Here is a 57,389-nt window from a genome sequence, read left to right on the forward strand (position 1 = left end):
TGCAAGATTGTTGCCGCTTTGCGGATCGCTTCTTCAGGATCAACTGTACCGTTGGTCTCAAGATCAATGACCAATTTATCAAGGTCTGTACGTTGTTCTACACGAGCGTTTTCCACTGTGTAAGACACACGTTTGATTGGGCTATAAGAAGCATCTAACTGTAAGCGACCTACAGGGCGAGTTTCGCCTTCTGGGAAACGCGAGTCAGAAGTTTCATAACCACGACCTTGAGAAACTTTCAAGCGCATTTTTAATGAGCCTGAAGCACTTAAAGTACCGATCAAATGTTCAGGGTTAACCACTTCAACATTATGAGGTAAACGAAGGTCAGCGGCAGTTACGTCGCCAGGACCTTGTTTCTCTAATGTCAAATAAGCTTCATTTTGATCGAACAGCTTAATAGACAATCCTTTTAGGTTCAGCAAGAGCTCGACGATGTCCTGCTGCAAGCCTTCCAAAGTACTGTACTCGTGCTCGACACCTTCAATCTCAACTTCAACCACAGCAGCGCCAGGTAAAGAAGAAAGAAGGATGCGACGTAAAGCATTGCCCAGAGTATGACCAAAGCCACGCTCTAAGGGTTCTAGAATAACTTTTGCCGAGGTCCCGCTAACCGCTTCGACCTTGATCGCTTGCGGAGTTAGAAACTCATTTGCAGTACGCGTCATATTGCTACCTCAAGGATTATTTAGAATACAATTCTACAATCAAGCTTTCGTTGATTTCAGCAGGTAAATCTGAACGATCTGGTGCAGCTTTAAACGTACCTTCCAACTTAGAATGGTCAATTTCCATCCAAGAAGGAATACCACGTTGTGCAGCTAATTCAACTGCGTTTTTGATACGCAATTGTTGTTTAGCACCTTCATGCACAGCAATTACATCACCAGCTTTAACTTGGATAGACGCGATGTTAACACGACGGCCATTCAAAGTGATCGAGCGGTGAGATACAAGCTGACGAGCTTCTGCACGTGTAGAACCAAAACCCATGCGATAAACGACGTTATCAAGACGGCTTTCAAGCAGTTTCAACAAGTTTTCACCAGTTGCGCCTTTCACACGAGCAGCTTCTTTATAGTAATTACTAAATTGACGCTCTAAAACACCGTACATACGACGTACTTTTTGTTTTTCACGTAATTGTAGTGAGTACTCAGATTGTTTGCCACCACGCGCTCCGCCATGTTGGCCAGGAGCTTTAGCAGCTTTTTTAGTTTTGACGTCAAATGGTTTAACGCCAGATTTTAATTGCAGGTCTGTCCCTTCGCGGCGAGAGAGTTTGCATTTTGGACCAATATAACGAGCCATGAATGTTTCTCCTTACACGCGACGTTTTTTAGGTGGACGGCAACCGTTGTGCGGGATTGGCGTCACATCGGTAATGCTGTTAATTTTATAACCCACTGCACCTAAAGCACGAACCGCAGATTCACGACCAGGACCAGGACCTTTTACAAGGACGTCCAAGTTTTTCAAACCGTAGTCTAAAGCAGCTTTACCAGCAACTTCAGCAGCTACCTGAGCAGCAAACGGAGTTGATTTACGTGATCCACGGAAGCCTTGTCCACCAGAGGTAGCCCAAGCCAGTGCATTACCTTGACGATCGGTAATAGTCACAATGGTGTTATTAAAAGAAGCGTGAATGTGTGCAACACCTTCAGAGACGGTACGAGTGACCTTCTTGCGTGTGCGAGTATCTTTAGCCATCTTTTAGCTTCCAGAAATCTTATTTCTTAATAGGTTTGCGCGGACCTTTACGGGTACGTGCGTTAGTTTTGGTGCGTTGTCCACGGACAGGCAAGCTGCGACGATGACGAAGACCGCGGTAGCAGCCTAAATCCATTAAACGTTTAATGTTCATGGAAATTTCGCGACGTAAATCACCTTCGGTCGGAACCTTAGCAACTTCTGCACGAATCGCATCAAGCTGAGCGTCATCTAATTCACGGATCTTTGTAGTCGGCGCGATACCAACAGCAGCTAAAATATTTTTAGCAGTGTGGCGACCTACACCAAAGATGTACGTTAGAGAGATAACAGCATGCTTGTTATCCGGAATGTTTACACCGGCAATACGAGCCATTCAATTTTCTCCAAAAAGGCAGTTAAGACAATCAACCGCCCCACAAAAATCTTGAGGGGCGGATAATAACCTAATTAGCCTACTGAAATCAACAGGTCTTGATCAGATTAACCTTGACGCTGCTTATGACGAGGTTCTGCGCTACAAATTACGCGAATAACCCCATTACGACGGATAACTTTACAGCTACCACAAATTTTCTTTACAGAAGCTTGTACTTTCATGATGAAACCTCAAGTGCGCTTATCCCTTAGGATGAGCAGTCGTTTTTCTCATTAACGTTTGATTATCGTATTGATGCGAGGTGAGATGTGCTTGCAGCTGAGCCATAAAGTCCATCACTACCACCACAACAATAAGCAAAGAGGTACCACCTAAAGAGAATGGAATACCAAATGAGCTTTGTAAAATCATCGGCATTAAGCAAATGATGGTGATATAAATCGCGCCAATAAATGTCAAACGGTTAAGAATATGATCTAAGTAACGAGCAGTTTGCTCACCTGGACGAATACCAGGTACATAAGCCCCGCTGCGTTTCAAGTTTTCCGATACTTCTTTCGGGCTAAATACAAGCGCTGTATAAAAGTAACAGAAAAAGATAATTAACGCACCAAAGAGCACCAAATACAACGGCTGACCAGGCGAAAGCACCAATGCCAAATCTTGCAAACTACGTTTGATAATACCCGCATTCGGATCTGCACTACCCACCCATTGACCTAAGCTCGCAGGGAACAAAAGCAATGAACTTGCGAAAATCGCTGGGATCACACCCGCCATATTAATTTTTAATGGCAAATGCGACTGTTGTGCAGTAAATACACGACGTCCTTGTTGTTTTTGAGCATAGTTTACTGGAATACGACGTTGCGCTTTCTCAATAAACACAATTGCAGCTAATACAGCCAGCGACAACACGCCAAAAATTACCAAGCCGATTAGACTGGTTTGACCATTATCTACTGATGATATTGATTGCAGAATTAAATTCGGCAAACCTGCAACGATACCGGCGAAGATGATCATGGAAATACCATTACCCACCCCACGCTCGGTAATTTGCTCACCTAACCACATCAAGAACATTGTACCTGCAACCAAAGAGGTTACAGCTGGTACGTAGAAAGCCAGACCTGCAGTTAAGGTAATCCCTTGACTGATCAGACCAGCACACATCCCAATTGCCTGCACGAGTGCAAGGAACAATGTACCCTGTCGCGTATATTGATTAATCTTACGCTTGCCTTGTTCGCCTTCTTTCTTTAAAGCTTCCAGCGAAGGAATAACAGTAGACATTAACTGCACGATAATCGATGCAGAAATGTACGGCATAATCCCAAGAGCAAGAATGGACATACGCTCTAATGCACCACCTGAAAACATGTTAAACAAACCAAGGATCGTGCCTTGGTTTGCATTAAAAAGATTTTCAAGTGCGGCATTATTAATGCCTGGTACTGGAATATGTGCTCCTAGTCGAAAAACCAATAATGCACCGATGAGAAACATCATGCGGCGAATAATTTCACGGTATTTCACATGAAATGGCTGGCCTTTCATCATATTGACATGACCTGAAGAACTAGGAGACATAGACACTAGCGATTACTCCTCGACTTTACCGCCAGCAGCTTCAACAGCAGCTTTAGCGCCTTTAGTCACAGCAACACCTTGAACAGTGAATGCACGAGTAATTTCACCAGAAAGTACGATACGAGCACGTAACATATCTTTACGTACAACGTTTGCAGCTTTTAAAGTTTCTAGGCTAACGATGTCGCCTTCCACTTTAGTAAGCTCAGATAAACGTACTTCAGCAGTTTTCAAAGCGATTTGGCTAGTGAAACCGAATTTAGGTAAACGACGATATAACGCTGTTTGACCACCTTCAAAGCCTGGACGAGTACCACCGCTCTTACGTGAATTCTGACCTTTGACACCACGGCCACCAGTCTTACCAACGCCAGAACCGATACCACGGCCTAGACGACGATTTTCACGTTTTGCACCTTCAGCAGGTGCAAGCTCATTTAAACGCAGAGTCATGGCTTATTCCTCTACACTAACCATATAGTAGACTTGGTTGATCATACCACGGTTAGAAGGCGTATCTTGCACTTCTACAGTATGACCAATACGACGCAGACCTAAACCTTGTAGGCTAAGCTTGTGATTTTTCAAGCGATGCGCAGAAGATTTAGTCTGGGTAACTTTAATCGTTTTCATGATTGATTACCCTTGAATTTGTTCTACTGTAAGACCACGTTTCGCAGCAACCTTCTCAGGAGAAGTCATATCACGCAGACCGTTAAAAGTCGCGTTTACTACGTTTGCAGCGTTAGTAGAACCATAACATTTTGTTAATACGTTACGTACGCCTACAGCTTCTAGAACTGCACGCATAGCACCACCAGCGATTACACCAGTACCTTCAGAAGCAGGCTGCATGTAAACACGGCTTGCACCGTGACGCGCGTTAATAGGGTGCTGTACAGTACCGTTAACAAGGTCAACAGTAATCATGTTGCGACGAGCAGCTTCAAGTGCTTTAGAAATAGCAGCTGGAACTTCACGTGCTTTACCACGACCAAAACCTACACGACCATTACCATCACCAACCACAGTCAATGCTGTGAAAGAGAAGATACGACCACCCTTAACAACTTTGGCTACACGATCAACGGCAACCAGCTTTTCAACAAGACCTTCGTTTTGTTCAACTTTAGCCATGATTAGAACTCCAAGCCGTTTTCACGAGCAGCATCAGCCAAGGCTTTGATACGACCATGATATTTGAAACCAGAACGGTCAAATGCAACTTTAGTAATACCAGCTGCTTTAGCGCGTTCTGCGATTAAAGCACCTACTTTAGTAGCTGCTTCAACGTTACCAGTTGTGCCAGCACGTAAAGTAGCATCTAAAGTTGAAGCTTGCGCTAAAACTTTGCCACCATCTGCTGAAATAACTTGAGCGTAGATGTGACGCGGAGTGCGGTTTACACACAAACGAGTCGCACCCAACGCACGGATGTGCAAGCGTGTGCTTTTCGCACGACGCAAACGGGATTGTTTCTTTTCGTTCATAAGAACCTCGCGCCTTATTTCTTCTTAGCTTCTTTACGAAGTACAACTTCGTCAGAATAACGAACACCTTTACCTTTATAAGGCTCTGGTGGACGGTAACCACGGATATCTGCAGCAACCTGACCTAAACGTGCTTTATCAGCAGATTTAAGAACAATTTCAGTTGCTGTAGGAGTTTCAGCAGTTACACCTTCAGGAAGCGTATAGTCGATCGGGTGAGAGAAACCAAGGTTAAGGTTAACAATGTTACCTTTAACCGCAGCTTTATAACCAACACCGATAAGTTGTAACTTACGTTCGAAGCCTTCGCTCACACCTTTTACAAGGTTGTTAAGCACAGCGCGAGCAGTACCAGCTTGCATCCAAGCGTCTTTCGACTCAGCTTTTGGAGCAATCGCTAAAATACCGTCTTCCTGTTTAAGCTCGACCAGCGCATGCAGGGTGAAAGACAAAGTACCTTTGCTACCTTTCACTTCGACCTGCCGGCCGTTCTGAGTAACTGTTACACCGTTAGGTACAGTTACTGGGGCTTTAGCCACACGAGACATGAGGAATCACCTATTAAGAAACAAAAGCAATAACTTCACCACCGATACCTGCAGCACGTGCAGCGCGATCAGTCATGATGCCTTTGCTTGTAGAAACAATTGCAATACCTAAACCTTGCTTAACGCTCGGAAGTGCATCTTTACCGCGATACTGACGTAGACCTGGACGGCTTACGCGTTTCACAGTTTCGATAACTGGTTTGCCTTCGAAATACTTTAAAGTCAAAGTAAGAGTTGCTTTGCCTTCAGCATCCGCAACTTCTACGTTTGAAATGTAACCTTCTTGTTGAAGAACGTTTGCAATAGCAACCTTCAACTTAGAGTTAGGCATAGAAACTGTTTGTTTCTTTGCCATTTGCGCGTTACGAACACGAGTTAACATGTCGGCAACGGTATCTTGCATACTCATCTATAGCGCTCCTTACCAGCTTGCCTTAACAACGCCCGGTACATCACCTTGCATTACTGTATCGCGTAATTTGTTACGGCTTAAACCGAACTTACGGAAGTAACCATGAGGACGACCAGTTAAACCACAACGGTTACGTAAACGTACTGGAGACGCATTACGTGGTAATGCTTGGAATTTCATCATCGCTTCGAAACGCTCTTCGTCGCTAGCATTTACGTTTGCAATAACAGCTTTTAATTCAGCACGTTTTGCAGCGTATTTAGCAACAGTAGCTTCGCGTTTCAATTCGCGATTAATCATACTTTTCTTAGCCATATCGACCTCTTATTTGAACGGGAAGCCGAATGCACGCATAAGCGCACGGCCTTCGTCATCGGTGCGAGCAGTCGTAGTGATGGTAATATCCATACCACGAATACGATCAATCTTATCAAAATCGATTTCAGGGAACATGATTTGTTCCTTAAGACCCATTGAGTAGTTGCCGCGACCGTCAAATGATTTCGCAGAGAAACCACGGAAGTCACGGATACGAGGGATCGCAATCGAGATTAGACGGTCTAAGAATTCGTACATACGTTCGCCGCGTAAAGTAACTTTACAACCAATCGGCCAACCATCACGGATTTTGAAACCAGCGATTGATTTGCGAGCTAACGTAAGAACTGGTTTTTGACCAGCGATAGCTTGCATATCAGCAAGAGCACCATCAAGGAGTTTTTTGTCAGCAGCAGCTGCGCCAACACCCATGTTGATCGTGATTTTAGTAATGCGAGGAATATCCATCACATTTTTAACGGCTAAAGTCTCTTGTAATTGAGCCTTAAGTTCGTCGTTGTAACGCGTTTTAAGTCTGGCCATTGCCTTTTCAACCTATTACTTCGCTACCGCCACTGATTCACCATTTGACTTGTAAACGCGAGTTTTCACGCCTTCAGTCACTTGGTAACCAACACGGTCAGCCTTTTGGGTTGTAGCATTAAAAATTGCCACGTTAGAGATATGAAGCGAAGCTTCTTGTGTAACTACAGCGCCTTCAGCACCTGTTGCACGGTTCGGCTTTTGATGCTTCTTAACCAAGTTAAGGCCTTCAACCATAACACGGTCATTTGAAACAGACAGAACAGTACCCTGTTTGCCTTTTTCTTTACCTGCGATCACAATAACTTGATCGCCTTTTTTAATCTTAGCCATGATTGCCTCTTATAGAACTTCAGGAGCCAGTGAAATAATTTTCATGAACTGTTCAGTACGAAGTTCACGAGTCACTGGTCCGAAAATACGAGTTGCAATCGGCGCTTTGTTGTTGTTCAAAATAACAGCAGCGTTATCGTCGAAACGAATCACTGAACCGTCTGGACGACGGATACCGAATTTTGTACGAACTACAACAGCATTCATCACGTCACCTTTTTTAACACGTGCGCGTGGAATAGCTTCTTTTACAGTAACTTTAATAATGTCGCCAACAGAAGCATAACGACGGTGTGAACCACCAAGTACTTTAATACATTGTACGCGGCGAGCACCACTATTGTCTGCTACGTCTAGCATACTTTCGGTTTGAATCATTGCCCTACTCCAAAACCGAGCATCACCGGTCACAATTTCGAAAGGCTCAAAGAGTACTCGAAATTAACCGATGATGCAACAGATACGTCTAATTACTCAGCAGCAGCTTCAACAACTTCAACTAGAGTCCAAGACTTAGTTTTAGAAATTGGGCGGCTTTCTTTGATAGTCACAACGTCGCCAGTTTTAGCTGTGTTGTTCTCATCGTGAGCATGTAATTTAGTTGAACGGCGGATTGATTTGCCATACAACGGGTGTTGAACGCGGCGTTCGATAAGTACAACAATAGACTTGTCCATTTTGTCGCTTACTACTTTGCCGGTTAACGTGCGAACTGTTTGTTCACTCATTGTCCGTTCCCCTGTTTTTCGGTAAGGAGTGTCTTAATACGAGCAATTGTCTTACGAGTAAGTGCAACTTCGTGCGATTTACCCAATTGACCAGTTGCTTTTGCCATACGAAGACGGAATTGGTTAAGCTGTTGCTCATCAAGCAAAGCTGTCAACTCTTCTACCGACTTTTCACGTAGATCTTTAGTTTTCATTACATTACCGTCCGAGTCACGATAGTGGTTTTAAACGGAAGTTTAGCAGCTGCAAGCGTAAACGCTTCGCGAGCCAATTCTTCGTTAACACCATCAATTTCGTACAAGACTTTACCTGGTTTGATTTGACAAACCCAGTATTCCACAGAACCTTTACCTTTACCCATACGCACTTCAAGAGGCTTAGAAGTAATCGGCTTGTCTGGGAAAACACGGATAAAGATCTTACCACCACGTTTAATACGACGGCTGATTGTACGACGCGCTGCTTCAATTTGACGAGCAGTCATTTGACCACGCTCAACAGATTTAAGTGCGATTGTACCAAAAGATACCGAGCTACCGCGGTGAGCTAGACCAGTGTTACGGCCTTTCTGCACTTTACGGAATTTAGTACGTTTAGGTTGTAACATGGATTATTCTCCTTTTTCAGCAGAACGATCATTGCGACGACCACGACGCTCTTGACCTTCACCACGACCACGACCGCGTTTAGCTGGACGTTCTTCAGCTGGAGCTGGGTTCATGACTTGTTTCATGCCACCCAAGATCTCACCACGGAAGATCCAAACTTTAACACCAATCGTACCGTAAGTCGTTTCAGCACGCATAGTTGAATAATCGATGTCTGCACGAAGTGTATGCAAAGGTACGCGACCTTCACGATACCACTCAGTACGAGCAATCTCAGCACCACCTAAACGGCCTGATACTTCAACTTTGATACCTTTAGCACCAGCACGCATTGTGTTTTGAACCGCACGCTTCATAGCACGACGGAACATCACACGTTTTTCTAATTGAGAAGCGATAGCTTCAGCAACTAAACGAGCATCTAAGTCTGGGCGATCGATTTCATTGATACTTACTTGCGCTGGAATACCCATAATTTGAGTAAGTTCACGCTGTAGTTTCTCAATGTCTTCGCCTTTTTTACCGATAACGATACCAGGACGTGCAGTGCTAATAGTTACTTTAGCAGCGCCCGTAGGACGTTCGATAAGAATATTGCTGATCATTGCATTCTTAAGTTTTTTAGTTAAAAACTCACGAACTTGAAGATCTTTAAGCAAGTATTCAGCGTATTGTTTCGGACTCGCATACCAGTTGGCGTTATGACGTTTTACAACACCAAGGCGGATACCGATTGGATGAACCTTCTGACCCATATCAAACCCCTACCTTAACGGTAATGTGACAAGTACGCTTAGTAATACGATCTGCACGGCCTTTAGCACGTGGCATAATACGTTTAAGGCTAGTGCCTTCATCAACGTAAATCGTAGTAACCTTAAGGTCGTCTACATCTAAACTGTTATTGTGTTCAGCGTTTGCAATTGCAGATTCCAATGCTTTTTTAACCAAAACTGCAGCTTTTTTGTTGCTGAAGTTGAGAATATTAAGCGCGTGAGCAACAGATTTGCCACGGATTAGGTCTGCAACCAAACGAGTTTTTTGTGCCGAGATAGCGGCACCGCGTAATTTAGCAGTAACTTCCATCATAGCACCTTAACGTTTAGATTTCTTGTCAACACCGTGACCACGATAGGTACGAGTTGGCGCGAATTCACCAAGTTTGTGACCAACCATATGTTCAGATACGATCACTGGAACATGGTTACGGCCATTATGTACAGAAATTGTTAAACCAACAAAATCTGGGAGGATCATCGAACGACGCGACCAAGTTTTGATCGGCTTACGGTTATTAGCCGCGATAGCCGCTTCAACCTTAGCGAACAAGTGCGCATCGACGAATGGGCCTTTTTTCAGAGAACGAGGCATTGTCAGATTCCTTTACTTGTTACTTAACGCGACGGTCGCGAATAATCATCTTAGTCGTACGCTTATTGGTACGTGTCTTGTACCCTTTAGCTTTTTGACCCCATGGGCTTACAGGTTGAATACCTTTGCTACGACCTTCACCACCACCGTGCGGGTGATCTACTGGGTTCATCGCCATACCACGAACGGTAGGACGAACGCCACGCCAGCGTGCTGCACCTGCTTTACCAAGTGAACGAAGGTTGCTTTCTTGGTTAGAAACTTCACCAAGAACTGCACGGCACTCAACGTGAATTTTACGCATTTCACCAGAACGTAAACGAACGATAGCGTAAGAACCGTCACGACCCAACAACTGAACTGAAGTACCAGCAGAACGAGCTAATTGCGCGCCTTTACCGATTTTAAGTTCGATGTTGTGAAGAGTAGAACCGATAGGCATGTTGCGAAGCGGTAAACAGTTACCTGGACGAATTGGAGCATCGTTACCAGATTGAACTTTATCGCCAGCGCGAAGGCCTTTAGGCGCGATGATGTAGCGACGCTCACCATCAGCATACAATACTAGTGCAATGTGTGCTGTACGGTTAGGATCGTATTCAATACGCTCTACAGTTGCAGGAATACCATCTTTGTTACGTTTAAAGTCAACTAGACGGTAGTGCTGCTTGTGACCGCCACCAACGTGACGAGTCGTGATGTGACCGTTGTTATTACGACCACCAGTACGTTTTTTAGCTTCAACCAACGGAGCATAAGGCGCACCTTTGTGAAGATGGTCGTGAACGACTTTCTCTACAAAGCGACGTCCAGGAGACGTTGGCTTACATTTTTGAATTGGCATAATTCTCGTCCTTATTCCGCTGCGCTTTCAGCGGTATCGCCCAAGTCAGCCATCTCAACATCTTGGCCAGCTTTCAGGGTGACGTATGCTTTTTTAACATCAGAACGACGTCCTAATGTTTTACCAAAGCGTTTAGTCTTACCTTTAGTGATCGTTGTGTTAACTTTAACAACTTGAACACCAAACAATTGCTCAACAGCTTTCTTGATTTCAAGTTTGTTTGCATCAAGTGCAACTTTGAAAACTTGAACACCAGCAGTTTCGCCTAAAACTTGTGCTTTTTCTGAGAATACAGGTCCTTGTAGGACTTGATAGATACGTTCGTTGTTCATCCGAGTTCTACCTCAATTTTCTTAGCAGCAGCTACAGACATAACAACTTTATCGAACGCAATCAAGCTAACAGGATCGATAGCAGCAGCATCAACCACATCAACGTGTGGAATGTTGCGCGCTGCAAGGTATAGATTCTCATCTACAGATTCTGTAACGATCAATGCACGAGTAGCATTCAAGTCGTTAAGTTTTGCAAGCAACTCTTTAGTTTTTGGAGCAGCAACAGCAAACTCTTCAACCAATACAAGACGATCTTGGCGAACAAGTTCAGCTAAGATACATTGCATTGCACCGCGATACATTTTGCGGTTAACTTTTTGAGACCAATCTTGTGGGCGAGCAGCAAAAGTTTTACCACCACCTACCCAGATTGGGCTACGAATAGAACCAGCACGAGCGCGACCAGTACCTTTTTGACGGAATGGCTTTTTACCACCGCCAGAAACGTCTGCACGTGATTTCTGAGCTTTTGAACCTTGACGGCCACCAGCTAAATAAGCTGTAACAACCTGATGTACAAGAGCTTCATTGAATTCACGACCGAACGCAACTTCTGATAATTCAACAGCAGAGCCGGAAACAGTATTTAAATTCACGTTATTTCCCCTCAGGCCTTGATCGTAGGACGAACAGTTACGTCACCACCAGTAGCGCCAGGAATTGCACCCTTCACTACTAAAACTGAACGTTCTGCGTCGATAGATACAATTTCTAGACCCTGTACAGTTACGCGTTCAGCACCTAAATGGCCAGCCATTTTTTTGCCTTTGAACACGCGACCAGGAGTCTGGTTTTGACCTGTAGAACCTAGAACACGGTGAGAAACTGAGTTACCGTGAGTAGCATCTTGCGTACGGAAGTTCCAACGCTTAACACCACCTTGGAAACCTTTACCTTTCGACTGACCAGTTACGTCAACTACTTGACCAACTGTGAACATGTCTACACCGATAGTTCCACCAACTTCACGACCTTCAAGATCAGCTTCTGTTGCACGGAATTCTTGAACTAGACGACCAGCAGCAACACCCGCTTTTGCGAAGTGACCTTTCTGAGCGTTAGTTACGCGAGATTCGCGACGTTCACCAGTAGTGATTTGAATCGCTTGATAACCATCAGTTTCAAGCGTTTTGATTTGAGTGATGCGGTTAGGATCAACCTCAATCACTGTAACAGGCACAGAAACACCAGCATCTGTAAAGATACGTGTCATACCGCACTTGCGACCGACTAAACCAATAGCCATGTGCATAAACCTCTAAAAAAGCGGCCTAATTAACTTAGAGCGTTAATTAACCCGAAAGCCTTAACCCAATGCGATCTGAACATCAACACCAGCTGCAAGATCTAACTTCATCAATGCATCTACAGTTTTGTCTGTAGGTTGAACGATGTCGATCAAACGTTTATAAGTGCGGATCTCGTATTGGTCACGCGCATCTTTGTTAACGTGTGGTGATGTTAAAACGTTAAAACGTTCAATGCGTGTAGGCATTGGAATTGGACCACAAACTTGTGCGCCAGTACGTTTTGCTGTTTCTACGATTTCTTGAGCTGATTGATCAATTAAACGGTGATCAAAAGACTTCAAACGGATACGAATTCTCTGGTTAGACATACCAGTAAACTCCAAGCCAAATATATAAAGAATCACTCCTGACGCATCTCACCCCACTAAAAGGTAAGTGTCAAGAGCAGTGAAATATCACTAAGGTCATGATCGATGCCACGACTGTCACGATGTTAACTACTTTATTCGCAGTTAACCCCCTTTCATTAAAGGGTCGCTCATTATAGCTATTGTTTAATGCATAAGCAAATCCATTTTTGGTTTTTTACAATATATTAAATTTGTTTGAATTATCAGTAGCTTAAAAAATCATCAATAGACTGTTTGCCGCAACACATAATCAATTGCACTATTAAGAATTTGATTTCCCTCAATAAAATTTAATTTTGGCGATTTTTTCAATTCGGTTTCAGTTGCCACGTATTGCCCCGAAAACTTATTCAGCTCTTCATCATTTTCTAAAAAGAGTGCCAAGGTTTCTGGCACGATCTCTGGGTGAAATTGAAAACCCAATACATTCTTTCCAATTTGGTACATTTGATTGCGACACACGGTATTTTCAGCCAAATGTACAGCACCTTTTGGAATTTCAAAGGTCTCGCTATGCCATTGCATCACATTAAACTGTTCAGGCAACTCAAAGCATTCTGTTGGGACGTGCTGGATTTTACGTACTGTCGCCCAACCCAACTCCTGTTGTTCATTGCGACTGACCGCAGCACCGAGTGCATTGGCAATCAATTGCCCACCCAAGCATAAACCAATCGCAGGTTTTCCTGCGGCCAAGTAACGTCTTAACCAACGCTTCTCAATCTTTAACCATGGAAAATTCACTTCATCATTCACACTCATGGTGCCCCCCATAATGATGAGTAAGTCAACATCCTCAATACTCGGTAAGGCCTCTATCTCTAAGGCTTGATCTATAGGTAAAGCAAAAAACTCGGTTGCACTGATTACTGCACCTTGTTGTTTTAAATATGTATAGCAACTGCCGAACCCTTCACCAGCAATATGCTGAAAATAATGTACTTTTAAATGCGACGTCATGCGCTTATGCCTTCTTTTTACTATCCTTATCGATGATTTAGCAAAATTGAAGCCAACTTTTTATTTTGTTTACCTTTATTCACATTTGTTCAATTTTCTCGCCTATTTAGAAACTTTCTCTTAAGCTAAAAACAATTTATCGCTTTATGATGAGTCGATTCGTGAAAAAAAACCCGCAAACCGCATTGGTTCATGCACCAAGACAAGCGCCTCAGTACATCTCAACGGTCCAACCTCCCCTGTATCGTGCATCGACGATTATTTTTAAAGATACCGATGCACTGTTTAATCGCCATTGGACCGATGACTATGATTATAGTTATGGCACCCACGGCACCCCCAGCACATTTACATTGGGCGATAACATTGCACAAATTGAAGGTGGAAAGTACTGCCTACTCGCACCAAGTGGATTGTCTGCAATTAATTTGGTGAACTCATGTTTTTTAAGTCATGGTGATGAAGTTTGGGTGGCGGATAATATTTACGGGCCAAACATGGAGCATCTTCGTAATCTAGAAAAACGCTATGGTATTGGTGTTCGTATTTATAACCCTATTGATGTGTCCTCTTTCCAACCGACGGAAAAAGCAAAACTGATTTGGCTAGAAGCCGCAGGGTCGGTCACACTGGAGTTTCCAGATTTGGTCGGACTGGTGAAAAAGGCACAAACGCATCATGTGCGCACTGCTTTAGACAACACATGGGGCGCAGGTCTTGCCTTTAATGCTTTTGATTTTAGTGATGCGCACTTAAGTGTAGATGTGACGGTACATGCTTTGACCAAGTATCCAAGTGGTGGCGGAGATATTTTAATGGGCTCAGTCGTGACACGTGAGCGAGCTTTACATCATCAACTCTTTCGCACGCATGCCATTCAAGGCATTAGCGTCTCTGGGGATGATGTTGCTCAAGTCCAACGCAGTCTAGCATCAATGCGTGTTCGGTATGCCGCACAGTCTGAAAGTGCGCTACAGCTACTGGCATGGCTAAAGGAACAACCGGAATTTGTGCAGGTCTTACACCCTGCTGACTCGAGTGCTGCAGGTCATTCATATTGGAAAGACATTTGTGTCGATCAACACAGTGCAGGTTTGGTCAGTGTCATTTTCAAGCCCGAATTTGATCTACAGGATATTCGTCAGTTTTGTGATGCCCTGTCAGTCTTCAAACTCGGCTTTAGTTGGGGTGGTCCTGTAAGTTTGGTGATGCTGTATGACCTCAAAGACATGCGTGCACTTGAGCATACACATTTACAACAAGGTTTATTGGTTCGCTTTTGTATAGGACTAGAACATCCTGCCGATTTAATTCAAGATATAGAAAATGCACTAAAACAACTGAATAACCATCACAAAAAAATTGAATAGGAAGAAGTATGAGCACCCCGATCATCATTGCCAAGAAAACCACGAATACCCAACAAGATGTTGTTCTACACTCGAAGTTTGCCAACCGTCATGGCTTAATTGCAGGGGCAACAGGGACAGGTAAAACTGTAACCCTGAAGGTGTTGGCTGAAAGTTTTTCCAGACTCGGGGTGCCCGTATTTTTAGCCGATGCCAAAGGTGATGTTTCCAGCTTAGCGCAGGCAGGTGCATCCAATCCCAAATTTGATGAACGCATTAAAAGTTTAGGCATCAACAGCATTCCCTTTGCTGCATCCCCCGTGGTGTTTTGGGATTTATTTGCTGAACAAGGTCATCCTATTCGTACCACGATTACCGAAATTGGCCCGCTGTTGCTGGCACGTATGCTGAACTTGAATGACACCCAAGAAGGGGTGCTTTCTGCGGTATTTCGTATTGCAGATGATCAAGGAATGTTACTGATCGACTTTAAAGACTTAAAAGCCATGATTGGTTATGTCAGTGAACATGCCGCAGAGTTTAAAGCCGAATATGGCAACCTATCTCCTGCCAGCCTTGGCGCGATTCAACGGAATTTATTGGCACTGGCCGATCAAGGCGGTGATCAATTCTTCGGGGAGCCCAGTTTAAATATTCTCGACTTTATTCAGACCGACAGTAATGGTCGTGGCTATATCAATATCCTAGCCGCAGACAAACTCATGAACACCCCAAAGCTCTATGCCACTTTTCTGCTCTGGATGCTTTCAGAATTATTTGAACAGCTGCCTGAGGTTGGCGATATGGACAAACCTAAGCTGGTGTTCTTTTTTGATGAAGCGCATTTGCTATTTGATAATGCCAGTGCAGCGCTGCAAGAAAAAATTGAACAAGTGGTGCGTCTGATCCGCTCCAAGGGGGTGGGTATTTACTTTGTCACGCAAAACCCACTGGATTTGCCTGAAAGCGTGTTAGGGCAGCTCGGCAATCGCGTACAACATGCCTTACGTGCCTTTACCCCGAAAGATCAAAAAGCAGTAAAAACGGCTGCAGATACCTTCCGTGCCAACCCTGAATTTAAGGTTGAGCAAGCCATCACCGAGCTAGCGGTGGGTGAAGCTTTGATTAGTTGCCTAGATGAACAAGGCACGCCGCAAATTGTAGAGCGTGCATGGGTGATGCCACCCTACTCATCTTTCAGTCCTATTAGCCCAGAACAACGTCAAGCCTTAATTTCACAAAGTATCGTGGCAGGCATTTATGAAAAAAGCCTAGACCGTGAGAGTGCCTTTGAACTTCTACAAAATAAAGTGGTTGAACGTCAACAACAAGCCGTACAGATAGAGCAAGAGAAACAGCAAGCCAAAGAAGCTGAAACACTGGCTAAGCAACAAGCACGTGAGCAAGAGCGTATCGCAAAAGAACAGCAGAAAGAAGCTGAACGTGAAGCGAAACAGCGTGAGAAGCTAATTCAAGACACGGTCGGAACCTTTGCTAAAAGTGCCGCACGTAGCCTTGGGGGCAGTACAGGACAAAAAATCGTCCGTGGTTTACTCGGCTCTTTGTTTGGGCGTAAGTGATCTACTTTTTAAATCTAAAAATCAAAATTTATGGGATATTATTATATTCCATAAAAAAATTAAGCTTTTCTTTAAAAGATGTATTTACATTGCATCTTTAAAGGTATATTTTAAATACATCTTATAAATGATAGCCAAGAGAGATCAAACATGACTCCGCAGCAAATTGACCTTGTAAAAGCAACTGTTCCTGTCCTTCGTGAAAATGGTGTCGCACTCACAGGTTATTTTTATAACCGCATGTTAGGCAACAATCCTAATTTAAAAGAAACCTTTAATATGGGGCATCAACGCAGTGGTGCTCAAGCCCAAGCTTTGGCGGGTGCTGTGTTGGCCTATGCAGAAAACATTGAAGATCCTTCAGTATTACTCCCTGTGGTTGAGCTGATTGCCCACAAACATGTCAGCTTGAATATTCAAGCACCTGACTACAACATTGTTGGGGAAAACCTCCTCCATTCGATTAGTGAAGTTTTAAGTATTTCAATGGAAGATCCATTAATTGATGCTTGGGCTGCGGCATATGGTCAATTGGCTGATTTATTCATTAGCACTGAAAAAGCGATTTATGAGCAACATCAACAAACCAAAGGGAGCTGGTTAGGCTGGCGCAACTTTAAAATCGCGAAAAAAGTGGTTGAAAGCGATGAAATCACTTCTTTCTATCTTGCCCCTGTGGACGGTGGTGATTTACCAACATATGAAGCAGGTCAGTACATTTCAGTCCGTGTATTTGTTGAGGAACTTGGTCTAAAACAACCTCGCCAATACACCCTTTCATCCAGCCCTCAAGCTGACTATTTACGTATCTCGGTCAAACGGGAAGATGAAAAAGGTGATTTGGCAGGAGGCTGGGTGTCAAATACTCTGCATGGTTTAGCCGAAGGTGCTGAAATTGAAGTGTCTGCACCAACAGGTAACTTCTACCTGATTGACCCAAATAAACGCAATGTCTTTATTAGTGGTGGTGTCGGCCTCACGCCAATGGTGGCGATGCTGAATCAGTTGGTGACTTTAGATATGCCGGAACCTGTGACGTTTGTCCACGCCTGCCGCAGCAAACAAGTGCATGCCATGAAACAGCACATTCATGACTTAAAAGCGAAATACCCACGTTTAAGCACCTTTACTGCATACGAGTTCCCACATCAAAGCGATGTTTTGGGTCAAGATTATGATGCGAAGGGTCGCCTTGATTTGACTACCATTGATAGCGCGATTCTACCTGTTCAAGCAGACTACTACTTGTGCGGCCCAATGCCATTTATGGCAGAGCAACAAAAAGCCCTGATTGCCCGTGGTGTTCCTGCCGAAAATATTCACAGTGAAGCATTTGGTACAGGTGGTGTTCACCACTAACCCATGCCATCGGCATAAAATAGAGAGGGTTAGTCAGGTTATGCTAGACTAGCCCTTTGTTTTTTTGCTTATCAACGATCAGTACCCTCATGCAGCTCAATAAATTTACCGATTACGCTTTGCGAATTCTGATGTATGTTTCGCAGCCGAAAGCGCTGCCGCATACCATCGCAGAACTGGCGCAAGCACTACAAGTGTCTGAAAACCACTTGATGAAAATCGTACACTTTATGGCGAAACAGCAGTGGATTATTACTGCACGCGGTCGTGGCGGTGGGATTCGACTCAATCCAGAAACCCTCGATTTAAGACTGGGCGAGATTGTACGGGTCTTGCAAGCGGATCAGAACATTGTGGAATGCAACACCCCACCTTGCGTACTCCGTTCAAATTGCGGACTCAAAGGGATCTTAGATCAAGCGTTGGATCAGTTCTATCACAGCTTAGACCAATATACCTTAGCAGATGTACTGGGTACTGAGGCTCAGAATAAGTTCACGACCCACTCGCCGATTAATCTGATCAATCTTGCCGATTAAGGTCTTTTATAGACAAGATTACGGACTTTACGCTGCAAAGGTCGATTGCCTGCTCGACTTCCATTATAATGGCTGATTGTAGATCATAAATTGAAGTTGAGTTATGCACCACAGCCGAGGAAAATCCAAAAACAGTAAAATTGCTGCTGCCCCAAAGCAAAAAATTAGCTATGAAAAAAAGGTAGATTCTGCAGTTACTGAATATGCTGTGCGCGCTCTCAACTGGCTGCGTAAAGCCGAGTTTTTAATGAGTGCCCCGAAGCTCAACCTGTGTGTGGAAGATACAGGCTACGAAATTGCCTTTGCAGGTCGTTCAAATGCAGGTAAGTCTAGTGCTATCAATGCCTTAACCAACCAAAAGCAATTAGCTCGTGCCTCGAAAAGACCGGGTCGTACGCAGATGATTAACTTTTTCAGTCTGGGTAATCCTGATCAACGTCTCGTCGACTTACCCGGTTATGGTTATGCAGCCGTGCCTGAAGCGATGAAAATCGTGTGGCAAAAAGAGTTAGAAAACTATCTAATTCAACGTAAAAGCTTACAAGGCTTAGTGTTGTTGATGGATATTCGTCATCCGCTACAGCACTTTGACGTGATGATGTTGGAATGGGCTTATTCACGTAAATTGTTTGTGCATGTGCTACTGACCAAGTCCGATAAACTCAACCGTGGCCCTGCCTCTAAAGCATTACAAGAAGTGAAAGCCCAATTGAAAAAAATGAAACTTGATTTTTCAATTCAATTGTTCTCTTCTCTCAATAAACAAGGCCTAGAAGAACTGGCGAGTGTGATGGGTGGGCGCCTGAATTTTACTTTAGATCAAGCCCAACATTTTGACTTAAGCAGCATTCCAGATGCGACAGCCGATGAGCTGGATGCAGAAGAATTCGATGAAGATTCTGAAGACGTTATGGATATTGAAGCTGAAGACGATGTTGAGGCCAAACCACAGTCTGAGGCTTAAGTTTTAAACGCCAACCTATAAAAGCATCATCTATTGCTGTATCTGTGTCCCCTATTGCTAATCACAATCGGGGACTTTTTTTTATACTGAATTTATTCAGCTCGTGAAAAAGTTCAACACATATAAAAATGGGTCAGCATATGAAATTATGGTCTCGATTGAAAAAAAACAAAATTCGTTCCTCTATTGCCTACACAATTAAGCCCCGCAAAGTTAAATTTGAGTGGCAAGACAGTCCGATTGATTGGATTCCCAACCAACCTTTTGCCAGCTATTTCATCAATGAAATTAATATGATCCTGCCCGCAGGTGAGTTCTGGTTCTGCCGCCTCTACAACAAAGTCTTACCGCAAATTAGCGATGAAAAACTGAAGCAAGATGTACAAGCCTTTATTCGCCAAGAAGCCATGCATGCGCAGGCACACAACTCAGCCAATAAAGAGTATCTCAGCCAAAGAAATATTGATGTCTCCCGTAATCTAGAGTTGATGGATTTCTTATTTGGAAAATTACTGGCCGATAAGCCGCTTGATCTCACTGTACCCAAAGTACTGGAGCACCAGTGGGATCTATTTCGACTCGGTATTATTGCTACGGTGGAACACATGACCTGTGTCCTTGGAAAATATACACTGGACAACACCGAATGGGAGAAAATGGGCGCTGACCCTGCGATGTTAGACTTGATCAAATGGCACGGCGCAGAAGAAATTGAACACCGTACAGTCGCATTTGATTTGTACCGACATTTAGGCGGGGGTTATATTGCGCGTTATTATTTGAGTCTGGTGGTGATTGCTGCCGTGCTGGGTTTATGGGTTGATGGTGCAGCCCATATTATGAAACAAGATGACCGCTTTAAGTCGATTCAACCCAGTCTGTTTAAACCTTGGATTTGGCGTGAGTGGCTGTCTACTTCTAAACGGAATCATCAAGTGTTGCCAAGTCCACTCTGGCTCATCTCACAGCAATTTGGCTATTTAGTGCCGTGGTATGATCCTGTACACGAAGCCAAAACAGAAGATGCGATTGCCTACTTAGACCAATCCCCTGCAGCTAAACGTGCCATGCTCAAAATCGCTTAAATCCCAAAATAAAAAAAGCAGCTCAATCGGCTGCTTTTTTTATTTTAGAGCAAAACTTAAGACGGATTCGATAAATTGGGCAAAGGTGCATCCAGATCCTTGGTATGTCGATCCACCACCACACTAATCATCATGTCCCCTTGCACATTTACCACAGTTCGTACGGTATCCAGTAAGCGATCAATCGGTAATAAAATCGCAATTGCTTCAGCAGGAAGTCCAACCGACTGCAATACCATAATCATGGTGACCATACCTGCACTCGGAATCCCTGGAGCACCTAAAGAAGCAATCATCGCCGTCAGACACACCACCAACTGTTGACTTAAGGTCAAATCTAGTCCCATCAAGTTTGCAATAAACAAAGCCGCCGCTGCCTCATACAGCGCAGTACCATCCATATTGAGCTGCGTCCCCAACGGAATCACAAAGCCTGCCGTTTGCGGACGTACACCAAGATTTTCTTGCGCACACTTGAGGGATAAAGGCATAGTTGCCGAGCTTGAACTGGTGGCAAAAGCCGTAATTAACGCCACACGTGTACCTTTAAAAAAGGTCATCGGATTCATCTTGCCAAAAATCCACAGTAATAGCGGCAAGACCACCAGACCATGAAAAATGGTAGTGCCTGTTACCACAGCCGCAAACTCAGCCAAACGACTCAATACCGAAATGTCTTCAGTGGCAATCAACTTAGCAAGTAAGGCAAAAATTCCTAGCGGGGCTAGCTTCATCACCCAACCAATCATCAACATCATGATGTCAAAGAACTGTTGACTTAGCTTACGCACGGTACGGAATTTTTCGCCGCCTTTAACCAGTGCCACACCTATGAATAATGCAAAAACCACCACCGCTAAAACATTGCCTTCGGCAAAAGCTTTGAACGGGTTAATCAGCGTATTTTGAATAAAGTTGCTGAAGAACGAAGATGGCGTGAGCGTATCTGGAGTTTGATGAGAGGCCATGGCGTCTTGGAACATGGCGATATCGACACCTTTGCCAACTTCAAATAAATGCGCGCAGCTTAAACCCAATATCAAGGCCAAAGTCGTGGTGGTGACACAACATGCCAGCGTAATTTTCCAAACACGGGAGAGCTGTCCACCCGCTTGCAAGTTTGATACCCCCACCACAATTGAGCTAAAAATGAGGGGAATCAAGAGCATTTTTAACAGACCAATAAAAACACTGCTGACCACCCCGATTCCATACAAACTCATCTCTAAAAAAGCGGTACCCGGGAAAAGATTGAGAATAAATCCGAAGATGACCCCGAAGATCGCGGCAATTAGAATTTGCGTGTTTAAGCTCATAGCTTCATGCTTTTCAAAGATTTCTTTGGGAAACTATGCCATGTGAACAGGTGAGAATCGAGCATTTTTTTGTCACAAGTACTGCACATTTCCCCATATACCTTTCCCAAAAAGATGAGACCATTACAATTGAAGCTCAACGCCTAGCTCAGCTCTGACCACCTTTCAATCATAAAATCAGTCATAAAAAAAGCTGAGTGATATCACTCAGCTTTTTCTGTACTTAGGCTTTATTGGGCTTCGATTTCACGGAGCCGAATCAAACCTTCTTGCGTAGTACTACACACCAACTCACCGTTTTGCCACATTCGTCCAAAGTTTAAACCACGTGAACTGGCACTGACTGTAGCATCCATGTCATACAGCATCCAGTCATCCACGCGAAACGGCTTATGGAAATACATAGCATGGTCGATACTCGCACACTGCAAACTTGGCGAAAGATAACTTAAACCATGCGGGCGCAGTGCCGTGGTCATTAAAGTGAAATCTGAATAGAATGCCGCAATTGCTTGATGCAACGAAATATCATCCACCTCTGCTGCAATGCGGTCATGTGTGCGAATATAGTGCGCATACACAGGTGCTTCAGGCTGCGGTTGATACGGGTTCTGTGGATTGATGGGACGAATTTCCACATGACGATCCCGCATGAAACTTGCACGCACATTTTCAGGCACAAATTCCACCATCATTTTTTTCAGTTCAGCCTCAGACTTTAACGACTCGGGTGTTGGATACTCAGGCTCACCGATTTGATAATTCAGGCCTTCTTCATTGTCAGCAAATGACACCATGCACATAAAGATGGTTTTACCATGCTGAATAGCGCGCACTTGGCGACTGACAAAACTACGACCATCACGAATTCGATCAACTTCATAGATAATTGGTGCGTTCACATCGCCACCAAATAAAAAGTATGCATGTAAAGAATGAGCTGGACGATCCGTCGTATATGACGCCGCACGTAGGGCCTGACCTAAGACTTGTCCGCCAAAAACACGCTTCCCAACCAAATTACGGCTTTGTCCACGAAAGATATTTTCCTCAATTTTTTCGAGGCTCAGTAATTCAACCAACTCTTGGGTTAAGGCATTCATAAGCAACCTACTTAATGGTGAGAGACCAGATTTTTCTGTAAAGTGATGAGGTATGATATCGATATTAAAATCTATTTTGCCATAAATTCAGACTAAAACCCTATAGATTGCTTGACTGAGTTGTCATAAGTTTTTTTCGTTATTTCCGACTAAAAATACGATTTTTAACGATAAAATTCACCATATAAAACAAATTTGTCAGGAAATGACATACGGTTTATGTTTACAATTACGCAAAATAAATACCCCTTCAGACAAACTGCGGGATTGGTCATTTAAGCAGGAGTGTATATGTCCAAAAGTGGCTTTGGTCAAATGTATAGAAAGCTTTCAAGTAAGCTTCTTGACCTCATAGTAACCCCACATGTATTGGGTGAGGTTCCAACAGAACCGACAGCAACAGATGCTGACCCAGCAGCTTCAGGCCATCCCAAAAAAATTGTCTGTTATGTGCTTCAAAATCACTCACGCAGTAATGCGCTGTTGGTGGATGGCGAAACACGTCGTTTAAAGCTTGCTCCTGCACTAGATCCCTTGGTCGTGGGGACGCATCAAGAAAAAGCATCGATCGTGTTTTTACAGCATAACGATGAAAATAATTTACTTAACCCTTCACCACACACCTTTCCACCGCGCCTGTTACGCCTAGTTGAAGCTTTAGAACAACAACCCGATTTAGACGTAGAGCTGGTGCCTGTGACGGTACTATGGGGACGTTCACCAGACAAAGAAGACTCTTGGTTTAAATTGTTATTTACCGACACTTGGGCAACGCCAAGTACGGTGAAGCAGCTGATGAATATCGGTTTACATGGTCGTCAATCATTTTTAGAGTTTCATGAAAGTCAGTCTTTACGTGCTTTGGTTGACTTTGCAAAAACCACCTATCCGAATTTATCGCCTGCGACTTATATTCTAAACACTCTAAATAATCAGCTCGATGCACACCGTGAAGCGGTACTCGGTCCCGATCTTTCGGACCGTCGCAACGTGATGCACTCACTGATTAAATCGAATGACGTACAAGAAGCCATTCGCCGTGAAAGTATTCGCGGCAAAATTAGCATGTTGGACGCAGAACGTCGTGCCATTGGTTATGTCAATGAAATCGTATCGGACTACTCACATTCAACCATCCGTTTTGCGGAAATGGCGCTAGCACGTTTATGGACCCAGCTCTATGACGGGGTTGAAGTCCATAACTTCAATACAGTTCGTGAGTTGGCTAAAGACTACGAAATTGTGTATACCCCTTGTCACCGCAGCCATATCGACTATTTACTGCTGTCTTATGTGGTGTATAACCGTGGTTTGATGGTGCCTTATATTGCTGCGGGCGATAACCTAAATATGCCATTTGTTGGGCAAATTTTACGTGGTGGCGGTGCATTCTTTATTCGCCGTACTTTCCGCGGTAATGCGCTCTACACTTCGGTCTTTAAAGAATATCTATACAGCATTTTGTCGCGTAACACGCCTTTGGAATACTTCATCGAAGGTGGTCGTTCACGTACAGGTCGTCTGCTACCACCAAAGACAGGTATGTTAGCCATGACCGTGCACAGTCACTTGCGTGGTCGTGCCAAACCGATTGTCTTTGTTCCGACCTATATTGGCTATGAACGCTTAATGGAAGGCGCAACCTACGTCGGTGAGATGAACGGTAAACCCAAAGAAGCCGAATCTGTCTTTGGGATTCTGCAAACTTTACGCAAAATTGAACGTATTTTCGGAAAAGTCCATCTCAACTTTGGCGAGCCTGTTTTCCTCGATGACATGCTGAAAAAGCATGGCGCTGAGAATGTGCAAATTGCTAAAAATGATGATCCCATTCCGCAAGAAGTCTCTGATGCAGTCAACAGTTCAGCACATGCAATTTTAGAAAATATTAACCGTGCAGCTGTGGTGAATCCTGTTTCACTCTTGTCTTTGGTTCTGTTGGCCACTGAGAAGCATACGCTAGATGAAGAAATTTGTATCAAACAGCTCGATACCTATCGTAAGTTATTGACCACCCTTCCTTATGATGAGCGCCTCTTGGTCACGCCATTATCTGGTAAAGAAATCATTTCTTATGGTTTAAAGCTAAAACTGATCAAACGCGTCAATCACGTACTGGGTGACATTATTGCGATTGCGGACAATCAAGCGGTACTGCTGACCTACTTCCGTAATAACATTTTGCATGCCTTTGTCTTGCCATCACTGGTTGCCGCTTTGGTTGAACACAATGGAACCATTGGCCGCGGTGATTTAATCAATGTAATTCGCACGCTATATCCATTTTTAAAAGCTGAATTGTTCTTAAAATGGGAAGATGCTGAACTCAAAGATCAAATCTGTGCTTATGTAGATGGTTTAATTCAAGCCAAACTGATTTCTGAAGATGCCGAAGGTCACTTGATTTCTCCTGCTCCAAACAGCGAAAATCATAACCAGTTGGTGGTATTGGCAGCACCAGTCATGCAGAGTCTTGAGCGGTACTACATGACACTTGCGCTGATTACACAACGTGGTTCTGGGAACATTTCAGCGCGTCAGGTGGAAGAACTGAGTCATTTGGTCGGTCAGCGTCTTTCAGTACTGTATGAGTTCAATTCGCCTGAATTCTTTGATAAAGCCCTATTCCAAAGCTTTATTAAAGTGCTCACGCAACAGGGTTATATCAGCACCAACTCAGACAACGCGATTGTGTTTGATGAGAACTTCCAAAACGTTGCGCAATATGCCAACTTGGTACTAGATGATGTCACGCTACAAATGTTGCAACACATTACTACTTTCAGCGATGAAGAGCTGAAAGACACGCTAGACAAAGTGGCTGCTGAACAAGCGAAGAAGCGTTTGAAACGTAAGAAGAAGTAATTTCTTTTTTTAAAGCATAGGTATCTACAAAATGTAGGTGCCTATGCTGTAAATGAAAAAAATTAAAATCTATTTCGTATAAGCACCATTAGGTTAAATAGACTCAAAATTAGAAGAAATTTCTTTAAATTCTAGGGTTGAATTTTGAGTATTTGGTACATGACCAATAATGTATTCACTCTTCGCTTGAAAAAAGAAATCAAAGCTCTGACTCATCAGTAAATCTTGCTGGCTTTGCTTTTGGTATATCGGAGCTAGACGGTTGATATAGTAATTGATCCATTCTGTTTGATTAGAAAATGCTGCATAGTCCTTTAAATCAGTATAAAGATTCTGGAGATCTGTTGAAATCAATTCAATATTGGGGGGCTTTGTTGCATAAATATGTAAGCATCTGATTTAAATAAATTTAATTTTGGATCAAAAAATAATCAAAACTTTTAAAATCATATAGTTATGAAATCTTTGTGCAACAAAGCCATATTGGGGTCAAACATCCATACCGTGATATCCATCGGTTTAATAGCTGTGAATGTATAAGGTTGTGCGTTATCAAAACGCTCTATCTTATAAAGTTGGGCTCCATTTTCACTATAGCTACGGCTTTGTTGCACAAACCTATCTGTAAAGGGTTTTTCAGCGATATAATTTTCAAATGAAGAAGCCTACACACAAAATCTACCGCACAACCAATTGGCCCGCATATAACCGAGCACTCATGAGTCGCGGAAATATTGCCATTTGGTTTGATCCTGCTACGCAATGGTATGCGCCATCAAAAGGCAAACAAGGGCGAAATCAAACCTACTCCGACGCAGCCATCCAATGCTGCTTAATGATTAAATCCTTATTTCGTCTGTCTTTACGTATGGTCACTGGCTTTGTGCAAAGTCTGATTAAACTTTGCGGATTAAATTGGATAGCTCCAGATTACACCACGCTTTGTAGAAGACAAAAGCATATTGATATTGTAATCAGCTACCAAAAAAGTAGCGATGGGCTGCATCTACTCATGGACTCTACAGGCATGAAGTTTCTAGGTGAGGGCGAATGGAAACGCAAGAAACATGGACCTGAATATCGTCGCCAATGGCGTAAACTTCATATTGGTATAGATGCTAAAACCCTACAAATACGAGCAGTTCAGCTTACAACCAATAATGTCAGTGATTCACAGGTGCTTGGTGATTTACTTAATCAGATTCCACAAGATGAGCGGATTGACTCTGTTTATACCGATGGAGCTTATGACACCAAGCAATGCCGTCAGGTCATTGCAGATCGGCAAGGGCATGCGGTGATTCCACCTAGAAAAAATGCGAAACAATGGAAAGATACAAAGAGTAGCTCGCTAGAGCGAAATGAATTACTTAGAACAATTAAACGTTTAGGCAGGACACTATGGAAAAAATGGTCAGGCTATCATCGGCGAAGTTTGGTTGAAACTAAGATGCATTGCATCAAATTATTAGGAGATAAACTCAGTGCAAGGAGTTTTGATAGCCAAGTGAATGAGATCCATGCACGTGTAGCAGTCCTTAACAGATTTACGGAATTAGGTCGACCACTTACCCAAGTTACGCCTTAAATTTAGCTCAATTAGGGGCGCTTTGCATTTCAAATCTTTGTGCAACAAAGCCTAAATCATATGAAAATGGCAATGCGGCAGCAGGTGAAGCTTTAAAAGAGTTGAATGAACTATCTTCTAATTAAATCATAGAATAACGCACATGAAACAACTATAATTAGAGTAATAATTACTCCTTGTATTTCAAATAGTATAGATAAAAATGAAGATGTACCAATTTTAAATAAATCATTTGAAATTAGTATTTTACTATTACTTATATTTGCATATAATGGATAATTATTCTTATTGTATTCATTCCATAGCACTTCATTTTTTTCTTTAAGTTTTTCACAGTTGTCTAAAAGATTGATTCTATATACTCCAAAAAGTTTTTCGTTTTCTTCAATATATTTCCTTTTATCAAAAGAGTATTCATACTTGATGTATCGGTAAGCAGCTCTATCGATACCCCTCCTCCAAGGTTCACTTGAACAATAAGTATATGTTTCTATAATCTTAAAATTATTAACTTTAACCCAATTACTATGAGTCATTAAAAAAAATTTATTTTTTAATAGTGGCGATGATGTTATAAAAATAATAAGTATCAATGTCGATAAAATAAACATTAGATAAAATTTGTAATTTCTCATCTTTTTCCTATCATCAATTTTTTGAATTTTGAGTAGCACTTAATTTAGGGGTTTATCAATACTTTTAAAATCATAATAATACACCCCATACGAATTATTAAAATTTTCATATAAACATCAATATCTTATATGCAGTTCAGCTAACTAGAACGGATTTATTATGATTCTTCACGCTCCGTAGTCATTTTTCAGCTACGTTTCACATTTTTTATGAGTGAAAATAAAAAATTATTTTGACTCACGCTCTGCTAACAACGCCAAATAATCATCAAAGCAATGTGGATGCTGTAATTCAAAATTCATCTGTTGCATACGTGAAGCATAAATTTGCTTGCCTGATGTCATATTGCTTTCCAAAACCAAAGCTGGAAATCCTAACTGCTGTTGAAACCATTGCATGATTTCATGTAAAGGCAACGGTTGGCTATTGCTACAAATATAAGATTTTTCAGCATGTTCCACGTGAAGCAAGTGCACTAAAAAAGCCGCCAGATCCTCAACATGAATTCGGTTCGACCAATGCAGTCTTGGATAAGCTTTTGTAGTTCCCGCAAGTTTTATCATACGACTAACTGAGGTTCCATAAATTCCTGTTGGACGCACAATCACACATTCAGATGGATAAGCCTGTTGCCACAAAGTTTCCATGTTCAATAGCACTTGCCCTTGCGCATCGCTCGGTTGGGGACACGTGTCATCATCAACCCGCTCCCCTGCACTTTCACCATAGACACGTGTGGAAGAAACCACGATCACTTTTTTTAAAGGATGACTTTTTAAGGCATGCAGCATCGGTGCAATCGAGTCTACAAAAGTTCGCTGATACGCTTCTACCGTACTGCTCTCAGGCGAGAGTAAGACATACACAGCATCAATGGGCGCGACTTGAGACAAATCCAACTGATGAATATCTTGAGTCAAATGCTCAGCCCAATCATCTGATTTCGGACTTCGACTAATTGTGGTAATTTGGTGGCCTTGCTGAAATAACTGTTTAGCAACACGCTGAGATGTTTTACCATAACCTATAAATAAAATATGCATTTAGCACCAAATCACAGACAAAGTTGAGGGGACATGGCTGCAGTCCATCAGTTGCAGGGGGTCGGAGCTGCCTCTGCTGCACTACTTGAAAAGTTGAATCTCTTCACTACAGATGATCTGCTGTTTCATCTGCCACGAGACTATGAAGATCGTAGCACGATCATCCCCATGAACCAATTGACTGTGGGACGTAGCTACCTACTCGAAGGAACGATTCAAGGCGTAGACTTTCCGCCGGGTAAGCGTAAATCGATGGCGATTGGACTGCAAGACGACTTTGGCAAAGTGACTTTGCGCTTTTACCATATTTATAAAGGCTTAACGGACCGCGCAAAGATCGGTAATCGTCTACGTATTTTTGGTGAAGTCCGTGTGGGTGCGCGTGGCTTGGAAATGTATCATCCTGAAATTCAACTTATTACAGAACATACGCCACTACCACAAACCCAACTGACTGCGATTTACCCTAGCACAGAGGGTCTCACTCAACCTAAATTTCGTGAATACATCAAACAGGCTTTAGCCAAGCACAGTGATGATTTACCTGAACTGCTGCCCGCAAAATTTACCAATGGCTATGCACTTAAACAGGCATTGGACTACATCCATCATCCTCCTGTAGATGCCAATATGCTGCAACTGAGCCAAGGCTCACACCCTGCCCAGCAACGTTTGATTTTTGAAGAGTTGGTTGCGCATCAAGTCAGTCTATTAAGCCGTCGTGCCTATATCCAACAGATTGAAGCACCACGTATTTCTGCCAGTCGTCAGTTTGCCAAACAACTGCTCAGCAGTCTGTCTTTTGAAATGACCAATGCACAAAAGCGCGTCTCCAAAGAAATTGTACAAGACTTAAAACTCAATAAACCGATGTTACGTTTGGTTCAAGGCGATGTCGGTGCAGGCAAAACCTTGGTCGCAGGAGTCGCAGCCTGCCATGCCTTAGAAGAAGGTTGGCAAGTGGCGTTAATGGCACCGACTGAAATTTTGGCGGAACAACATTATCTCAATTTTAAAAAATGGTTTGAGCCTTTGGGACTCAGTGTATCTTGGCTTTCAGGTAAACAAAAAGGCAAAGCCCGTGCCGCAGCCGAACAAGCCATTGTAGATGGCACAGCGCATCTGGTGGTGGGTACACATGCCCTGTTTCAAGACAATGTCCGCTTTGCCAAACTTGGATTAGTAATTATTGATGAGCAGCATCGCTTCGGGGTCGATCAGCGCTTATCCCTGCGTAATAAAGGTACGCAGAATATGACCCCACATCAATTGGTCATGACCGCAACGCCGATTCCACGAACTTTAGCCATGTCTGCCTATGGAGACTTAGACACGTCCGTGATCGATGAACTTCCACCCGGACGAACGCCAATTCAAACCGTGACCATTCCACTCGACCGCCGTGAAGAAGTACTACAGCGCATTGCCAGTAACTGTCTAGAAGGCAAACAAGCCTACTGGGTCTGCACTTTGGTTGAAGAGTCTGAAACCTTAGATGCTCAAGCCGCTGAAGCAACCTATTTAGAAATTAAAGAGCGTTTTCCCGAACTCAACATTGGTCTTGTACATGGCAAAATGAAGGCTGATGAAAAACAAACAGTGATGCAACAGTTTAAAACCAATGAATTACAACTCTTAATTGCGACCACAGTGATTGAAGTGGGGGTCGATGTACCAAATGCCTCGATCATGGTGATTGAAAATGCGGAACGTTTAGGACTCTCTCAATTACACCAATTACGTGGCCGTGTTGGTCGAGGTGCCAAGGCTAGCTTTTGCGCTCTGTTATATAAAAGCCCGCTGTCTCAAAATGGACAAGAACGCCTGCGCATCATGCGTGAAACCAATGACGGCTTTTTAATTGCCGAAAAAGATTTGGAAATCCGCGGTCCCGGTGAATTGCTCGGCACCAAACAAACAGGCGATATGGGCTTTCGCGTAGCCAAGCTGGAACGCGATGATCATTTGCTCAATCAAGCACATTATGTCGCAGCGCAGATCTTAAAAGACTATCCTAGAAATGCTGAAGCCTTACTGAAACGCTGGCTGCCTGAAGCACCACGCTATGCCTATGTTTAGTCATTTACTGCACACCGCCAAACAGTTGCTACACAAAGCACAGCCTTGTCAGTTGTGTGGCATTGTCCGCGCAGATCTGCATTCGGTCTGTCTGGACTGCTGGCAACAACTCCCACTACATCCACAGACCGTTGAAAAACAAGAACTGAGTATTCATGTCGCAGGACAGTATCAATATCCTTTAGATCACCTTATTCAGCAGTTCAAATATGAACAACAACTGCATTGGCAGCCTCTACTGTCAGGCATTATTCAGCAAATTCGCTTACCTAAAATACAAGCAATTGTTCCGATGCCGATTTCGACTCAGCGTTTAGCAGAACGTGGCTATAACCAATCAATGATCCTCGCCAAAGACTTAGCCAAGCAGTTCAATGTTCCCATTTGGCAGCCTGTGATACGACTGCATCAACATTCGCAAAAAGGACTCAGTCGACTGGAACGCTTAGATCAAATTCATCAACAGTTTAAAATCGATCCACAGCAACGTCAGTACGCAAAACGCTACCGACGTGTTTTGATTTTGGATGATGTCGTGACCACAGGCAGCTCGATTCAGGCACTGACTTTACAGCTTGAACAATTGGGTTGTCATAAAGTCAGCGCCGCGTGTATTGCCTATGCACTAAAATAATTAGACTACGTCAATCAGCAAATGTTCACGTACCCATGGCATGACCACTTCGGTGGTTAGCGGTGCAAGTACAGTCTGCTGATCATTCAAACTGACCCATTTCATTTCTGCAATTTCAGCCGCAATTTGTGGCGCTTGCTGAAGCTGAACATGGTAAACATAGCTCACCAATTTAAAATCAGGTTCATTGGCGGTGGCTGTTTCAAAACGACCAACAAACTGTTCAATCGTCGCATCACTTCCAATTTCCTCCCGAATCTCACGCAGCATGGTTTGCTCAGGTGCTTCATTGGGCTCAAGCTTACCGCCCACTTGCATAAAACACGCGGTGTTCTGCTTACGCACCAATAAAAGCTGCTGCTGTTCATTCACAATAATAGCAGCAGCGACCGTAATCACCTTCATGCTTTGACATCCAACAACTCAGGATCAACCATGCCCCACTTCGGTTCAGGCGCTTGGAACTGATCCATCTGCTTTAAAATTGCTTTCACCGAATCCGATACAATCAGGCTGTCGGTAAAACGCGCATGGGTAAAGCCTTTGTCGGTGGTCATCTTCAGAAATTTAAGTAAATCATCATAAAAGCCATTTACATTTAAAAAGGCATTCGGCTTGAGATGAATACCGAGCTGCGCCCACGTCCATTGTTCAAAGATTTCTTCTAAAGTCCCTGCACCACCTGGCATTGCAATAAATCCATCCGACAAAGCTGACATTTTCAGTTTACGCTCTTGCATATCTTTGACAATATGTAACTCGGTCAAGCCTTGATGCGCCAACTCACGATCCACCAACACGTGTGGAATCACGCCAATCACTTGACCACCTGCCTCTAAAGCACTGTCAGCCACAATACCCATTAAGCCCGAACGGCCACCACCATAGACCAAGGTTTTGCCTTGTTCTGCAATGGTGTGTCCAACCTGACGTGCTGTTTCGGAAAAAATTTGATCTGAACCTAATGCGGAACCACAAAAGATCGCAATTGAATTTGTCATTTTTTACTCTGATATTTAATTGTCATGCAACTTCACTAAAATGAATGGATATTTTTTAGCAATTTAACCATTCGATCAGTGTTTTTATTGCAATCCTTGTCTAAAATACACCCATCCACTTCAACCATTACTGCGCAAAGGAGAAAGACGGCATGCTTGAAGCCTTTTACGCCACAGAGCGCGGTAGCTTAGAAGACATCACCATTAATGGCGATTTCGATCTTCAGCCCGATTTGGTCTGGCTTGACCTCATTGCTCCCTCCCAAGAAGAACAACAGTGGATTTTAGATGCATATGAACAAAATTTACCTACGCTAAAATCACTCGAAGACATTTCATCTTCAGCTCGATTCTACCGTGATGACGACGGTATTTTGCATATCAGTACGTATTTTTTAACGAAAAATAAAAACTATCAAGTCGATGGTGAGCCTGAAGAAAGCAGCGGTGCCCTTGCCACGGTACAAACTGTCGCTTTCATTTTGCATAAAGAACGCCTCTTTACCCTTCGCGGGGAAAAATTGGTGGCGTTCCGTGCCTTTCGTGCGCGTGCGCGCCGCAATGACTACGAAATTGACTATAAAGATCCAACGTGGATCTTACTCGGTTTACTCGAGGCGAAGCTGGACGAGCTTGCGGATATCTTAGAAGATATCCACAAGGACTTGGAAAAGTATTCCACAGAAGTACTGAATAACCGTCACCGCGAGATGATTCTCGACTTAGATGACATGATTACCCGTCTGGCCCACTTGGAAGATATGCTTGGAAAAGCACAGCTGTGTTTGATTGACTTACGCCGTGTGCTGACCTTTTTATCACGCCCGCGTGCTTTAGGTAGTCATATTTATGATGCAGACATTCGAGAGCTCAGTGAAGACGTTCGCTCACTGGTTGAGCACGATGCCTTCTTGTTCCAAAAAGTGCGATTCTTACTGGATACCACCTCAGGCTTCATTAACACCGAACAGAATGACACGATTCGTCGCTTCTCTATCTTACCCAGTATGCTCGCTCCACCAATGCTGATTGCCAGTATTTACGGCATGAACACCGATGTGTTGCCTTTTGCCAAAGGCAGCACCAGTTTTATTGTGGTGAGCCTGATCTTAATGGCGTTCCTGATTGGTCCGCTCATTTACTTCCGCTGGAAGAAATGGATTTAAGTAAAGCTTAAAACACTTATTTTCCTCATAAATTTAAGAAACGCAACATATAAAAAAAAGCACCTTAAGGTGCTTTTTTTATTTAAGGGATTAACTTTAAGTCATCCTGTAAATGACAGGCTTGAATTACCTTCATCATTTTTTCAGGTACAGCTTTAAAATGTAAACTATGTGCATCGGGTGTTTGACGTAACCAACGCACCAATACTGCTAATGCCAATGTACTACCATGCTCAAGCTGGGCCAAATTCACCACCACAGGATAAGACTGTGACTGAATCACTTTCAGACCTTGTTGATAGTAGCTTTCAGCATTGTCATATGTAATCTGACCTGAAAGCTGCATTTCCTGATTGCTAAAGTTAATCACCTTTCACCTACTTATTTTTTCTTTTCAACCGCTGCTTCTGCATCAGGTTGGAAGTTTGCAATCGCTTTATCTAGGTCGCCGCCATTACGTTTAACCGTTGCCGCGAACTGATTACGGAACTGTAAACCAAGGTCGATACCCGACACATTGATATTACGGATTTTCCATTGGTTGCCTTTATCCGCCAACTGGAAAGACACTGGGATTTTTTCGCCTTTGTTATTAAAGTCGATCGTCACCACAGGGTTTTTGCTATTGGTTTCTTTATACGGACGGATGGTATACGTCTGATTGCTGAACTTGGCGAATGCAGTACCGTAGTTTTCAATCAGTGTTTCACGGAAATTGTTTTCAAACTTCGCGCGTTGTGCAGCAGTACTGTATTGATTGGTTGCATAAGTCCCCATCACAATACGAGAAAATGCTTGTGAATCCACATACGGGTCTAAGTTTTGACGAACAATCGTTTTCACAGCAGCTGGGTTGTTTTGGAGTTTGGCATGATCCGCTTTTAAACGCGCAATCAAACCATCTGCCACTTTTTTAACAAAAGCAGGTGGTGCTTCACTTGGTGCTGCAAAAGCAGTCCCTGCAAACATTGTAGTTAAAATGCTAGCTGTCAGTGTTTGTTTCAATAAAGTATTCACTACAATTGGTCCTCTTCAAATCATTCAACAAATGACACGTTGGCATCTGCTGTTTCAGCGGTTTCAGGTTGCTCAGTTGTTGCTGAAGCATCTTTCGATTTACCTGCACCACCCGTAATAAATTTAGTAATTAAGTCTTCTAGGTCCATTGTGCCTTGGGTATTGCCAATGCTTTCACCACGTTTCACGTAGTTCAAACCACCCCCTGGAACAATTTTCAAGTACTTCTCACCTAGCAGACCATTGGTTGCCACCATAATATAAGCATCTTCATCAATGCTGGTGATGGACTTCATGTTCGCAATAAGTTGCTTTTCCATTTCTTTTTGTTGCGCAGCATCCGCAGCGGTATAGTCGCTACTGTAACGAAGCTCTTCAAGTGCATTCTTTTCAACTTCTTTAAGTTGTGCTGCATTAAAGGTCGTTAATTTACCATCCAAAGAAAAAGAAACCGTCGCTAAACGTGTCACAGGGTCTAAGCTAATTTGATCAACTTGACCAATTTTTACCCCACTCATCGTCACTTTCGCACGTGGTTTTAAACCATTTACGTTATCGAAAGTTGCACTCATTTCATAGCGATCACTGAGATTTGATCCCACCAAGCCACTCACTCGCATCGCAATAAAAAACAAAGCGATACCGAATAAAATGACAAATATGCCGACTGCCATCTCACTTGCACGTGATTTCATTAAACACCTCCAAACATGACCGCAGTCAACACAAAATCAAAACCTAAAACACAGAGCGATGAATACACCACAGTGCGTGTGGTTGATGTCGCAATACCTTCAGATGTTGGTTCACAGGCATAGCCTTGATACACCGCAATCCATGTACAAATTAAAGCAAAAACAAAACTTTTAATGATGGTGCCATTCAGGACATCTTTATAGAACTCTACGCTACTTTGAATGCCACTCCAGTAAGAGCCTTCATCTGCACCCAAGAAGTCCACACCCACCATTTTACCACCCATAATCCCCACCGCAGCGAAGATGACAGACAGCATCGGCAAACTAAAAATACCTGCCCAAAGTCGCGGCGAAATCACACGTTTAAGTGGATCAACCCCGATCATTTCCATACTGGACAACTGCTCTGTAGCTTTCATTAAGCCAATCTCAGCCGTTAATGCAGAACCTGCACGACCTGCAAACAGCAATGCTGCAACCACAGGTGCTAACTCACGAAGTAAGGTCAACGCAACCGCTGTACCCAGCATCGCTTCACTACCAAAGGTCACCAAGATGCTATACATCTGTAAGCCCAGTACAGCACCAATAAATAGCCCTGACACCACAATAATGAGCAGTGATAACACCCCAACACGGTACATTTGGTAAACAAATAACCGAACACCTAAAGCAGTGGGCATCGAAAATAAAATTTGTAATAACATCAGGCTAGCAACACCAATGCCGCGAACCCGTTCAATCACGCGTCGACCTAAGAGTGCTATCGCATTCATGCTTGCACCTCAGTATTTAGATATGCCTTATGGCTAAATTGATAATCGACAGGCCCTTCAACTGCACCTGTTAAAAACTGTTTAACAAATGGAGAGGCATTCGCCTGTAACTGTTCAGGCGTGCCTTCACCTTGCACCTTACCTTCAGCAACAACATAGATATAATCTGCGATCGATAAGGTTTCAGCCACGTCATGCGAGACAATAATTGTTGTTAAATCAAGAGCTTCTCGCAAAGATCGAATTAGACGTGTGAGTACACCCTTCACAATTGGATCTTGTCCAGCAAATGGCTCATCGTACATGATCAGCTCAGGATCCAGTGCAATTGCACGTGCCAAAGCTACACGACGGTTCATCCCACCTGAGAGCTCAGAAGGCATCATCTGTTCTGCGCCACGTAAGCCGACAGATTCAAGTTTTAAAGATATAATTTCTGACAGTAAATGTTCTGGCAACTTGGTATGTGCTCTTATCGGAAAGGCCACATTTTCATATACCGACATATCGGTAAACAATGCGCCACTTTGAAAAAGCATGCCCATACGCGCACGCGCAGCGAATAACTCTTTGCGTGACATTTTCGCAATATTTTGCCCATCAAAAAGTACTTCACCTTGGTCAGGGGTCAATTGACCGCCAATTAAACGCAGTAAAGTGGTTTTACCTGTACCCGATGGTCCCATAATGCCCGTAATTTGACCCTGTCGAATTTTTAAATTGACCTGATCATAAATGACACGTTCCCCTCGCTTAAAACTCAAGTCTTTGACCTCAATGAGGGCTTGAGCAGTCAGAGGCGCTTGATTATTCATAGCTGTGCGTTTTCCTGCATTTTTTCAGCATGCATACTATAAAGGATTAAAAAACGATATGTTAGCGTATTCCGTGTCTAATTTTGTGCACGAATTGATTTCAGTTGGTTGTATTTATATTTATTTGTACTGCGAAAACAAACTAAATAAGATGAATTACTTCATCCATAACGACTATAGACAAAGAAAAGAATGTTGCAAATCAGCAAAAAGAGTCCGAGATAATGTGCCATATTGACCTCTTTCACGTCAGAGAGTGTGGCGATTGATTCAACCTCATTATTGTGCATCATTATTATCAATACAATTAAAATATGACTCAGTATACATTTTAATTTATTTTTTTACAGCCGTAGACAAAAAAAAACCAGTGTTCCCACTGGTTTTTTTATTCATTCAGACTTAGTCGTTAAACTTACGACGTGGGCGGTCAAAACCACCTTCAGTACGTGGACGATCTGAATTAAATTCACGCTTCGGACGGTCTTCGCCACCAAAAGTACGCTTAGGACGATCTTCACCACCGAAAGTGCGTTTTGGACGGTCATCACCAAAAGAACGTTGTGGACGGTCACCAAAACCACCTTCACGACGTGGCGCTGGACGATCACCAAAATCACGTTTTGGACGGTCACCAAAAGAACCTTCACGACGTGGTTTGTAGTCTACACGGTTACCGCGGTTGTCATCATTCGAGTCAAAACGTGGCTTATCGTTGAAACCGCCTTCGCGACGTGGACGATCAGAGTTGAATTCACGCTTTGGACGATCATCAAAAGAACGTTGCGGACGATCACCGAAACCGCCTTCACGACGTGGCGCTGGACGATCACCAAAATCACGTTTTGGACGGTCATCAAAAGAACGTTGTGGACGGTCACCGAAACCGCCTTCACGACGTGGACGATCATTATTAAACTCACGACGTGGACGATCTTCACCACCAAATGATGGACGATCACCACGAGGTTTGTCATCGTAGCTACGACGTGGACGGTCATCACCACCTTCACGACGTTTAAAGTTAGACTCACCTTCGAAACGAGCACGACCGCCGCCATCGCGACCACCGAAACCACCGCGACCACGACCGCCGCCATCACGACCACGACCGCCGCCATCACGACTACCGCGTGCAGGAGGTGGAGATGGCTCAAGGCCTTCAATTTCAGATACATTCAAACGCGCATCTAAGAAATCTTCTAAAGCACGAATTTTACCGCGTTCACGGTAAGTTGCTAAAGTGATTGCTTTACCAGTACGACCCGCACGACCTGTACGACCAATACGGTGTACATAGTCTTCGTTCTTCATTGGAAGACCGAAGTTGATTACGTGTGAAATGGTTGGTACGTCAAGACCACGTGCAGCAACGTCGGTTGCAACTAAAATTTTTGCACGACCTTCACGGATGCTACGTAAACGACGGTTACGCACAGTTTGTGGCATAGCACCATGAAGTGCTACAACTGATAAACCTGCTTCAGCAAGTTCTTCAGCCAACATATCGGTGTCTTCTTGAGTAGAAGCGAATACAACAGCTTGATCTAAGTCTTCAGCACTTAACCAATGCGTTAGTAATTTTTTCTTGTGCTCAAAGCCATCAGTCCAGTGTAAAGTCTGAGTGATGTCAGTATTCGTAGAGTGACCAGTTTCGATTGCAATACGTTGTGGATCATTCATCATGCGTTCAGCAAGAGTAATGATACGACCAGCAAATGTTGCAGAGAACATTAACGTCTGTTTACGGTTTGCAGCAAGATCGCTAATTGCTTCTAAGTCTTCAGAGAAACCTAGATCAAGCATACGGTCTGCTTCGTCAACAATAAGCGCATCAACTTGGTCTAATTTAATTTGACGACGGTTTACAAGGTCAAGTAAACGACCTGGTGTTGCAACAACAACTTGCGCACCTTTTAACTGTTGGATTTGCTTACCAAACGGCATACCACCCATGATCGCTGCAATACGTGCACCTTTCATGTGACGGACAAACCCAATCGCGTCTTGGCTTACTTGTTGCGCTAACTCACGTGTTGGGCAAAGAACCAAAATATTTGGTTGAGTAATTGCTTTCATACGTTCTTTGAACGGAACGAAAGTCTCTTGGGCTGCAAGTGCGTTTAACGTTGGAAGTAAGAACGCCGCAGTTTTACCTGAACCTGTTTGGCTAGATACTAAAAGATCTTTACCTTCTAAAGCTGCAGGAATCGATTGTTCCTGTACAGGCGTAGGAGAAGTAAAACCTAAGCTTTGTAAAGCTTGTTGTAACGATTCATGTAAAGGAAAATCAGCAAAAGTTTTGCTCATAGAGTATTTCACCCGAAAAATGGGTGCTCCATTAAATATATGGTCTGATGGACATCGGCAAAAAGCGGCACAGCAATAATCGCTGAAAATATAGAATCAGCGGCGATCCGAGAACGACGATGCGTATAACGCACATTTGATTACAGCCGCAACCTGAAGGAATCGCTTAAGCGATTGGGTGGGGCGCGAAATAATGTCCTCTCTTTGGACCGGACGCGCATACACAATGATAGAAGAGAATGTTCAGGTAATGAACGAAATTTAGTGCGTGGGCGGAGTATAGCAGGATATTTTTAAAAGTCACCTCTTTTCGTGAAATTGATACAATATTTTCCTCAAAGATTGAATAAATACAGGTTTTCACTTTAATTTTTTGACCATCTAGAAAAATGTTGAATAGTATTCTTTGCTCTTTGCTCTTTCCTCAACTGATCTAGCATGAGCTGCAATTCATTGCTCGAACTCTTGTTCTAATGCTGCCGTGATTTGACATGGTATCTGACCTGTAATGAACATTAGACACAACAAGCTTAAATAGGTGTCTATACCCTAGCTAATTTTAACCCGCTTTATTTCTGAGATAGAGTGATCTTCATTCAGAGGTGATCAGAATCTGGCACAGTCTATGTTTTACAATCTATAAAGGTCAAAGCCATAAAGTAAGTCACCACAAAGGTCTTTACTTTTTTTCATCCTTATCAAAGAAAAAGCCCTCTTATGAGGGCTTTTTCAATGTCTTAAAACACGATCTGCATGCTATTACTTAGCCGCTTCACCCCAAGCAGGTACAACTGCTTTCATCAGAGGTTTCAACATTTTCATAGAACATGCCAGTACTTGGCCATTTTCCATAGATTCGCTACCACCACGTGCATCAACCACTGTACCGCCCGCTTCTTTCACGATCAACTCGCCAGCTGCGATATCCCAAGGCTTTAAGCCGAGTTCGAAGTACGCGTCGAAACGACCTGCTGCCACATACGCCAAATCTAATGCTGCAGAACCTGTACGACGGTATTGTGCGCCAGCTTCAGTCACATTTAACAATGAATCAAAATGATTTTTTGCATAAGAAATCACTTCACCATTACGTTTTGCACGGTAAGCATGACCCACAGACATGAATGTATTTTCAAGGCTGTCTTTCACATTTACACGAATACGGCGTTGGTTCATCATGGCACCACGACCACGACTTGCAGAGAACAACTCATCTTTCACAGGGTCGTAAATCACGCCGTGTTGAGTAATGCCTTTATGTTGAACTGCAATAGAGATACAGAAGTGAGGAACACCGTTAATGAAGTTTAGAGTGCCATCAAGTGGGTCGATGATCCAACACCAATCTGCGTCGTGACCTTTACCTTCTTGAAAACCAAACTCTTCACCAAGGAAGCTGTGATTTTTATAGCTTTTACGTAGGGTATCGATAGCCAATTGTTCCAAATAACGGTCTACACGCGTTACAGGACCATCAATTCCTTTTTCTTCGACTTGTAGATCGAGCTTATGACGATTTTGATGCGCTTTTAAAAGCTCTTGACCGACTAATTGAGCCGCACGCGCAGCCATCACCACCATAGGTTCCATTGAACACCCACTACAATTTGAAGATATTGATAAAGAATAATGCATAAAAGCCCGCGCATCTTATCAAAGATCGGGGCTTTTAGGGAAAAAATGTTTCTAAAATTTAAAAACGGTGCTTAAACCATATGTACAAGTTTCGACCAGGCTTGGCGCACTGAGCTTTCAATGCCTTCTGCATCTAGTCCTGCCTGATGCAACATTTGCGCATGAGTCGCTTGATGCATGAATGTATCCGCTAAACCGAGATTTAACATTGGTTTTACGATTTGAGCCTGTGCCAAATATTCATTGACTGCACTGCCCGCACCCGCCATCACCGCATGTTCTTCAACCGTAACAAATAAAGCCGTTGATGGTGCTAAAGTCGCTATCATCTTTTCATCAAGCGGTTTAACAAAGCGCATATTCACCACACGAACCGCCAAATCTTGTTCAGCTAATTTCTGTGCTGCCTCTACTGCGGCCTGAACACGACTACCAAAGGCAAGAATGCTAATAACGTCGTCTTGGGCATCATTAAAGCTCGCTACAATTTCAGCCTGACCAATTTCCATCGGGGTCATCTGTTGTTGAATTTCAACACCGAGACCATTGCCACGCGGGTAACGCACTGCGGCAGGACCATTGAATAAATAAGCGGTATGCAACATTTGACGACATTCATTTTCGTCTTTTGGCGCCATAATCACTAAATTCGGTACGGTGCGCATAAAGGCATAGTCATAGGCCCCAGCATGAGTCGGCCCATCTTCACCCACTAAACCTGCACGATCGATACCAAAGGTAACATCTAGATTTTGCAGGGCCACATCATGAATCAATTGATCATAGCCGCGCTGCAAGAAGGTCGAGTAAATGGCCACCACAGGTTTTAAACCTTCACATGCCATACCCGCCGCCAAAGTTACAGCATGCTGTTCTGCAATCGCGACATCAAAAAAGCGCTGTGGATACTGTTTAGCAAAATCCACCATACCTGAGCCTTCGCACATGGCAGGGGTAATCGCCAGTAAGCGCTCATCTTGTGCGGCTTCATCACATAACCATTGACCAAAGACATCTGAATATTTGGGCGCCGTTTGCGGAGCAGACTTGGCATTTATTTTTGTAATCGCGTGATATTTGATTTGGTCTGCTTCAGCAGGGGCGAAGCCTTTGCCTTTTTTGGTATAGACATGAATTAAACGTGGCCCTTTACGTTTTTTCAATGCGGTAAAGACTTGTGTCAGCTGTTCGACATCGTGCCCATCAAAAGGCCCAAAGTAATCAAAACCAATCGCTTTAAATACGTTGTCGGCCGCATCTGTCGCTGCGCTATGTAAGCGCGAGTTATAGATCCATTCAGGATGTGGCTGTACATAAGCTTCGCCATCCGCCGAAATATTAATGGACTGACCACTTTCCCAAATTGAAGCCAGATGTTTAGCAAAACCACCTGTGCTGCATGAAATCGACATATCATTGTCATTCAGCACCACCATCAAGTCCGCATCATGCGCGACTGCATCGTTCATAGCTTCAAAGGCCATACCCGCTGTCATCGCCCCATCGCCAATGATAGCGACCACTTCACATGGATTGTTTTGATAACGACGTGCCAGCGCCATACCTAGGCCGGCTGAAATCGCAGTCGAAGAATGTCCGACTCCAAAGGTATCAAATACCGATTCATCACGCGCAGGAAAGGCAGCTAAACCATCTTTGGCACGAATCGTTGTGAGCTGTTCACGGCGGCCCGTTAATGCTTTATGCGGATAAGCTTGATGACCGACATCCCAAATTAAGCGGTCATTCGGCGTGTTAAAGCAATAATGTAATGCCACGGTGAGTTCGACTACACCGAGGTTTGCACCAAAGTGCCCCCCACTTTGTCCTGCGGCATACAGAATAAATTGACGTAGCTCGTCTGCCACTTGTGCTAATTGACTTTGCTCAAGCGAGCGAAGTTGTTGAGGATGATCAATCGTATCCAACAACGGTGTTACAGGGCGATGAGCTGGTATTTCTGTATACAACATAATATGGCAAAGCCTTCTAAAGCCTGGCAAATCTAGCTAGGTCAAATGGGTAATTCGATCATATCGTCGAATGCTATCACCTTCAATCAGCCATATTTCTAGCGATGCAGTTTTGAGCAGTGCTCTCACTGGGTGTTCGTTTAGTGCAGGTGATTATCCTGAATAATCTTACTATTTATCAACTATTATCGTTCGCTTTATACAAAAAAGAAAATCTTCTGCATAAATTCATGGATGCAATTCTACCAATGTCGATGCATTACGCTATACTTTAGCCAATTTCTGAACTATTTACAGGTTTAGCTGTGCCTATTGAATTTGTTGCTACATCCCGTTTACCGACTGCTTTTGGTGAGTTTAACATCACCGTATTTCAAGATCCTAAGACCGGTGAAGAACATGTTGCACTCTCAAAAGGTTTGGATCAGCCGATCACAGAACCCGTTTTAGTCCGTGTTCATTCCGAATGTCTCACGGGCGATGCCTTTGCTTCCTTGAAGTGTGACTGTGGCCCACAATTGCAAGCCACGCAAAAACTGATCAATGAAGCTGGGCAAGGCGTGATTCTGTATTTGCGCCAAGAAGGTCGTGGCATAGGACTGACCAATAAAATTCGTGCTTATGCGCTGCAAGACCAAGGGCATGACACTGTTGATGCCAACCTAATGCTCAACCTCCCTGCCGATGCACGTCGTTATGACATGGTCAGCATTATGTTGGATCATCTCAATATTCAACAAGTCCGTTTGATTACCAACAATCCATTGAAGATTGCAGCACTGCAAGAACAAGGGATCAATGTGGTGGATCGTGTGCCTTTGACGGTCGGTTTAAATCCTTTCAATGAAGAATATTTAAAAACCAAACATGAACGCATGGCGCACTTGTACAAGAAAGATGATTTTTAAAATTTGAAAACATACTCTAAGCCTGCTTGAAAAAGGCCGGCTTAGAGCACTTCAATCAGATTAGATGGTCATGGAGAAAATACGACTCTCGGGTCGTCGACGTTTTAAATGCAAATCGAACGCCATACAAATGTTGCGTACAAAGGCTTTGCCCTGCTCAGTTACTCGTATACTGTGTGGCCCAATCTCTAATAAACCATCGTCCCGCATTTCTTCCAGTTGTCCCAAGACCTCAGCCAATTCAGGAAACTGCATACTTGGATCTGCCCACGACGTTTGAAAGCTACACATCAAATTTAAAATGTGACGACGAATCATCAAATCTTCGGCACTTAAAATATGCCCGCGATAGACAGGAAGTTCATTGTTTTCCAGTCGCGCATAATAATCTTCGAGTTTTTTTTCATTTTGCGCAAAGCTATACCAACTGTCGCTGATGGATGAGATACCTAAACCAATCATCACTTGAGTTTTCGATGCGGTGTAGCCCATAAAATTGCGATGCAGAGTGCCTGCCTGAAATGATTGGTACAGCCAATCACTTTCTAAAGCAAAATGATCCATACCAATTTCATGATAACCCTGTGCCAATAATTTATTTTTTCCTTCCTCATAGCACTGCCGTTTTATTTCATCTTTCGGCACATCATGGTCTTTAAACCCACGTTGCCCGTTGCCTTTGATCCAAGGCACATGCGCATAACTATAAAAAGCCAAACGGTCTGGGCGTAAACGATTGGTTTGATCAATGGTGTTGAGTACATCATCCAAGTTTTGAAAAGGCAAACCAAAGACCAAATCATGTGAAATTGAGCTATAGCCTATTTCACGTGCCCACTGTGTCACTTGCTCGACATGTTCAAAAGGCTGTATCCGATGAATGGCTTTTTGTACGGTTTCATTATAATCCTGCACCCCATAACTAACCCTGCGAAAGCCCAAGTCATACAAGGCTTGCAAATGCTCCCGCGTAGTATTGTTCGGATGCCCTTCAAAGCTAAACTCATGCTGCTCGGCAATCTCTGCATGCGCGAGGATGCCTTCAATTAACTGAGTTAAATGTGCTGGAGAAAAGAAAGTGGGCGTTCCTCCACCCAAATGAATTTCTTTAATGCGCGGCTTTTCTTCAAACCATTCACAATAAAGAGACCATTCCTTTAAAACCGCTTGAATATAGGGCTGCTCCATCTCATGCTTTTTGGTTACGCGTTTGTGGCAGCCACAAAAAGTACAGAGACTTTCGCAAAAAGGCAGATGAATATACAGACTTATGCCTTCAGTCGAATTCGATTCAGCAAACGATGTTTTCAGCGTCTGTTTCCATTGATCTAAGGAAAACTGCGCCTCTTCCCAATACGGCACCGTTGGATAACTGGTATAACGTGGACCAGGAACATTGTATTTTTGAATCAATGAATCGCGCATATTTACCATCAGCTCTTCCGCACTCAGAAGATGCAGCCTATTCTGCATCGCCAAACTCAGGTCTGTACTGTGGTTATTCTGCTGAGCTTAGAATCAGAATTCAACCTAGCGAATTGGTCAGGTTATTTTGCACATAGCAGCATTTTCATTTTTAACTTGCTTCACGACATCGAATGCTGCAGTAGGACTCTTCGGAAAATATTCTTAATCTTTTTGCTGTTTTATGTTTTGATGTAGGCAGTTTTCATCTTTTCCCATGAGGCTTTTCATGCAGCACCCAACGTCTGCGGATATCCAACGCGTTCGCGAATTTCTCCTCGACTTACAGGCTCGTATTTGTGCCGCACTTGAACAACAAGAGCGTGCTGGTGGCGGGACTGCACAGTTTGAAATAGATGATTGGGAGCGTCCTGAAGGTGGTGGTGGTCGTTCACGCGTACTGCAAAATGGCACAGTGATTGAAAAAGGTGGAGTGATGTTCTCACACATCAACATTTCTAAGCTCCCTGCTTCAGCGACTGAACGCCATCCGCAAATTGCAGGTGCCAAGGCACAGGCCATGGGTGTTTCTTTGGTGATCCATCCGAAAAACCCGAATGTCCCGACTTCACATGCCAATGTGCGCTTATTCGTGGCTGAAAAAGAAGGTCAAGACCCAATTTGGTGGTTTGGGGGGGGCTTCGATCTCACCCCATTTTACCCAAATGATGAAGATGTGCTGTCATGGCATCAGACGGCGCATGACTTGTGTGCTCCCTTTGGCACTGAAGTCTACGCCGAACATAAACAATGGTGTGATGACTACTTCTATTTAAAACACCGCGACGAACAACGTGGCGTCGGTGGATTGTTCTTTGACGATCTCAATCAATGGGACTTTGAAACCTGTTTCCAATATATTCAAGCAGTCGGCAATGGCTACCTCAACGCCATTCTTCCAATCTTCCAGCACAACCAAGACAAGCCTTATAGCGAGGCGCAACGCGACTTTCAAATCTATCGTCGTGGTCGTTATGTCGAATATAACTTGGTCTATGACCGCGGCACACTTTTTGGTTTACAAACAGGGGGGCGTATTGAATCGATTTTAGTGAGCTTGCCAAATTTGGCTGGTTGGTCATATCGACCTGAATGGGAGGCCGATTCCGCTGAGAAAAAACTGACCGACTTTTACCTGAAACCCCAAGATTGGCTCAACCTGCTCAAATAGACACACGGTCTTACAATTCTATTTCTCCGCGTATGCCCTTTTCACTAGATTAGGGCAGCTTATACATTAAAGTTTATATATTTCCTGATCAATTCCTCGTAGAATGATCACTACACAAAGCGTCATTTCTTTGCATTTATTAAAGCATTTTCACAGGTTTAAAACAGCAATTGGGTTCTTTTAAGTTCGCAAAAACCGTAAGCTAAATTAAGTCATTTTCAATGTATTCATTTTAATGACATCAATATTTAGTATCCTCCTTTGCTGTTCTCTGAGGTCCCAAACATGTTCGCAAAAAGAGTTAGCTCAACCACCATGGTTCTTTTCTGCTTTGCTATTGTGTTGCTAAGCTCGATCAGTACCACTATCTTTTCTGAAAGTGCGTTTAATGACAATGCATCCATCAGCATCACCGTATTTGCAGGTATCGGTTTAACCCTGACCGCAGCAAAATTATTGTTTGATGTGATTCACAGTATCTGCAATCCATAATCGCCTTTCTTTTCACTGTTGATAAAAAAACACTGAACGCTTTAGCCCGCGTGTGATTTGCCGTATATTGAACAGCATTTCTCACATGGATTTGGTGCGATGAGCAAACAATTCGCTGTCATTGGCAACCCGATTGAGCAGTCTCGCTCACCTGAACTTCACCATGCGTTTGCACAAAAAATGGGGCTCGACCTCAACTACAGTAAACGTCTTGCACCACTGGATGGCTTCCTCACCAACATCCAAGAATTTTTCTCACAGGGTGGCATTGGTCTTAATGTCACTGTGCCTTTTAAAGAACAAGCCTTTGCCGCCTGCACAGTCCTCACTGAACGCGCTAAAATCGCAAAAGCTGTGAATACGCTGTGGATGGTCGATGGTCAATTACATGGTGACAACACCGATGGACAAGGCTTAGTCGATGCCATTCGTGCGTTGGACTGGAACTTAGACCAGACAGATGTACTGATCATCGGTGCAGGTGGTGCAACTCGTGGCGTCATTTATCCACTGGTACAAGCAGGGGTGAAAAAAATTGTGATTGCCAATCGTACTCTGGCCCGTGCTGAGCAACTGGTGAGTGACTTAAAAACAGCTGTACCGCAAGCCGAATTGCAAGCCATCGGCTTAGATGCGCTCGAAGGTCAGTTTGACTTGGTGATTAATGCAACCTCTGCCAGCCTAAGTGGCGATGCCCTCATTCTGCCTGAAGCTTTGCACTTTCAACATGCTTATGAAATGGCCTATGGCAAACCCTCAACCTTTTTAGATCAAGCCAAAGCTCGCGGCGTGCCCACCTCTGAAGGCTATGGCATGCTGGTTGGTCAGGCGATTGAATCTTTTTCGATTTGGAATGGCATCAAACCCAATCTGAAAGATTTTTTATAAGTACAAATAAAAAAAGAACCTCCGCAGAGGTTCTTTTTTTCATTAGTTCATGTGTTTCTGTACGGCTTTATAGGTCTCGTAATAGGTCGAGTCGCTAAAGAAGTCGTCATGTTCAAGCTTCAAACCTTGCAACGATTTTTCTGTCAATTGACCTTTTAAGTCATCTGCAAATGCTTTAGCAAAGACGTGTGCAGACTGAGTCAAATATGCAGTTTGCTCTTGGTCAATCTCATAGGTATCGGTGAATTTGTCTTGATAGACCTGAGCAAAAACCGCTTGCTTGGTTTTGTATTTCTTCGCCAAATCCTTCCATTGCTGATTTTCTTGTACATCTTCCAGTGCATCATTAACGATATTGGCGATACTTTCTCCCAGCTCATCAAAGTCTTGTTCATGTTGTAAAGCATGTTTTTGACGTAACTGAGTCAGACGTTTAAGTGCTGCACCCTTCGGCTCTGCAACATCCATGAACTCATAGGCATACACTTCTGAAATTTCATTGATGGTCGCTGAGCTATAGTAACGAATATATTCTGGACGCTGTGCGGCAAACATCAAAGCAAATACCGCTTGATAGGCTTTGACTTCAGAATGCTGACGTGCATAGCTTTGCTGCGCTGCCTGCTGGTAATAATCTGAAATAGCTTTAGGTAATTCTGTTGTGCTTGATGATGCACTCTCTGTACTTGATGAGTCTGCACCTAACGGACCCAGCATGCCTTTCACTACATTTTCCAGTAATGAACCTTTAGACACTTCCTCAATCGATTTGGCATTTCTTAAAGCTTGACGGTCAATGGCTGTCGCACTGCCATAATTAAACACCTGATTGGTGCTCTTAATTTGTAGCTTACCAATTTGCTCATCGCTAATCACAATGTTGTAATCCATGTTTTGCGCACGACCTTTTTGGTCGAGTCCAACATCCATCACAAACGGTGAACGCTCGCTACCCAGCTGTGCCATGATCGGTGTAATTTCAGCCTGATGTTTTTGCCAAAGTTGTTTAAAGCCTTGTGCGTCTACCAGTTGTTCTGTTTGATACGCGCTAAAGAGTGGTTTCAACTCTTCCAAAACATTGGTCGCTGCTTGTCCAAAAGTCTCTTCATCTACAGATTCATTAGTTACTTTAGGTGCAAGTACATCAATATCTTGATAATCACGGCATGCGGTCACTTTACCAATAGGAATGTTCTTGCTGTTGATGAGCGCATCGCAAGCTTCTTCAGATAGTGTATTTGGTGCTACAGAAGCAGACACTTCAGTTGCTGTCTCATCCGCATCTTCTGTCGCGGCCTGCGCATAAGCCACATCTGCTGCTGCATCAACCGTAGCATCGGCAGCGGCATCTACAACAATCTCTTGTTCATCACTCTGCCCATAACCACTCAGGTTCTGCATTTTTTGGTTTACCAAATGACTGACACGTTCGAGTGAATCATAGGCCGGGTCTTCACTTGCGCTACTTGCAGCAATCTCTGCTTCTTTCGCCGCCTGCATTGCTTCATCCGCTGCGCTTGGTGTTTTTGCAGCATCTTCAATCAGACGCTCAGCATCAAAAGCTTGTATCTGTTGGGTATAGTGCAGTTTATTGACGTATTCAAACAAACCCAATTGTACTTGTGCTGTTTCTAAGTCACCCATATAGCGAATTTTTTTGCTTAGCCCAGCTTCTTTTTCTGACTTGCTTAAATCAACACTATGCACCTGATTTGGCTCTGCCAAAGCATATGGCAGTGCATTCATTTGCTTTAAGTATTCAGCAAACTTTTTAAAATCAATATGACCGAATGCGTCTTTATGCTTAGAAAAGTCAATGTATGTAAAACGATCCTGACTTTCACGATTCACCATGAACGGCATAAAGGCAAAGTAGTTGGTGTAAAATTTATAATCATTAAAATCAACCACCATCGGCAACTGTGCTTGCACTTGTAGGGTTGGTTTTTGATAACTTAACTGTAAAGTCAATGCTGCCAATTTTTGACGGAAATGCACAGAACCTTGATAACTAAACTGTAAGTCATTGAGTAAATTTACCAAAGACTCTGCGATTTGAACCTTAGCAGAACGTGATTCTCCACTGCCATACAACGATGCATACGGATTTTGTTCACGCGCAAGTGCATCATATAAGGCCTGTTTTTCTTTGGTGGTAAAGGAAATCTTTTGATTTTTTAATAGTTGATCTAATTGTTTTTTCAACTCTGGATCTAAGTTCGTCCCATTTGACTGAGTATTCGACTTAGAATTTGGCTGAGTCTTTGGCTTGGACTCATTAAAATTAAAGTCAGATTGAATAGAGAACTGACCTTTAAAATCATAGCTAGCATTTTCAAACATGGCATTAAGACCATGCGTGGCTTGTTGCCCGAGCTGCTGATCTGAAGAGGCATTGGATTTAATGACATGCTGAGTACACCCACTGATACTCAAACCCAATAAACAAAGTGTTATATATTTTAAGCGCATAATACTTGCTGAAAACCTGAGTTAATTATAGTTTATTAAAAAAGTACATGATCAAAAGACCATCGAGTCAGTGTAACAGAACTGTCTTTTTAGATTGATGATTTTATCTACCAATTCGCCTTTCTGACATTTTCTCAAGTCGGATCTATCAATGTATTTTGATACGATGTATGAATAATGAAATGATCGATTTAAATAATCCAATACTATTTCTAAATTAGGATTACACACATGCCTGCATATAAAGCTCCCTTACATGATATTCGCTTCTTAATGAATGAAGTGCTGGACTATCCTGCACATTATCAAACCCTATCGAATGGTGAAGCTGCCGACGCTGATACGGTAGATATGATCTTAGAAGGCGCAGCAGATTTTTGTGAAAATATTTTATCTCCTTTAAACCAATCGGGCGATGAAGAAGGTTGTACCTTCGACAATGGTGAAGTAAAAACACCAAAAGGCTTCAAAGACGCTTATGACCAGTTTGTCCAAGGTGGCTGGCAAGGTTTGTCTTTCCCTGAAGAATTTGGCGGTCAGAACCTGCCTCAATCTTTAAATCTGATTAAATCGGAAATGATGGGCACAGCAAACTGGTCATTCCAAATGTACCCAGGTTTAAGCATTGGCTGTATGAACACCATTTTACAGTTTGGTACAGACGAACAGAAAAATCTGTATATGCCGAACTTAGTGGCAGGTACATGGTCAGGTACCATGTGTTTAACTGAACCTCAGTGTGGTACCGACTTAGGTCAAGTAAAGACCAAAGCAGAATTAAATGCCGATGGCACTTATAACATCTCAGGCACCAAAATCTTCATCTCTGCAGGTGAGCAAGATTTAACTGAGAACATCATTCACATCGTACTTGCTCGTCTTCCAGATGCACCTGCAGGTACCAAAGGAATTTCACTGTTCATTGTGCCTAAATTCTTGGTCAATGCAGACAGTAGCCTTGGTGAACGTAACCCTGTGACCTGTGGTTCAATTGAACATAAGATGGGGATTCGCGCTTCTGCAACCGCAGTGCTGAACTTTGATAATGCTGTCGGTTACTTGATTGGTGAGCCAAACAAAGGCTTACATGCCATGTTTACCTTTATGAACACCGCACGTATCGGTACGGCAATTCAGGGTATTGCACATGCTGAGCTTTCTTTCCAAGGTGCACTTCCATATGCCAAAGAACGTATGTCGATGCGTGCACTTTCTGGCAAAAAAGACCCTGAAAAAGTGGCGGATGCCATTATTCATCACGCTGACGTTCGCCGTATGTTGCTAACACAAAAAGCGATTGCTGAAGGCGGTCGTTCAATGATTTATTATGCAGCGCAAATTGCCGACAAAATGGCCGATGCGCTTGAACGTGGCGATACTGCTGCATTTGAAGCACATGATGATCACTTAGGTTTCTATACTCCAATTTTAAAAGGCTTCTTAACTGAATTAGGCTTGGAAGCTGCAAACCACGGTATGCAAGTCTATGGCGGTCATGGCTACATTAAAGAATGGGGCATGGAGCAAATTGCACGTGACGCACGTATTGCGACACTATATGAAGGTACAACAGGTGTTCAAGCACTGGACTTGATTGGTCGTAAAGTACTTCTGACCTCTAAAGGTAAAGTAATTCGTGACTACACTGCTGAAATTCTGAAATTCTGTGGTCAACATGCTCGCAACAAATACATGCGCCGTTTTGCTTGGGACTTAACTAAGCTTTGCGCGCAATGGAATGCTTTAACTGTTCGTATCATGCTGGCGGCTCGTAAAGACCGTGACATCGTGTCATCTGCATCTGTCGATTTCTTGATGTTCTCGGGCTATGTAATGATGGCTTACTTCTGGGCTCAACAAGCGGCTGTAGCTTCTGCTAAATTGGCATCTGGTGAAGGTCAAGAAACACCTGAATTCTACAAAGCAAAAATTAAAGTTGCAGACTTCTATTTCGAACGTTTATTACCACGTACCCAAGGACATGCTGAAGCAATGGTCAATCCTTCAAAAACCATGACTTCTTTAGCACCTGAACACTTTAGCTTTGACTACTAACTAACAGTATTAGACCCATAAAAAGAGCGCCTAGGCGCTCTTTTTATTTCCTGTCTGACCTTAAAATTCAACTCCCCCTGTAATTTCCCCTTCGCTCCAATTTTCTGGCCTCATACTTAACCTGAGTTCGATCAGTAAGCGTGGCCTTGCGGAATATATTCCTCATTTGATAATGCACCGAGCGAAGGCTTCTGGGGCATACTCAAAATGAATGAGTTCATGATCATAGTTATAAAACGAGGGAACAAGCTTAAGCAGAGATTACAAAATATATAGAGTTATTTTATAATCAGCGAAAAATTCAAAAACGTTTGGATTTTAAGACACCAAATCAAATGGCAGAGGACTTTTGCAAGTTGGCTGCCTAAAATCTCCCAAGTGAAATTCTCCTGCTAATTCAGCACACATCACCCACTGGTGATGTTGAAATATATCGGCTTTGATGATGGTTATACTAATTGGAGTTCTTGGCTTGATCGAATGCCATTTAAGTAATCATGCAAGTTAAAAAATTGGCTTGAGATCTTCACTCAAACTCTGATGTTAATTCATACAATCATGGCTTTAAAACTTAGATAAACTCTTCCAACACTGAGTTTAAGAATACATGCCCTTGCTCGGTACACGCTAAACGCGTGGCATCATCCACCATTAATTTTCGACTGCGTAGTGAGTCCAACGTTTCAGCCAAACTATCCAAATTCAAACCTGTACGCTGCGCATAACATTCAGCTGCAACCCCATCATTTAAACGCAAAGCATTCATCATAAATTCAAATGGAAGTTCGTCGGCTTCAATCCGCTTAAACTGCACATGTTCCGCAGGGACTTTAGCCAAATAGTCTTTGGGTAAACGAGTTTTCTGGAACCGATAGACCCCATCTGGCTGGGTAACTTTGGCATGTGCACCTGCCCCTATCGCTAAATAGTCGCCAAACTGCCAATAATTCAAATTATGCGCGGAAGGCTGCTCTTTACGCCATGCCGAAACTTCATAATTGATAAAACCCTGCGCTTTTAAATAAGCTTCACCTTGGGCTTGAATCTCTTCAAGCACATCGTCCACAGGTAAGATAGGCTTGGTTCTAAAGAACACGGTATTCGGTTCAATCGTGAGTTGATACCATGAAATATGGGTTGCACCATTGTCCACGGCAAGCTTCAAATCAAGTAGAGCTTGTTCTAAAGTCTGTTCAGGTAAACCATGCATCAGGTCGACATTAATGCGTTTAAAGCCTGTATCACGAGCTAAACCAATGGCTGAAATAGCATCACTATTGCTATGAATACGCCCCAATTTTTTTAAATGTCCCGTGTTAAAACTTTGCACCCCTATCGACAAGCGATTGATACCTGCTGCCAAATAATCGGCAAAAGGGTCATGTTCGACTGTGCCTGGATTGGCTTCTAAGGTAATTTCACAATCCGCCTCAAAAGGCAGTAATGCTTTTAACTGGGCAAATAACCATTGATACCCTTGTGCTGAAATCAAAGACGGCGTTCCGCCGCCAATAAACAAACTATGAATATGACGCCCTTGAACAAATTCGAGTTGAGTTTTAAAGTCTTCCACCAAAGCATGTAAATATTCTTGCTCTAGATCTAAAGACAGTTTGCCATCTGGCACCTCATGCGAGTTGAAGTCGCAATAGGGACACTTACGCACACACCACGGCATGTGAATATATAAAGACAACGGAATATTTGCAGGATGTAAATCAGTCAAGGAAGAGACTCTAAAGCACAGCGGTAATCTTGCATATTTTAACATGACTGCATCAAGACACTTATGAAATCTGTGTATATTTGGATTAGACTGATAAAAAGACAAGAAGAATGAATGGTTTAAAATGATGAAAATATCGAGCCACTTGCTGTTTATGCTACCACTGGCCTTTGGTATTGGCATTGCTATGACTTTTCAAACGGCACTAAATACACAACTCAGAGAATATTTTTACTCTCCACTACAAGCCGCATTGTTATCCTTCTTCATTGGAACCTGCGTTTTAGCACTTTTGGTTGTAGTCCAGCCCGTCGACAAACCACAGTTACATGATTTTTCCAATATTCCATGGTACTTATGGCTCGGTGGTTGCTTAGGGGTTTATGCCATCAGTATAAGCATCTATACTGCGCCTAAATTAGGCTTTCTCACGTTTTCAGGTTTGGTTATTTTTGGACAAATCCTGACTTCGATGATTTTTGACCACTATGGTCTACTGGGTACCGAAAAAACACCTGTCAATTGGCAGCGTTTACTTGGTGGCGTCGTAATTTTTATTGGTGTGCTTCTCACTTTACAACGCTGAATTTATTTAGACCAAGCACATGATTAATATGAGTAATTTTTGTGTCGACTACAAATAAAATCACGTCCCATCGTTTCGAATTAAAAAAGTTACTAGTGTTAATGCTGCCCATCCTGATCACGCAGTTTTCTCAGGCGGGTCTCGGGTTAATTGATACCATCATGGCGGGGCATTTATCCCCTACCGATTTAGCTTCGATTGCCGTCGGTGTCGGTTTATGGATACCTGTGATGTTGCTGTTTAGCGGCATCATGATTGCGACAACGCCGTTGGTGGCAGAAGCCAATGGTGCACGCACTCCTGAAAAAATCGCCACCATTGCCCGTCAATCCCTATGGGTGGCCTTTATTTTGGGGAGCATTGCGGGTTTAATTTTACAAGCCATGCCGCTGTTATTGCCCCTAATGGGTGTACCTGCAAACTTACTGCCTAAAGCCAGCCTATTTTTACATGCCATTGGCTTTGGTATGCCTGCGGTAACGATGTATGCAGCACTACGTGGATATTCAGAAGCGCTCGGCCACCCACGTCCTGTTACCGTGATTAGCTTAGCCGCCTTGGTCCTTTTGGTTCCCCTAAACTTTGTCTTTATGTATGGTTTCGGCCCGATTCCAGCGCTCGGTTCAGCAGGCTGTGGATTTGCCACTGCGATTTTACAATGGATCATGTTTTTCACCTTAGCCACTTATATTTTTAAAGCCTCGGCATATCAAAAAACTCAAGTGTTTAGCACTTGGGAGAAGATGGATCTCTATTGGATCGAACGCATTTTAAAACTTGGTTTACCTATTGGCTTAGCTATTTTCTTCGAAGTCAGTATTTTTAGTACCGCTGCGATTATTCTCAGTCCATTGGGTGAAACCATTGTGGCGGCGCATCAGATTGCAATGTCGGTCACCTCTCAGTTGTTTATGATTCCTATGTCCCTTGCCATCGCCCTGACTATTCGTGTCGGGACTTACTATGGCGAGAAAAACTGGAAGGCTATGCGAAAGGTACAAAAGCTTGGACTGGCTACAGGTACGGTTTTGGCGCTAATGACCATGCTACTGATTGCACTGTTTCGTCCTGAAATTGTAGCGATTTATACCTCGAATCATGAAGTATCAGAAGTTGCGATGTATTTACTATTATTTGCACTGGCCTACCAGCTGATGGATGCTTGGCAAATTAGTGCCGCAGGCTGCTTACGTGGCATGCAAGATACCAAAGGCCCAATGTGGATCACAATGGTTGCCTATTGGATCGTGGCTTTCCCAGTCAGTATCTATTTAGCGCGCTACACCAACATAGGTGCGGCAGGTGTTTGGATTGGACTGATTGTCGGTTTAAGCGTGGCGTGTGCCCTGCTCTTGCTCAGACTTTATAATAACAATAAACGCCTCAGTCAGGACTATCCATAAGTCATGCATGGCACTGAATAGGAAGAAGTCAGTCTCTTCTCCTATTCCAGCTGTTCTACTGTTGTGCCAAAGCGTCTTTCAGACCTTGTGGCACTTCACTTTCATCCTCAACATCTTTAACCACCACCTGCCCCACGATCACCTCACTGCCATTAAAGGTCATGGTGGGTGAACCATACAGGCTATAGCCTTCATTGAGTGCTTTGGTGACACGCGCACAAAAATGCACATCGTCCTTGCCTGTAAAATAACGATAAACTTTCATTTATTTCTTACTCAAATTTTTTCGCACAGTGTAACGCGATTTTTAAATGCAGCGACATCTTGTGTGCAATTCACTCAATTGACCACTATTATTTAAATAGAAACATCAGCTTAACAATTTAAAGTAGGCAGTTTTGCATTTGTCGCCTATGATCAAATCTGAGATGTAATGAAAAATGCCCCGAGGAATATCGCATGGCAAATACGACTCGTACGCCCGGTCGTCGCTTTATGAAACTTGCCAGTATGACAGCAAGTATCGCAACCAAAACTGTGACCAATTCAATTAAAAACTTCAATGCCGATGAAGATAAAAAAAATGCGGCGCGCAGTCAGCTTTTTCAGGACATTGGACTTCAAATTGCAGATACCTTAGGTGAAATGAAAGGTGCCGTGATGAAAGTCGGGCAAATTGCATCTCAATACAAAGATATTTTTCCGCCTGAAGTAGCACGTGCAATTAGTAAATTACAACGCCAAGCGCCTGCGATGCCTTTTCAAGAGATCAAAGCTCAAGTTGAAAAAGAACTCGGCAAGCCACTCAATCAAATTTTTACAGCCTTTGAAGAACAACCCTTTGCCGCAGCATCAATAGGC

Annotated in this window: 64 protein-coding genes and 3 pseudogenes (2 of these 67 running past the window's edge); 20 read left to right on the top strand and 47 right to left on the bottom strand. The window is 43.3% G+C overall.

What is annotated here, in order from left to right:
• The 28 genes and pseudogenes from rpoA to MN200_RS14180 all read right to left on the bottom strand — a co-directional run.
• On the bottom strand, positions 1-668 hold the 5' portion of the coding sequence (rpoA, locus tag MN200_RS14045; protein WP_004691292.1) for a DNA-directed RNA polymerase subunit alpha. 340 nt of this gene lie to the left of the window's left edge; the window shows 668 of its 1,008 coding nt (coding positions 1-668); the start codon lies at positions 666-668; its stop codon lies off the left edge, out of view.
• A gap of 16 nt (positions 669-684) precedes the next feature.
• Positions 685-1,311 carry a 30S ribosomal protein S4 gene (gene rpsD, locus MN200_RS14050; protein ID WP_004691294.1) on the bottom strand — a complete coding sequence of 209 codons (627 nt, stop codon included), beginning with the start codon at positions 1,309-1,311 and terminating at the stop codon, positions 685-687.
• Between the two features lie 12 nt (positions 1,312-1,323).
• Positions 1,324-1,710, bottom strand: a complete 387-nt coding sequence (gene rpsK, locus MN200_RS14055; RefSeq protein WP_001040166.1) for a 30S ribosomal protein S11 — start codon at positions 1,708-1,710, stop codon at positions 1,324-1,326.
• Between the two features lie 19 nt (positions 1,711-1,729).
• Entirely contained in the window at positions 1,730-2,086 is a 357-nt protein-coding gene (rpsM, locus tag MN200_RS14060) for a 30S ribosomal protein S13 (protein ID WP_004691296.1), read from the bottom strand.
• Positions 2,087-2,193: 107 nt separating this feature from the next.
• Entirely contained in the window at positions 2,194-2,310 is a 117-nt protein-coding gene (gene rpmJ, locus MN200_RS14065) for a 50S ribosomal protein L36 (protein WP_000867907.1), read from the bottom strand.
• A gap of 19 nt (positions 2,311-2,329) precedes the next feature.
• A complete protein-coding gene (gene secY / locus MN200_RS14070; RefSeq protein ID WP_171054269.1) occupies positions 2,330-3,649 on the bottom strand; it encodes a preprotein translocase subunit SecY in 1,320 nt (439 codons plus the stop codon).
• A gap of 45 nt (positions 3,650-3,694) precedes the next feature.
• Positions 3,695-4,135, bottom strand: coding sequence for a 50S ribosomal protein L15 (gene rplO, locus MN200_RS14075; RefSeq protein ID WP_004691300.1), 441 nt, complete (start codon positions 4,133-4,135; stop codon positions 3,695-3,697).
• A gap of 3 nt (positions 4,136-4,138) precedes the next feature.
• A complete protein-coding gene (gene rpmD, locus MN200_RS14080; protein WP_004691302.1) occupies positions 4,139-4,315 on the bottom strand; it encodes a 50S ribosomal protein L30 in 177 nt (58 codons plus the stop codon).
• Positions 4,316-4,321: 6 nt separating this feature from the next.
• Positions 4,322-4,819, bottom strand: coding sequence for a 30S ribosomal protein S5 (rpsE, locus tag MN200_RS14085; protein WP_004691304.1), 498 nt, complete (start codon positions 4,817-4,819; stop codon positions 4,322-4,324).
• Positions 4,820-4,821: 2 nt separating this feature from the next.
• Positions 4,822-5,172 (bottom strand): 50S ribosomal protein L18, encoded by a 351-nt coding sequence (rplR, locus tag MN200_RS14090; protein WP_058870349.1) that lies wholly within the window; start codon positions 5,170-5,172, stop codon positions 4,822-4,824.
• A gap of 14 nt (positions 5,173-5,186) precedes the next feature.
• A complete protein-coding gene (gene rplF / locus MN200_RS14095) occupies positions 5,187-5,720 on the bottom strand; it encodes a 50S ribosomal protein L6 (protein WP_004691306.1) in 534 nt (177 codons plus the stop codon).
• 13 nt (positions 5,721-5,733) lie between these two features.
• Positions 5,734-6,129, bottom strand: a complete 396-nt coding sequence (gene rpsH, locus MN200_RS14100) for a 30S ribosomal protein S8 (RefSeq protein ID WP_004691308.1) — start codon at positions 6,127-6,129, stop codon at positions 5,734-5,736.
• A 12-nt stretch (positions 6,130-6,141) separates the two neighbouring features.
• Positions 6,142-6,447, bottom strand: coding sequence for a 30S ribosomal protein S14 (rpsN, locus tag MN200_RS14105; RefSeq protein WP_004691309.1), 306 nt, complete (start codon positions 6,445-6,447; stop codon positions 6,142-6,144).
• A 9-nt stretch (positions 6,448-6,456) separates the two neighbouring features.
• Positions 6,457-6,993 (bottom strand): 50S ribosomal protein L5, encoded by a 537-nt coding sequence (gene rplE, locus MN200_RS14110; RefSeq protein WP_004691311.1) that lies wholly within the window; start codon positions 6,991-6,993, stop codon positions 6,457-6,459.
• A gap of 15 nt (positions 6,994-7,008) precedes the next feature.
• Positions 7,009-7,326: a 50S ribosomal protein L24 gene (gene rplX, locus MN200_RS14115; RefSeq protein WP_004691313.1), complete on the bottom strand. Its 318-nt coding sequence runs from the start codon at positions 7,324-7,326 to the stop codon at positions 7,009-7,011.
• A 9-nt stretch (positions 7,327-7,335) separates the two neighbouring features.
• Positions 7,336-7,704: a 50S ribosomal protein L14 gene (rplN, locus tag MN200_RS14120; RefSeq protein ID WP_004657680.1), complete on the bottom strand. Its 369-nt coding sequence runs from the start codon at positions 7,702-7,704 to the stop codon at positions 7,336-7,338.
• 92 nt (positions 7,705-7,796) lie between these two features.
• Positions 7,797-8,054: a 30S ribosomal protein S17 gene (rpsQ, locus tag MN200_RS14125; RefSeq protein ID WP_004691314.1), complete on the bottom strand. Its 258-nt coding sequence runs from the start codon at positions 8,052-8,054 to the stop codon at positions 7,797-7,799.
• Positions 8,051-8,248, bottom strand: a complete 198-nt coding sequence (rpmC, locus tag MN200_RS14130; RefSeq protein WP_004650482.1) for a 50S ribosomal protein L29 — start codon at positions 8,246-8,248, stop codon at positions 8,051-8,053. Before rpmC ends, rpsQ begins: the two co-directional genes overlap by 4 nt.
• A complete protein-coding gene (gene rplP / locus MN200_RS14135) occupies positions 8,248-8,661 on the bottom strand; it encodes a 50S ribosomal protein L16 (RefSeq protein WP_004691317.1) in 414 nt (137 codons plus the stop codon). Before rplP ends, rpmC begins: the two co-directional genes overlap by 1 nt.
• A pseudogene (gene rpsC / locus MN200_RS14140) lies at positions 8,601-9,417 on the bottom strand (30S ribosomal protein S3). Before rpsC ends, rplP begins: the two are co-directional and overlap by 61 nt.
• 1 nt (position 9,418) lies before the next feature.
• On the bottom strand, positions 9,419-9,748 hold the full coding sequence (rplV, locus tag MN200_RS14145; RefSeq protein WP_004691320.1) for a 50S ribosomal protein L22: 330 nt from the start codon (positions 9,746-9,748) through the stop codon (positions 9,419-9,421).
• 9 nt (positions 9,749-9,757) lie between these two features.
• The gene (gene rpsS, locus MN200_RS14150; protein WP_004281508.1) at positions 9,758-10,033 is read right to left on the bottom strand and encodes a 30S ribosomal protein S19; all 276 of its coding nucleotides are present in this window, start codon (positions 10,031-10,033) and stop codon (positions 9,758-9,760) included.
• Between the two features lie 19 nt (positions 10,034-10,052).
• Positions 10,053-10,877 (bottom strand): 50S ribosomal protein L2, encoded by an 825-nt coding sequence (gene rplB, locus MN200_RS14155; RefSeq protein ID WP_004691322.1) that lies wholly within the window; start codon positions 10,875-10,877, stop codon positions 10,053-10,055.
• An 11-nt stretch (positions 10,878-10,888) separates the two neighbouring features.
• Positions 10,889-11,209, bottom strand: a complete 321-nt coding sequence (rplW, locus tag MN200_RS14160; protein ID WP_004691323.1) for a 50S ribosomal protein L23 — start codon at positions 11,207-11,209, stop codon at positions 10,889-10,891.
• On the bottom strand, positions 11,206-11,808 hold the full coding sequence (gene rplD, locus MN200_RS14165) for a 50S ribosomal protein L4 (protein ID WP_004691326.1): 603 nt from the start codon (positions 11,806-11,808) through the stop codon (positions 11,206-11,208). The genes rplW and rplD overlap by 4 nt, the downstream gene beginning before the upstream one ends.
• Positions 11,809-11,819: 11 nt before the next feature.
• Positions 11,820-12,458, bottom strand: coding sequence for a 50S ribosomal protein L3 (rplC, locus tag MN200_RS14170; protein ID WP_010327592.1), 639 nt, complete (start codon positions 12,456-12,458; stop codon positions 11,820-11,822).
• A 60-nt stretch (positions 12,459-12,518) separates the two neighbouring features.
• Entirely contained in the window at positions 12,519-12,830 is a 312-nt protein-coding gene (rpsJ, locus tag MN200_RS14175; protein ID WP_000070912.1) for a 30S ribosomal protein S10, read from the bottom strand.
• A 264-nt stretch (positions 12,831-13,094) separates the two neighbouring features.
• Positions 13,095-13,832 carry a type 1 glutamine amidotransferase gene (locus MN200_RS14180; RefSeq protein WP_010327593.1) on the bottom strand — a complete coding sequence of 246 codons (738 nt, stop codon included), beginning with the start codon at positions 13,830-13,832 and terminating at the stop codon, positions 13,095-13,097.
• Positions 13,833-13,993: 161 nt separating this feature from the next.
• Here MN200_RS14180 and MN200_RS14185 point away from each other — a divergent pair, with 161 nt between their 5' ends.
• The 6 genes from MN200_RS14185 (at position 13,994) to MN200_RS14210 (ending at position 20,708) form a co-directional block, all read left to right on the top strand.
• Positions 13,994-15,202, top strand: coding sequence for a PLP-dependent transferase (locus MN200_RS14185; RefSeq protein ID WP_242759698.1), 1,209 nt, complete (start codon positions 13,994-13,996; stop codon positions 15,200-15,202).
• An 8-nt stretch (positions 15,203-15,210) separates the two neighbouring features.
• Entirely contained in the window at positions 15,211-16,761 is a 1,551-nt protein-coding gene (locus MN200_RS14190; protein WP_242759700.1) for a helicase HerA-like domain-containing protein, read from the top strand.
• Positions 16,762-16,911: 150 nt separating this feature from the next.
• Positions 16,912-18,120, top strand: a complete 1,209-nt coding sequence (hmpA, locus tag MN200_RS14195; protein WP_242759702.1) for an NO-inducible flavohemoprotein — start codon at positions 16,912-16,914, stop codon at positions 18,118-18,120.
• Between the two features lie 89 nt (positions 18,121-18,209).
• Positions 18,210-18,659 carry an Rrf2 family transcriptional regulator gene (locus MN200_RS14200; protein ID WP_062032529.1) on the top strand — a complete coding sequence of 150 codons (450 nt, stop codon included), beginning with the start codon at positions 18,210-18,212 and terminating at the stop codon, positions 18,657-18,659.
• 103 nt (positions 18,660-18,762) lie between these two features.
• On the top strand, positions 18,763-19,623 hold the full coding sequence (yihA, locus tag MN200_RS14205) for a ribosome biogenesis GTP-binding protein YihA/YsxC (RefSeq protein ID WP_062032532.1): 861 nt from the start codon (positions 18,763-18,765) through the stop codon (positions 19,621-19,623).
• 140 nt (positions 19,624-19,763) lie between these two features.
• Positions 19,764-20,708, top strand: coding sequence for a metal-dependent hydrolase (locus MN200_RS14210; protein WP_242759704.1), 945 nt, complete (start codon positions 19,764-19,766; stop codon positions 20,706-20,708).
• A 56-nt stretch (positions 20,709-20,764) separates the two neighbouring features.
• Here MN200_RS14210 and MN200_RS14215 read toward each other — a convergent pair whose 3' ends face one another.
• Positions 20,765-22,024 (bottom strand): dicarboxylate/amino acid:cation symporter, encoded by a 1,260-nt coding sequence (locus MN200_RS14215; protein ID WP_242759708.1) that lies wholly within the window; start codon positions 22,022-22,024, stop codon positions 20,765-20,767.
• Between the two features lie 230 nt (positions 22,025-22,254).
• Entirely contained in the window at positions 22,255-23,127 is an 873-nt protein-coding gene (locus tag MN200_RS14220) for an acyl-CoA thioesterase II (RefSeq protein WP_126035184.1), read from the bottom strand.
• Between the two features lie 291 nt (positions 23,128-23,418).
• Here MN200_RS14220 and plsB point away from each other — a divergent pair, with 291 nt between their 5' ends.
• The gene (gene plsB, locus MN200_RS14225) at positions 23,419-25,992 is read left to right on the top strand and encodes a glycerol-3-phosphate 1-O-acyltransferase PlsB (RefSeq protein WP_178928465.1); all 2,574 of its coding nucleotides are present in this window, start codon (positions 23,419-23,421) and stop codon (positions 25,990-25,992) included.
• Positions 25,993-26,085: 93 nt separating this feature from the next.
• Here plsB and MN200_RS14230 read toward each other — a convergent pair.
• Positions 26,086-26,358 (bottom strand): annotated as a pseudogene (locus MN200_RS14230) (hypothetical protein); the annotation flags it as partial.
• 289 nt (positions 26,359-26,647) lie between these two features.
• Between MN200_RS14230 and MN200_RS14235 the strand changes: the two are divergent.
• Complete coding sequence (locus MN200_RS14235) at positions 26,648-27,580, top strand: IS5 family transposase (RefSeq protein ID WP_114392660.1); 933 nt, start codon at positions 26,648-26,650, stop codon at positions 27,578-27,580.
• Between the two features lie 110 nt (positions 27,581-27,690).
• On the opposite strand, the gene MN200_RS14240 is transcribed toward MN200_RS14235, so the two are convergent.
• On the bottom strand, positions 27,691-28,215 hold the full coding sequence (locus tag MN200_RS14240) for a hypothetical protein (protein ID WP_131772999.1): 525 nt from the start codon (positions 28,213-28,215) through the stop codon (positions 27,691-27,693).
• Positions 28,216-28,443: 228 nt separating this feature from the next.
• A complete protein-coding gene (locus tag MN200_RS14245) occupies positions 28,444-29,259 on the bottom strand; it encodes an NAD-dependent epimerase/dehydratase family protein (RefSeq protein WP_058870361.1) in 816 nt (271 codons plus the stop codon).
• A 33-nt stretch (positions 29,260-29,292) separates the two neighbouring features.
• On the opposite strand from MN200_RS14245, the gene recG reads away from it, so the two are divergent.
• Positions 29,293-31,338 (top strand): ATP-dependent DNA helicase RecG, encoded by a 2,046-nt coding sequence (recG, locus tag MN200_RS14250; RefSeq protein WP_058870362.1) that lies wholly within the window; start codon positions 29,293-29,295, stop codon positions 31,336-31,338.
• On the top strand, positions 31,325-31,972 hold the full coding sequence (locus MN200_RS14255) for a phosphoribosyltransferase family protein (protein WP_058870363.1): 648 nt from the start codon (positions 31,325-31,327) through the stop codon (positions 31,970-31,972). Before recG ends, MN200_RS14255 begins: the two co-directional genes overlap by 14 nt.
• Here MN200_RS14255 and MN200_RS14260 read toward each other — a convergent pair whose 3' ends face one another.
• Both MN200_RS14260 and MN200_RS14265 read right to left on the bottom strand, forming a co-directional pair.
• Positions 31,973-32,377, bottom strand: coding sequence for an NUDIX domain-containing protein (locus MN200_RS14260; RefSeq protein ID WP_058870364.1), 405 nt, complete (start codon positions 32,375-32,377; stop codon positions 31,973-31,975).
• Entirely contained in the window at positions 32,374-32,973 is a 600-nt protein-coding gene (locus MN200_RS14265) for a TIGR00730 family Rossman fold protein (RefSeq protein WP_058870365.1), read from the bottom strand. The genes MN200_RS14260 and MN200_RS14265 overlap by 4 nt, the downstream gene beginning before the upstream one ends.
• A 152-nt stretch (positions 32,974-33,125) precedes the next feature.
• Here MN200_RS14265 and MN200_RS14270 point away from each other — a divergent pair, with 152 nt between their 5' ends.
• Positions 33,126-34,139 (top strand): CorA family divalent cation transporter, encoded by a 1,014-nt coding sequence (locus MN200_RS14270; protein ID WP_058870366.1) that lies wholly within the window; start codon positions 33,126-33,128, stop codon positions 34,137-34,139.
• A gap of 82 nt (positions 34,140-34,221) precedes the next feature.
• Here MN200_RS14270 and MN200_RS14275 read toward each other — a convergent pair whose 3' ends face one another.
• The 8 genes from MN200_RS14275 to dxs form a co-directional block, all read right to left on the bottom strand.
• Positions 34,222-34,509 carry an STAS domain-containing protein gene (locus MN200_RS14275; protein ID WP_004691363.1) on the bottom strand — a complete coding sequence of 96 codons (288 nt, stop codon included), beginning with the start codon at positions 34,507-34,509 and terminating at the stop codon, positions 34,222-34,224.
• Between the two features lie 11 nt (positions 34,510-34,520).
• Positions 34,521-35,156: an ABC transporter substrate-binding protein gene (locus MN200_RS14280; RefSeq protein ID WP_004691364.1), complete on the bottom strand. Its 636-nt coding sequence runs from the start codon at positions 35,154-35,156 to the stop codon at positions 34,521-34,523.
• A gap of 20 nt (positions 35,157-35,176) precedes the next feature.
• A complete protein-coding gene (locus MN200_RS14285; RefSeq protein ID WP_010327614.1) occupies positions 35,177-35,851 on the bottom strand; it encodes an outer membrane lipid asymmetry maintenance protein MlaD in 675 nt (224 codons plus the stop codon).
• Positions 35,851-36,630 (bottom strand): lipid asymmetry maintenance ABC transporter permease subunit MlaE, encoded by a 780-nt coding sequence (gene mlaE, locus MN200_RS14290; protein ID WP_004691368.1) that lies wholly within the window; start codon positions 36,628-36,630, stop codon positions 35,851-35,853. Before mlaE ends, MN200_RS14285 begins: the two co-directional genes overlap by 1 nt.
• On the bottom strand, positions 36,627-37,445 hold the full coding sequence (locus MN200_RS14295; RefSeq protein WP_004691369.1) for an ABC transporter ATP-binding protein: 819 nt from the start codon (positions 37,443-37,445) through the stop codon (positions 36,627-36,629). Before MN200_RS14295 ends, mlaE begins: the two co-directional genes overlap by 4 nt.
• Before the next feature lie 402 nt (positions 37,446-37,847).
• Positions 37,848-39,755: a DEAD/DEAH box helicase gene (locus MN200_RS14300; protein WP_242759710.1), complete on the bottom strand. Its 1,908-nt coding sequence runs from the start codon at positions 39,753-39,755 to the stop codon at positions 37,848-37,850.
• 759 nt (positions 39,756-40,514) lie between these two features.
• Entirely contained in the window at positions 40,515-41,345 is an 831-nt protein-coding gene (locus MN200_RS14305; RefSeq protein WP_004691373.1) for an inositol monophosphatase family protein, read from the bottom strand.
• A gap of 116 nt (positions 41,346-41,461) precedes the next feature.
• The gene (gene dxs / locus MN200_RS14310) at positions 41,462-43,363 is read right to left on the bottom strand and encodes a 1-deoxy-D-xylulose-5-phosphate synthase (RefSeq protein ID WP_205667559.1); all 1,902 of its coding nucleotides are present in this window, start codon (positions 43,361-43,363) and stop codon (positions 41,462-41,464) included.
• A 305-nt stretch (positions 43,364-43,668) separates the two neighbouring features.
• Here dxs and ribA point away from each other — a divergent pair, with 305 nt between their 5' ends.
• Positions 43,669-44,271, top strand: coding sequence for a GTP cyclohydrolase II (gene ribA, locus MN200_RS14315; protein ID WP_058870370.1), 603 nt, complete (start codon positions 43,669-43,671; stop codon positions 44,269-44,271).
• Positions 44,272-44,331: 60 nt separating this feature from the next.
• Here ribA and hemN read toward each other — a convergent pair whose 3' ends face one another.
• Positions 44,332-45,696 carry an oxygen-independent coproporphyrinogen III oxidase gene (hemN, locus tag MN200_RS14320; protein WP_205668081.1) on the bottom strand — a complete coding sequence of 455 codons (1,365 nt, stop codon included), beginning with the start codon at positions 45,694-45,696 and terminating at the stop codon, positions 44,332-44,334.
• Between the two features lie 268 nt (positions 45,697-45,964).
• Between hemN and hemF the strand changes: the two genes are divergently transcribed.
• The 3 genes from hemF (at position 45,965) to aroE (ending at position 48,286) form a co-directional block, all read left to right on the top strand.
• A complete protein-coding gene (hemF, locus tag MN200_RS14325) occupies positions 45,965-46,906 on the top strand; it encodes an oxygen-dependent coproporphyrinogen oxidase (protein ID WP_242759712.1) in 942 nt (313 codons plus the stop codon).
• 285 nt (positions 46,907-47,191) lie between these two features.
• The gene (locus MN200_RS14330; RefSeq protein WP_126035159.1) at positions 47,192-47,398 is read left to right on the top strand and encodes a hypothetical protein; all 207 of its coding nucleotides are present in this window, start codon (positions 47,192-47,194) and stop codon (positions 47,396-47,398) included.
• A 99-nt stretch (positions 47,399-47,497) separates the two neighbouring features.
• On the top strand, positions 47,498-48,286 hold the full coding sequence (gene aroE, locus MN200_RS14335) for a shikimate dehydrogenase (protein WP_242759714.1): 789 nt from the start codon (positions 47,498-47,500) through the stop codon (positions 48,284-48,286).
• Positions 48,287-48,328: 42 nt separating this feature from the next.
• On the opposite strand, the gene MN200_RS14340 is transcribed toward aroE, so the two are convergent.
• On the bottom strand, positions 48,329-50,758 hold the full coding sequence (locus MN200_RS14340; RefSeq protein ID WP_242759716.1) for a hypothetical protein: 2,430 nt from the start codon (positions 50,756-50,758) through the stop codon (positions 48,329-48,331).
• Positions 50,759-50,989: 231 nt separating this feature from the next.
• Here MN200_RS14340 and MN200_RS14345 point away from each other — a divergent pair, with 231 nt between their 5' ends.
• Positions 50,990-52,813, top strand: a complete 1,824-nt coding sequence (locus MN200_RS14345) for an acyl-CoA dehydrogenase C-terminal domain-containing protein (protein ID WP_242759718.1) — start codon at positions 50,990-50,992, stop codon at positions 52,811-52,813.
• A gap of 165 nt (positions 52,814-52,978) precedes the next feature.
• Positions 52,979-53,181, top strand: a pseudogene (locus MN200_RS14350) (IS3 family transposase); the annotation flags it as partial.
• A gap of 203 nt (positions 53,182-53,384) precedes the next feature.
• Here MN200_RS14350 and hemW read toward each other — a convergent pair.
• Positions 53,385-54,539: a radical SAM family heme chaperone HemW gene (gene hemW, locus MN200_RS14355; protein WP_242759721.1), complete on the bottom strand. Its 1,155-nt coding sequence runs from the start codon at positions 54,537-54,539 to the stop codon at positions 53,385-53,387.
• Between the two features lie 124 nt (positions 54,540-54,663).
• Between hemW and MN200_RS14360 the strand changes: the two genes are divergently transcribed.
• Both MN200_RS14360 and MN200_RS14365 read left to right on the top strand, forming a co-directional pair.
• Complete coding sequence (locus MN200_RS14360; protein ID WP_168158634.1) at positions 54,664-55,125, top strand: DMT family transporter; 462 nt, start codon at positions 54,664-54,666, stop codon at positions 55,123-55,125.
• A 41-nt stretch (positions 55,126-55,166) separates the two neighbouring features.
• Entirely contained in the window at positions 55,167-56,528 is a 1,362-nt protein-coding gene (locus tag MN200_RS14365) for an MATE family efflux transporter (RefSeq protein ID WP_278189329.1), read from the top strand.
• Between the two features lie 55 nt (positions 56,529-56,583).
• On the opposite strand, the gene MN200_RS14370 is transcribed toward MN200_RS14365, so the two are convergent.
• Entirely contained in the window at positions 56,584-56,793 is a 210-nt protein-coding gene (locus MN200_RS14370) for a DUF1737 domain-containing protein (protein ID WP_004691402.1), read from the bottom strand.
• A 194-nt stretch (positions 56,794-56,987) separates the two neighbouring features.
• On the opposite strand from MN200_RS14370, the gene MN200_RS14375 reads away from it, so the two are divergent.
• Positions 56,988-57,389, top strand: partial view of an AarF/ABC1/UbiB kinase family protein gene (locus MN200_RS14375; RefSeq protein WP_242759724.1) — the beginning only. The gene runs 897 nt beyond the window's last position; 402 of the gene's 1,299 nt are visible here — the first part of the coding sequence; its start codon is at positions 56,988-56,990; the stop codon falls past the right edge of the window.

It is taken from the genome of Acinetobacter sp. LUNF3, from assembly GCF_022699605.1.
GTDB lineage: Bacteria > Pseudomonadota > Gammaproteobacteria > Pseudomonadales > Moraxellaceae > Acinetobacter > Acinetobacter johnsonii.

Excerpts from the sequence above, each read along its gene's own strand:
- rplX (WP_004691313.1), bottom strand. The coding sequence starts at position 7,326 with ATGGCTAAGATTAAAAAAGGCGATCAAGTTATTGTGATCGCAGGTAAA.
- rplP (WP_004691317.1), bottom strand. The coding sequence starts at position 8,661 with ATGTTACAACCTAAACGTACTAAATTCCGTAAAGTGCAGAAAGGCCGT.
- rpsE (WP_004691304.1), bottom strand. The coding sequence starts at position 4,819 with ATGGCTAAAGTTGAACAAAACGAAGGTCTTGTTGAAAAGCTGGTTGCC.
- mlaE (WP_004691368.1), bottom strand. The coding sequence starts at position 36,630 with ATGAATGCGATAGCACTCTTAGGTCGACGCGTGATTGAACGGGTTCGC.
- rplN (WP_004657680.1), bottom strand. The coding sequence starts at position 7,704 with ATGATTCAAACCGAAAGTATGCTAGACGTAGCAGACAATAGTGGTGCT.
- secY (WP_171054269.1), bottom strand. The coding sequence starts at position 3,649 with ATGAAAGGCCAGCCATTTCATGTGAAATACCGTGAAATTATTCGCCGC.
- MN200_RS14340 (WP_242759716.1), bottom strand. The coding sequence starts at position 50,758 with ATGCGCTTAAAATATATAACACTTTGTTTATTGGGTTTGAGTATCAGT.
- rpsQ (WP_004691314.1), bottom strand. The coding sequence starts at position 8,054 with ATGAGTGAACAAACAGTTCGCACGTTAACCGGCAAAGTAGTAAGCGAC.
- rplW (WP_004691323.1), bottom strand. The coding sequence starts at position 11,209 with ATGAACAACGAACGTATCTATCAAGTCCTACAAGGACCTGTATTCTCA.
- MN200_RS14235 (WP_114392660.1), top strand. The coding sequence starts at position 26,648 with ATGAAGAAGCCTACACACAAAATCTACCGCACAACCAATTGGCCCGCA.
- hemN (WP_205668081.1), bottom strand. The coding sequence starts at position 45,696 with ATGCGCGATTCATTGATTCAAAAATACAATGTTCCTGGTCCACGTTAT.
- MN200_RS14255 (WP_058870363.1), top strand. The coding sequence starts at position 31,325 with ATGCCTATGTTTAGTCATTTACTGCACACCGCCAAACAGTTGCTACAC.
- MN200_RS14245 (WP_058870361.1), bottom strand. The coding sequence starts at position 29,259 with ATGCATATTTTATTTATAGGTTATGGTAAAACATCTCAGCGTGTTGCT.
- MN200_RS14240 (WP_131772999.1), bottom strand. The coding sequence starts at position 28,215 with ATGAGAAATTACAAATTTTATCTAATGTTTATTTTATCGACATTGATA.
- rplV (WP_004691320.1), bottom strand. The coding sequence starts at position 9,748 with ATGGAAGTTACTGCTAAATTACGCGGTGCCGCTATCTCGGCACAAAAA.
- rpmD (WP_004691302.1), bottom strand. The coding sequence starts at position 4,315 with ATGAAAACGATTAAAGTTACCCAGACTAAATCTTCTGCGCATCGCTTG.
- MN200_RS14370 (WP_004691402.1), bottom strand. The coding sequence starts at position 56,793 with ATGAAAGTTTATCGTTATTTTACAGGCAAGGACGATGTGCATTTTTGT.
- rplR (WP_058870349.1), bottom strand. The coding sequence starts at position 5,172 with ATGAACGAAAAGAAACAATCCCGTTTGCGTCGTGCGAAAAGCACACGC.
- MN200_RS14360 (WP_168158634.1), top strand. The coding sequence starts at position 54,664 with ATGATGAAAATATCGAGCCACTTGCTGTTTATGCTACCACTGGCCTTT.
- MN200_RS14215 (WP_242759708.1), bottom strand. The coding sequence starts at position 22,024 with ATGAGCTTAAACACGCAAATTCTAATTGCCGCGATCTTCGGGGTCATC.
- rpsJ (WP_000070912.1), bottom strand. The coding sequence starts at position 12,830 with ATGTCTAACCAGAGAATTCGTATCCGTTTGAAGTCTTTTGATCACCGT.
- rpsD (WP_004691294.1), bottom strand. The coding sequence starts at position 1,311 with ATGGCTCGTTATATTGGTCCAAAATGCAAACTCTCTCGCCGCGAAGGG.
- MN200_RS14305 (WP_004691373.1), bottom strand. The coding sequence starts at position 41,345 with ATGGAACCTATGGTGGTGATGGCTGCGCGTGCGGCTCAATTAGTCGGT.
- rpsK (WP_001040166.1), bottom strand. The coding sequence starts at position 1,710 with ATGGCTAAAGATACTCGCACACGCAAGAAGGTCACTCGTACCGTCTCT.
- rplF (WP_004691306.1), bottom strand. The coding sequence starts at position 5,720 with ATGTCTCGTGTGGCTAAAGCCCCAGTAACTGTACCTAACGGTGTAACA.
- MN200_RS14220 (WP_126035184.1), bottom strand. The coding sequence starts at position 23,127 with ATGAATGCCTTAACCCAAGAGTTGGTTGAATTACTGAGCCTCGAAAAA.
- aroE (WP_242759714.1), top strand. The coding sequence starts at position 47,498 with ATGAGCAAACAATTCGCTGTCATTGGCAACCCGATTGAGCAGTCTCGC.
- rpsS (WP_004281508.1), bottom strand. The coding sequence starts at position 10,033 with ATGCCTCGTTCTCTGAAAAAAGGCCCATTCGTCGATGCGCACTTGTTC.
- hmpA (WP_242759702.1), top strand. The coding sequence starts at position 16,912 with ATGACTCCGCAGCAAATTGACCTTGTAAAAGCAACTGTTCCTGTCCTT.
- rpsM (WP_004691296.1), bottom strand. The coding sequence starts at position 2,086 with ATGGCTCGTATTGCCGGTGTAAACATTCCGGATAACAAGCATGCTGTT.
- rplO (WP_004691300.1), bottom strand. The coding sequence starts at position 4,135 with ATGACTCTGCGTTTAAATGAGCTTGCACCTGCTGAAGGTGCAAAACGT.
- MN200_RS14330 (WP_126035159.1), top strand. The coding sequence starts at position 47,192 with ATGTTCGCAAAAAGAGTTAGCTCAACCACCATGGTTCTTTTCTGCTTT.
- MN200_RS14265 (WP_058870365.1), bottom strand. The coding sequence starts at position 32,973 with ATGACAAATTCAATTGCGATCTTTTGTGGTTCCGCATTAGGTTCAGAT.
- MN200_RS14200 (WP_062032529.1), top strand. The coding sequence starts at position 18,210 with ATGCAGCTCAATAAATTTACCGATTACGCTTTGCGAATTCTGATGTAT.
- MN200_RS14270 (WP_058870366.1), top strand. The coding sequence starts at position 33,126 with ATGCTTGAAGCCTTTTACGCCACAGAGCGCGGTAGCTTAGAAGACATC.
- rplE (WP_004691311.1), bottom strand. The coding sequence starts at position 6,993 with ATGGCCAGACTTAAAACGCGTTACAACGACGAACTTAAGGCTCAATTA.
- MN200_RS14295 (WP_004691369.1), bottom strand. The coding sequence starts at position 37,445 with ATGAATAATCAAGCGCCTCTGACTGCTCAAGCCCTCATTGAGGTCAAA.
- recG (WP_058870362.1), top strand. The coding sequence starts at position 29,293 with ATGGCTGCAGTCCATCAGTTGCAGGGGGTCGGAGCTGCCTCTGCTGCA.
- hemF (WP_242759712.1), top strand. The coding sequence starts at position 45,965 with ATGCAGCACCCAACGTCTGCGGATATCCAACGCGTTCGCGAATTTCTC.
- rpsN (WP_004691309.1), bottom strand. The coding sequence starts at position 6,447 with ATGGCTAAGAAAAGTATGATTAATCGCGAATTGAAACGCGAAGCTACT.
- MN200_RS14260 (WP_058870364.1), bottom strand. The coding sequence starts at position 32,377 with ATGAAGGTGATTACGGTCGCTGCTGCTATTATTGTGAATGAACAGCAG.
- rplC (WP_010327592.1), bottom strand. The coding sequence starts at position 12,458 with ATGGCTATTGGTTTAGTCGGTCGCAAGTGCGGTATGACACGTATCTTT.
- MN200_RS14210 (WP_242759704.1), top strand. The coding sequence starts at position 19,764 with ATGAAATTATGGTCTCGATTGAAAAAAAACAAAATTCGTTCCTCTATT.
- rpmJ (WP_000867907.1), bottom strand. The coding sequence starts at position 2,310 with ATGAAAGTACAAGCTTCTGTAAAGAAAATTTGTGGTAGCTGTAAAGTT.
- dxs (WP_205667559.1), bottom strand. The coding sequence starts at position 43,363 with ATGTTGTATACAGAAATACCAGCTCATCGCCCTGTAACACCGTTGTTG.
- rpsH (WP_004691308.1), bottom strand. The coding sequence starts at position 6,129 with ATGAGTATGCAAGATACCGTTGCCGACATGTTAACTCGTGTTCGTAAC.
- MN200_RS14190 (WP_242759700.1), top strand. The coding sequence starts at position 15,211 with ATGAGCACCCCGATCATCATTGCCAAGAAAACCACGAATACCCAACAA.
- MN200_RS14180 (WP_010327593.1), bottom strand. The coding sequence starts at position 13,832 with ATGACGTCGCATTTAAAAGTACATTATTTTCAGCATATTGCTGGTGAA.
- MN200_RS14285 (WP_010327614.1), bottom strand. The coding sequence starts at position 35,851 with ATGAAATCACGTGCAAGTGAGATGGCAGTCGGCATATTTGTCATTTTA.
- yihA (WP_062032532.1), top strand. The coding sequence starts at position 18,763 with ATGCACCACAGCCGAGGAAAATCCAAAAACAGTAAAATTGCTGCTGCC.
- MN200_RS14345 (WP_242759718.1), top strand. The coding sequence starts at position 50,990 with ATGCCTGCATATAAAGCTCCCTTACATGATATTCGCTTCTTAATGAAT.
- rplB (WP_004691322.1), bottom strand. The coding sequence starts at position 10,877 with ATGCCAATTCAAAAATGTAAGCCAACGTCTCCTGGACGTCGCTTTGTA.
- rpmC (WP_004650482.1), bottom strand. The coding sequence starts at position 8,248 with ATGAAAACTAAAGATCTACGTGAAAAGTCGGTAGAAGAGTTGACAGCT.
- plsB (WP_178928465.1), top strand. The coding sequence starts at position 23,419 with ATGTCCAAAAGTGGCTTTGGTCAAATGTATAGAAAGCTTTCAAGTAAG.
- MN200_RS14300 (WP_242759710.1), bottom strand. The coding sequence starts at position 39,755 with ATGAGCAAAACTTTTGCTGATTTTCCTTTACATGAATCGTTACAACAA.